The 56709-nt window shown below is 68.3% G+C and carries 51 protein-coding genes (1 of these 51 only partly in view); 28 read left to right on the forward strand and 23 right to left on the reverse strand.

From position 1 onward, the window contains the following. On the reverse strand, positions 1-1128 hold a 1128-nt coding region (locus tag E3O39_RS19780), incomplete at its 3' end, for a histidine kinase dimerization/phospho-acceptor domain-containing protein (RefSeq protein ID WP_198413461.1). A gap of 321 nt (positions 1129-1449) precedes the next feature. Between E3O39_RS19780 and E3O39_RS16400 the strand changes: the two genes are divergently transcribed. The 13 genes from E3O39_RS16400 to E3O39_RS16460 all read left to right on the forward strand — a co-directional run bounded on the left by E3O39_RS16400 (position 1450) and on the right by E3O39_RS16460 (position 16236). Continuing rightward, the gene (locus E3O39_RS16400; protein WP_134449088.1) at positions 1450-2637 is read left to right on the forward strand and encodes a glycosyltransferase; all 1188 of its coding nucleotides are present in this window, start codon (positions 1450-1452) and stop codon (positions 2635-2637) included. Beyond that, complete coding sequence (locus E3O39_RS16405; RefSeq protein WP_134449089.1) at positions 2634-3911, forward strand: oligosaccharide flippase family protein; 1278 nt, start codon at positions 2634-2636, stop codon at positions 3909-3911. Before E3O39_RS16400 ends, E3O39_RS16405 begins: the two co-directional genes overlap by 4 nt. Further along, the gene (locus E3O39_RS16410; RefSeq protein ID WP_134449090.1) at positions 3908-4744 is read left to right on the forward strand and encodes a dolichyl-phosphate beta-glucosyltransferase; all 837 of its coding nucleotides are present in this window, start codon (positions 3908-3910) and stop codon (positions 4742-4744) included. The genes E3O39_RS16405 and E3O39_RS16410 overlap by 4 nt, the downstream gene beginning before the upstream one ends. Positions 4745-4753: 9 nt before the next feature. Further along, positions 4754-5086 (forward strand): STAS domain-containing protein, encoded by a 333-nt coding sequence (locus tag E3O39_RS16415; protein WP_134449091.1) that lies wholly within the window; start codon positions 4754-4756, stop codon positions 5084-5086. Beyond that, positions 5083-6495, forward strand: coding sequence for a PP2C family protein-serine/threonine phosphatase (locus E3O39_RS16420; RefSeq protein WP_134449092.1), 1413 nt, complete (start codon positions 5083-5085; stop codon positions 6493-6495). Before E3O39_RS16415 ends, E3O39_RS16420 begins: the two co-directional genes overlap by 4 nt. Continuing rightward, entirely contained in the window at positions 6479-6937 is a 459-nt protein-coding gene (locus E3O39_RS16425; RefSeq protein WP_166787369.1) for an ATP-binding protein, read from the forward strand. The genes E3O39_RS16420 and E3O39_RS16425 overlap by 17 nt, the downstream gene beginning before the upstream one ends. After that, entirely contained in the window at positions 6934-7302 is a 369-nt protein-coding gene (locus E3O39_RS16430; protein WP_134449094.1) for an STAS domain-containing protein, read from the forward strand. Before E3O39_RS16425 ends, E3O39_RS16430 begins: the two co-directional genes overlap by 4 nt. A gap of 9 nt (positions 7303-7311) precedes the next feature. After that, on the forward strand, positions 7312-7701 hold the full coding sequence (locus tag E3O39_RS16435) for a response regulator (protein WP_134449095.1): 390 nt from the start codon (positions 7312-7314) through the stop codon (positions 7699-7701). Next, positions 7698-8828 carry an endonuclease/exonuclease/phosphatase family protein gene (locus E3O39_RS16440; protein ID WP_134449096.1) on the forward strand — a complete coding sequence of 377 codons (1131 nt, stop codon included), beginning with the start codon at positions 7698-7700 and terminating at the stop codon, positions 8826-8828. Before E3O39_RS16435 ends, E3O39_RS16440 begins: the two co-directional genes overlap by 4 nt. Continuing rightward, positions 8825-12346, forward strand: coding sequence for a hypothetical protein (locus tag E3O39_RS16445; protein ID WP_134449097.1), 3522 nt, complete (start codon positions 8825-8827; stop codon positions 12344-12346). Before E3O39_RS16440 ends, E3O39_RS16445 begins: the two co-directional genes overlap by 4 nt. After that, entirely contained in the window at positions 12343-13611 is a 1269-nt protein-coding gene (locus E3O39_RS16450) for a hypothetical protein (protein WP_134449098.1), read from the forward strand. The genes E3O39_RS16445 and E3O39_RS16450 overlap by 4 nt, the downstream gene beginning before the upstream one ends. Then, the gene (locus E3O39_RS16455) at positions 13608-15437 is read left to right on the forward strand and encodes a hypothetical protein (RefSeq protein WP_134449099.1); all 1830 of its coding nucleotides are present in this window, start codon (positions 13608-13610) and stop codon (positions 15435-15437) included. The genes E3O39_RS16450 and E3O39_RS16455 overlap by 4 nt, the downstream gene beginning before the upstream one ends. A 136-nt stretch (positions 15438-15573) precedes the next feature. Then, positions 15574-16236, forward strand: coding sequence for a TetR/AcrR family transcriptional regulator (locus E3O39_RS16460; protein WP_134449100.1), 663 nt, complete (start codon positions 15574-15576; stop codon positions 16234-16236). 76 nt (positions 16237-16312) lie between these two features. Here the strand turns inward: E3O39_RS16460 and E3O39_RS16465 are convergent, their stop codons facing one another. After that, positions 16313-19378: a cell wall-binding repeat-containing protein gene (locus E3O39_RS16465; protein WP_134449101.1), complete on the reverse strand. Its 3066-nt coding sequence runs from the start codon at positions 19376-19378 to the stop codon at positions 16313-16315. Positions 19379-19689: 311 nt separating this feature from the next. Between E3O39_RS16465 and E3O39_RS16470 the strand changes: the two genes are divergently transcribed. The 3 genes from E3O39_RS16470 to E3O39_RS16480 are packed head-to-tail and all read left to right on the forward strand — an operon-like array spanning position 19690 to position 23338. After that, positions 19690-21294, forward strand: coding sequence for an APC family permease (locus tag E3O39_RS16470; protein WP_134449102.1), 1605 nt, complete (start codon positions 19690-19692; stop codon positions 21292-21294). Between the two features lie 25 nt (positions 21295-21319). Beyond that, positions 21320-21805, forward strand: coding sequence for a DUF1003 domain-containing protein (locus E3O39_RS16475; RefSeq protein WP_134449103.1), 486 nt, complete (start codon positions 21320-21322; stop codon positions 21803-21805). Between the two features lie 42 nt (positions 21806-21847). Beyond that, positions 21848-23338 carry an alpha-amylase family glycosyl hydrolase gene (locus E3O39_RS16480; protein WP_134449104.1) on the forward strand — a complete coding sequence of 497 codons (1491 nt, stop codon included), beginning with the start codon at positions 21848-21850 and terminating at the stop codon, positions 23336-23338. Here the strand turns inward: E3O39_RS16480 and ald are convergent. Then, positions 23335-24450, reverse strand: a complete 1116-nt coding sequence (gene ald / locus E3O39_RS16485) for an alanine dehydrogenase (protein WP_134449105.1) — start codon at positions 24448-24450, stop codon at positions 23335-23337. The two genes, E3O39_RS16480 and ald, sit on opposite strands and share 4 nt — an antisense overlap. A gap of 145 nt (positions 24451-24595) precedes the next feature. On the opposite strand from ald, the gene E3O39_RS16490 reads away from it, so the two are divergent. After that, positions 24596-25084: an Lrp/AsnC family transcriptional regulator gene (locus tag E3O39_RS16490; protein ID WP_134449106.1), complete on the forward strand. Its 489-nt coding sequence runs from the start codon at positions 24596-24598 to the stop codon at positions 25082-25084. 37 nt (positions 25085-25121) lie between these two features. Here the strand turns inward: E3O39_RS16490 and E3O39_RS16495 are convergent, their stop codons facing one another. Then, positions 25122-25718, reverse strand: a complete 597-nt coding sequence (locus E3O39_RS16495; protein ID WP_134449107.1) for a hypothetical protein — start codon at positions 25716-25718, stop codon at positions 25122-25124. 103 nt (positions 25719-25821) lie between these two features. Between E3O39_RS16495 and E3O39_RS16500 the strand changes: the two genes are divergently transcribed. Further along, positions 25822-26511: a DUF2461 domain-containing protein gene (locus E3O39_RS16500; protein ID WP_134449108.1), complete on the forward strand. Its 690-nt coding sequence runs from the start codon at positions 25822-25824 to the stop codon at positions 26509-26511. A 138-nt stretch (positions 26512-26649) separates the two neighbouring features. On the opposite strand, the gene E3O39_RS16505 is transcribed toward E3O39_RS16500, so the two are convergent. Continuing rightward, a complete protein-coding gene (locus tag E3O39_RS16505) occupies positions 26650-28038 on the reverse strand; it encodes an alpha-amylase family glycosyl hydrolase (protein ID WP_241985114.1) in 1389 nt (462 codons plus the stop codon). 59 nt (positions 28039-28097) lie between these two features. On the opposite strand from E3O39_RS16505, the gene E3O39_RS16510 reads away from it, so the two are divergent. Both E3O39_RS16510 and E3O39_RS16515 read left to right on the forward strand, forming a co-directional pair. Further along, positions 28098-28955 (forward strand): PhzF family phenazine biosynthesis protein, encoded by an 858-nt coding sequence (locus E3O39_RS16510; RefSeq protein ID WP_134449109.1) that lies wholly within the window; start codon positions 28098-28100, stop codon positions 28953-28955. Between the two features lie 88 nt (positions 28956-29043). After that, positions 29044-29862, forward strand: a complete 819-nt coding sequence (locus tag E3O39_RS16515) for a shikimate 5-dehydrogenase (protein WP_134449110.1) — start codon at positions 29044-29046, stop codon at positions 29860-29862. A 25-nt stretch (positions 29863-29887) separates the two neighbouring features. Here the strand turns inward: E3O39_RS16515 and E3O39_RS16520 are convergent, their stop codons facing one another. Further along, a complete protein-coding gene (locus E3O39_RS16520) occupies positions 29888-30685 on the reverse strand; it encodes a hypothetical protein (protein ID WP_134449111.1) in 798 nt (265 codons plus the stop codon). Positions 30686-30830: 145 nt separating this feature from the next. Beyond that, positions 30831-31394 (reverse strand): isochorismatase family protein, encoded by a 564-nt coding sequence (locus E3O39_RS16525; RefSeq protein WP_134449112.1) that lies wholly within the window; start codon positions 31392-31394, stop codon positions 30831-30833. A 99-nt stretch (positions 31395-31493) separates the two neighbouring features. Between E3O39_RS16525 and E3O39_RS16530 the strand changes: the two genes are divergently transcribed. Continuing rightward, a complete protein-coding gene (locus tag E3O39_RS16530; RefSeq protein WP_134449113.1) occupies positions 31494-31877 on the forward strand; it encodes a VOC family protein in 384 nt (127 codons plus the stop codon). A gap of 78 nt (positions 31878-31955) precedes the next feature. Then, positions 31956-32972 carry a zinc-binding dehydrogenase gene (locus E3O39_RS16535; protein WP_134449114.1) on the forward strand — a complete coding sequence of 339 codons (1017 nt, stop codon included), beginning with the start codon at positions 31956-31958 and terminating at the stop codon, positions 32970-32972. Positions 32973-33190: 218 nt separating this feature from the next. Here the strand turns inward: E3O39_RS16535 and E3O39_RS16540 are convergent, their stop codons facing one another. Then, positions 33191-33688 (reverse strand): GNAT family N-acetyltransferase, encoded by a 498-nt coding sequence (locus tag E3O39_RS16540; protein WP_134449115.1) that lies wholly within the window; start codon positions 33686-33688, stop codon positions 33191-33193. A 168-nt stretch (positions 33689-33856) separates the two neighbouring features. Further along, positions 33857-34711 (reverse strand): NAD(P)H-binding protein, encoded by an 855-nt coding sequence (locus E3O39_RS16545; protein ID WP_134449116.1) that lies wholly within the window; start codon positions 34709-34711, stop codon positions 33857-33859. A 92-nt stretch (positions 34712-34803) separates the two neighbouring features. On the opposite strand from E3O39_RS16545, the gene E3O39_RS16550 reads away from it, so the two are divergent. Next, positions 34804-35214 (forward strand): helix-turn-helix domain-containing protein, encoded by a 411-nt coding sequence (locus E3O39_RS16550; RefSeq protein ID WP_134449117.1) that lies wholly within the window; start codon positions 34804-34806, stop codon positions 35212-35214. Between the two features lie 18 nt (positions 35215-35232). Here E3O39_RS16550 and E3O39_RS16555 read toward each other — a convergent pair whose 3' ends face one another. Genes E3O39_RS16555 through E3O39_RS16565 form a run of 3 tightly spaced genes read right to left on the reverse strand, consistent with a single transcriptional unit; the run spans position 35233 to position 39074 of the window. Continuing rightward, entirely contained in the window at positions 35233-35508 is a 276-nt protein-coding gene (locus tag E3O39_RS16555; protein WP_134449118.1) for a hypothetical protein, read from the reverse strand. Between the two features lie 51 nt (positions 35509-35559). Further along, positions 35560-36888 carry a 2-oxo acid dehydrogenase subunit E2 gene (locus E3O39_RS16560; protein ID WP_134449119.1) on the reverse strand — a complete coding sequence of 443 codons (1329 nt, stop codon included), beginning with the start codon at positions 36886-36888 and terminating at the stop codon, positions 35560-35562. After that, the gene (locus tag E3O39_RS16565; RefSeq protein WP_134449120.1) at positions 36888-39074 is read right to left on the reverse strand and encodes a thiamine pyrophosphate-dependent enzyme; all 2187 of its coding nucleotides are present in this window, start codon (positions 39072-39074) and stop codon (positions 36888-36890) included. The genes E3O39_RS16560 and E3O39_RS16565 overlap by 1 nt, the downstream gene beginning before the upstream one ends. A gap of 173 nt (positions 39075-39247) precedes the next feature. Between E3O39_RS16565 and E3O39_RS16570 the strand changes: the two genes are divergently transcribed. Beyond that, positions 39248-39781 (forward strand): VOC family protein, encoded by a 534-nt coding sequence (locus tag E3O39_RS16570; RefSeq protein ID WP_134449121.1) that lies wholly within the window; start codon positions 39248-39250, stop codon positions 39779-39781. Continuing rightward, positions 39778-40470: a GntR family transcriptional regulator gene (locus tag E3O39_RS16575; protein WP_241975242.1), complete on the forward strand. Its 693-nt coding sequence runs from the start codon at positions 39778-39780 to the stop codon at positions 40468-40470. The genes E3O39_RS16570 and E3O39_RS16575 overlap by 4 nt, the downstream gene beginning before the upstream one ends. A 21-nt stretch (positions 40471-40491) precedes the next feature. On the opposite strand, the gene E3O39_RS16580 is transcribed toward E3O39_RS16575, so the two are convergent. The 3 genes from E3O39_RS16580 to E3O39_RS16590 form a co-directional block, all read right to left on the reverse strand. Further along, positions 40492-41553 carry a 2,3-butanediol dehydrogenase gene (locus E3O39_RS16580; protein WP_134449122.1) on the reverse strand — a complete coding sequence of 354 codons (1062 nt, stop codon included), beginning with the start codon at positions 41551-41553 and terminating at the stop codon, positions 40492-40494. After that, a complete protein-coding gene (gene eboE, locus E3O39_RS16585) occupies positions 41550-42758 on the reverse strand; it encodes a metabolite traffic protein EboE (protein ID WP_134449123.1) in 1209 nt (402 codons plus the stop codon). The genes E3O39_RS16580 and eboE overlap by 4 nt, the downstream gene beginning before the upstream one ends. A gap of 177 nt (positions 42759-42935) precedes the next feature. Further along, the gene (locus tag E3O39_RS16590) at positions 42936-43583 is read right to left on the reverse strand and encodes a helix-turn-helix domain-containing protein (RefSeq protein WP_134449124.1); all 648 of its coding nucleotides are present in this window, start codon (positions 43581-43583) and stop codon (positions 42936-42938) included. 262 nt (positions 43584-43845) lie between these two features. Between E3O39_RS16590 and E3O39_RS16595 the strand changes: the two genes are divergently transcribed. Beyond that, positions 43846-44931, forward strand: coding sequence for an SDR family oxidoreductase (locus tag E3O39_RS16595; protein WP_241975243.1), 1086 nt, complete (start codon positions 43846-43848; stop codon positions 44929-44931). Between the two features lie 78 nt (positions 44932-45009). Here the strand turns inward: E3O39_RS16595 and E3O39_RS16600 are convergent, their stop codons facing one another. The 5 genes from E3O39_RS16600 to E3O39_RS16620 form a co-directional block, all read right to left on the reverse strand. Beyond that, entirely contained in the window at positions 45010-45990 is a 981-nt protein-coding gene (locus tag E3O39_RS16600; RefSeq protein WP_134449126.1) for a zinc-binding dehydrogenase, read from the reverse strand. Positions 45991-46074: 84 nt separating this feature from the next. After that, positions 46075-47133, reverse strand: a complete 1059-nt coding sequence (locus tag E3O39_RS16605) for a 2,3-butanediol dehydrogenase (RefSeq protein WP_134449127.1) — start codon at positions 47131-47133, stop codon at positions 46075-46077. Next, positions 47130-48188, reverse strand: coding sequence for a zinc-binding dehydrogenase (locus tag E3O39_RS16610; protein ID WP_134449128.1), 1059 nt, complete (start codon positions 48186-48188; stop codon positions 47130-47132). Before E3O39_RS16610 ends, E3O39_RS16605 begins: the two co-directional genes overlap by 4 nt. A gap of 7 nt (positions 48189-48195) precedes the next feature. Continuing rightward, positions 48196-49578, reverse strand: a complete 1383-nt coding sequence (locus tag E3O39_RS16615) for a Xaa-Pro peptidase family protein (RefSeq protein WP_134449129.1) — start codon at positions 49576-49578, stop codon at positions 48196-48198. A 69-nt stretch (positions 49579-49647) separates the two neighbouring features. Beyond that, positions 49648-49878, reverse strand: coding sequence for an SDR family oxidoreductase (locus E3O39_RS16620; RefSeq protein ID WP_134449130.1), 231 nt, complete (start codon positions 49876-49878; stop codon positions 49648-49650). Between the two features lie 295 nt (positions 49879-50173). Here E3O39_RS16620 and E3O39_RS16625 point away from each other — a divergent pair, with 295 nt between their 5' ends. Continuing rightward, positions 50174-51052: an NAD(P)-dependent oxidoreductase gene (locus E3O39_RS16625; protein ID WP_134449131.1), complete on the forward strand. Its 879-nt coding sequence runs from the start codon at positions 50174-50176 to the stop codon at positions 51050-51052. 78 nt (positions 51053-51130) lie between these two features. Here E3O39_RS16625 and E3O39_RS16630 read toward each other — a convergent pair whose 3' ends face one another. The 3 genes from E3O39_RS16630 to E3O39_RS16640 all read right to left on the reverse strand — a co-directional run bounded on the left by E3O39_RS16630 (position 51131) and on the right by E3O39_RS16640 (position 55994). After that, entirely contained in the window at positions 51131-53677 is a 2547-nt protein-coding gene (locus E3O39_RS16630) for an ATP-binding cassette domain-containing protein (protein WP_241985115.1), read from the reverse strand. Positions 53678-53775: 98 nt separating this feature from the next. After that, positions 53776-54888 (reverse strand): substrate-binding domain-containing protein, encoded by a 1113-nt coding sequence (locus E3O39_RS16635; RefSeq protein WP_134449132.1) that lies wholly within the window; start codon positions 54886-54888, stop codon positions 53776-53778. Positions 54889-54974: 86 nt separating this feature from the next. Continuing rightward, the gene (locus E3O39_RS16640; protein WP_134449133.1) at positions 54975-55994 is read right to left on the reverse strand and encodes an ABC transporter permease; all 1020 of its coding nucleotides are present in this window, start codon (positions 55992-55994) and stop codon (positions 54975-54977) included. A 313-nt stretch (positions 55995-56307) separates the two neighbouring features. Between E3O39_RS16640 and E3O39_RS16645 the strand changes: the two genes are divergently transcribed. Further along, positions 56308-56709, forward strand: the 5' portion of a protein-coding gene (locus E3O39_RS16645; protein WP_134449134.1) for a VOC family protein. It continues 45 nt past the right edge of the window; the window shows 402 of its 447 coding nt (coding positions 1-402); its start codon is at positions 56308-56310; the stop codon falls past the right edge of the window.

The following is a 56709-nucleotide window of genomic DNA, read 5'->3' on the forward strand; positions in this document are numbered from 1 at the left end:
CAACAACCCCGTCATCCCGATCACCGCATTCATCGGCGTCCGAATCTCATGACTCATCGTCGCCAGAAACGCCGACTTCGCCGTCGTCGCCGCCAACGCAGCATCCCGCGCCAACCCCAGACTCACATTCAACTCCACCTGCCGCACCCGCAACCGATCAGCATCCCGCACCGCGAGCACCAGGCGCACCGCACCGACCAACAGGGTGCAGAACGAGACGAAGACGGCAAGCGAGGCGAGCGGCACGAACTCGTTCACGACGATCACGCAGAGTGCGCCGATGCTGAAAATCGCGGGTGCGGCGAGAGCGAGCGTGGCACTCGCGCGGTCGGGCAGGGCCGAAACGCCAGGACTCCATGCGGCGAGACCGAGCAGGACGCCGACAACGGGCCACGCGACATCGACGATTCCGCCCCGGACATAGGTGCCGTCGGCGACGCCGGCCACCAGGAAGGTGTTGGCCAGTGCGAAGCCCAGGAAGGCGATGACCAGCAGGAACCACGCCCGGCTCGGGCGTCGGCCGTATACGGTGAGGGCGCACACGAGCAGGGCTACGAGGATCAGGGGCGAGACCGGGTATGCGAGTCCCAGGATGTCGTCCAGGACGATGTCCGACACCGGTCGGAACAGCAACGCCGCCGCAACCGCCACGAGGCCGAGTCCGGCGATGACACCATCCAGCCACACGGTCGCCGACGTCGGGTTCAGCCGTCGCCGCATCAGAACGAGAAGGAACGACACCGAGAACACCAGGAAGAGGGCGAAGAAAATGATGGCTGCCAGGGAAGCCGTATGGGGAGCCCGCGGCGGGAAGAGAATCGACTCGGCAGTGTCTGCCGCGGCGATGCACAGCATCGCCGCGCCGAGCAAGGCCCAGGCGAGTCGTTCGGACTTCACGAGAATGACGCGCGCCAGGACGAGGCCCGCCACCGCGAATTCGAGTCCGAGGTAGTACGTGTAGTCGACCCAGACCGGACGTTCCGCCACGTCGGTGGCCACGGTGGCCCAGGCATAGGCGGCGATCCCCAGGCCCACCACGACGAAGGCAACAAGCATCAGCCGAGGCATCACGAACGCGTCGCGCGGCGACGAGTGCGACGGGTCGGAGCCGGTGCGGTCAGGTCCCATGTCTGGGGCCTCTCTTCTTGGTCGAACGAGGAAACGGGTAGGTATGTGCACATTCCGGATCGACCAGATTTGCATACAATTCCCCCTGAGGATACGTCATACTGTGTCTGCACGGTACCCCCGAAGACACCGCGCGAACACAGGAGTAAGTCAGGTGGTGCACTGCCCGGTTTCACCACGAGATGTGCTCGGTTCCGAGCTCGTTGGGCAGGCCATTGAGTGCAACACAACCGTCGGCGAGCGCCGTTACGGTTTTCACGATCCACAGGGGGTACGCATGAGCCCACACGCTCTGACGCCGTCGGACCTGGTCCCGGCCCGATGAGCGGGAAACTGCGGGTCGGTGTCGTCACGGCCTTTCCCCCGGGCCGCAACAGCCTGAACGAGTTCGGCTTCCACCTCGTCAAACACCTCGCCCGGCAGGCCGAGGTCGGCGAGGTGCTGCTGTACGCCGACGTGACGGATGCCGGCAGTCCTGCCCCCCTCGACGGCGTGACGGCTTATCCGAGCTGGACCTTCAACAGCGTCACGAATATCGTGCGACTCACCCGGGCGATCCGGCGCACACGCCCGGACGCCGTGCTCTTCAACCTCCAGTTCGCCACCTTCGGGGACAAGCGCATCCCCGGGGCACTCGGGCTGCTGATCCCGGCCGTGCTGCGGTTGTTCCGGGTACCGACCGTCGTCGTGCTGCACAACCTCGCGGACAACGTCGACATGCAGGATGCCGGCTTCGCCGGCTCCGCGACGACGGCGCGCCTGATGAAGTTCGCCGGACGCATCCTCACCCGCGCCCTGCTCCGCGCCGACCTCGTGGCGCTGACCATCCCGCGCTATGTGGAATACCTGCAGGAGAGCTACGGCGCGACGAACGCGCTCCTCGCACCGCACGGAAGCTTCGAGGAGGTCGCATTCCCGTCTTTCGGCATACCGGACGGACGCCGGCGCATCCTCGCGTTCGGCAAATGGGGCACGTACAAGACCGTCGACGTGCTCGTCGAGGCATACCAGGAGCTCCTCGACCGCGGGTACGACGACCTCGAGTTGGTGCTCGCGGGTACGGACAGCCCGAATTCCGCCGGCTACATGCAGTCGGTCGCCGAACGGTTCTCCGATCTGCCTGACCTCGTCTTCACTGGCTATGTCGCCGAGGAGGAGGTGGCGCCGCTCTTCTCCGCCGCGACCGTCGTCGCTTTCCCGTACACGTCGACGACCGGGAGTTCGGGTGTGCTGCACCAGGCCGGGGAGTATGGTCGTGCCGCCGTGCTGCCCCGCATCGGCGACCTGATCGACATCATCGAAGAAGAGGGCTTCCTCGGCGTCTACTTCGAACCGGGTGACGCGACCAGCCTCGCCGACGCCCTGGCCGAGGTGCTCGACCACCCCGAACAGCGGGTGTCCCTCGGCCGCCGCAACTTCGCGGCCGCCTCGGGCATCCCGATGTCCGAGGTCGTGCACTGGCACCTGATCCACATCCAGCGGCTGCTCGACAGGCGGGCCATGCGATGACGGCGGAACCTTCCTCACGGACTCCCTCCCTGGTGGGCGGCGGTACCGCTCTTGCCGTGGCCATGATCGTGGCCAATGCCGGGAACTACGTGCTCAACCTGTTCCTCGGCCGGGTACTGACCCCCGCCGAGTTCTCGGATGCCAACCTGATGGTGACGCTCATGCTCACGATCACCTCGATCGCGCTCTGCCTGCAGCTCGTGGCGGCCCGCTTCGTCGGAATCTATGACGAGTCCGGCGATCCGGCCCGCTCCGACCTGCTCGCCCGCACCCTGCGCGGTTATGCGCTCGGTGCCGGCATCCTGACCGGGGCGATCCTCGCCGGAGGCAGCACCCTCTGGTCGCAGGTCTTCCACACCGCGTCGTTCTGGCCATTCGTCATCCTCGGCGCCGGAATGCCGTTCTACCTCGTGCAGTCCGTCGGTCGTGGTGTCATGCAGGGCCGGCTGCGCTTCCCCGGTCTCGCCACGTCCTTCGTGGTGGAGATGGTTGTGCGTCTCGGCTGCGGTGTGGCCCTCGTCGCACTCGGCTTCGGTGTCAACGGCGCGACCATCGGTCTCACGGCGTCGTTCGTCGCCACGTGGCTCGCCGTGAAGCTGCTCGCCAGGACCGGACCAGGGCTCACGGGTACCGCCCCCGACCTGGTCACGGTGCGCAGCTACGCCGCCCTGGTGTCGGTACTCCTGATCGGCCAGATCATCGCCAACAACAGCGACGTGCTCGTCGCAAAGGCATTCTTCTCCCCGGATGCCGCGGGGATCTACGCCGCGATCGCTCTCGTCGGGCGGGCGGTGTTCTTCCTGGCGTGGTCGGTCGCGACCGTCGTGTTCCCTGTCGTGGCTCGACGGCACGCGAGCGGCGGTGACACCGGCTCCCTGCTGACCGGCGGCATAGCGGCCGTCGCCGGGATCGGTGCCGCGTGCACACTGGGCGCGCTGGTCCTGGGCGGTCCCGTGCTGGGCTTCATCCTCGGCCCGGCCTACGGCGACCTCTCGGCGCCCCTCGCCGCATACGCGGGGATGACGACCCTCTTCGCCGTTGCAAACCTCGTAGCCAGCCACGAGTTGTCGCAGGGACGCAACACCCAGTCCTGGCTGCTGTTCGGAGCATCCGTCGTGCAGCTCGTGCTGCTGCTTGTCTGGCACGAGTCGACCGCGCAACTGATCATCGTGCAATTCGTGGCGATGGTGCTCCTGCTCGGCGTGATGGCCGCCCGGCACCTCCTCACCAGATCTTCCCCCCACATTCCCACCGAAGAAGGGTTGCCCCGATGACCGCGGAAACCGGCACCTACCAGGCCTATCGCAAGTGGGTCACCGAGAAGTCGACTGTGCCGCCGCGCGTCTCGGTCGTCATTCCGGCATACAACGAGGAGTGGCGAATCCTGCCGACTGTCGGTGCAATCGCCACCCACATGTGTTCGAGGGGCGAACCCTGGGAGTTGATCATCGCCGACGACGGCTCCACGGACACGACAGTCTCCCTCCTGCAGGACCTGCGCTTTCCGAACATGACCGTGCTCGTCGCCGCCAAGAACACCGGAAAGGGCGACGCCGTCCGCAGGGGAATGCTCGCGGCCCGCGGTGAATTCATCCTGTTCGCGGACGCGGACCAGTCAACGCCGATCGAGCAATTCGACCACCTCATGGCGAAGATCGATGCCGGCTACGACGTCGTCGTCGGCTCGCGAGCAGCCGCCGGCGCGGCGGTGAGCGGAAAGAGCGCCCTGCGGAAGGTCCTGAGCCGGGGCCTGCACGTGATGGTGTCCGTCGGGTTCGGCATCGAGATCGCGGACACGCAGTGCGGCTTCAAGCTCTTCACCGCCCCGGCGGCCCGGTCGCTGTTCACCCTCCAGGTCGTCGATGGGTTCTCCTTCGATCTCGAGGTGATCTACCTCGCCGGCCGTCTTGGGCTGACCACGGCCGAAGTCCCCGTCGAATGGATCGACGCGCCCGGTTCCACGGTCGACGCCGCCAAGGTGAGCCTGCAGTTCGTCGCCGACCTCGTCAAGATCAAGGTCCACGACCTGCGCGGCGGGTACACCGTCACCGGCCATTCACCGGTTTCGCGAGCCTCGTCCCCCGCATCCGTCGCATCGATCAAATAGGAAATCACGATGAGAATACGCACCGAATCCGGAATCGGCCACACGACAGTCAGCCTTGCCGGCCGTTTCGACGCCCACGAGACCGCGGACTTCCGCAACGTCGTCGACCTCCTGATCCGACCGGAGAACGCGACCCTGCGACTCGACCTCTCGAACGTCGTGTTCGTCGACTCGAGCGCCCTCGCCGAACTGTTGCGCTCGCAGAAGGCTGCCAAGGCAATCGGCGGCGAAGTCATCCTCGTGAACGTCTCCGACCCGGTCCGGATCATCCTCGAACTGACCGAACTCCAGCAGGTCTTCACCCTGGAGTCCCGGACGGACCCGACCACGACCGCATCATGACCCCCGCTTCCCCCGAAACCCACCTGATCGAGAGCGACCTCGCCGACGCCGCTCTCGAACGCTTACTGGTGGCGGCCGGGGCCGGCGAGATCCACCGACCGCCCGGTTCCGACTGGACCGTCTCCGGGGACGCGGCCCCCGACGCCATCGACGCAGCCAACGCCATCCGCCGTGCGATCCACGGGATCTACTCCGCCCAGGACGACGTCACGGAAGCCCTGATCACAAGCCAGGACCACCTGATTGCCCTTCGGGCGCTCACCCAGGTGAACCTGAGCACCCTCGGCAGGTCCGAGGCGCTTCGCGACCTGCTCGACCAAGCCAGGGTACTGACCGCGTCGGACCTCGTCGCGATGGTCGACGATCGCCTGGTGCACACCACGGGAGGGCCGTCCGCGGACTCGCCCGAGCTCACGGAGGTCATCCGCGAGGCGACGAAGAGTACTGACGACCCGGAGCCGAGACTCGTCGGCCAGGGGAACGCTGTGATCGCACCCCTCAACGACCAGAGCGGGGGCATCCGCGCGCTCGCATTCCTCAGGACGAACGGACCGGTCTACACCACGGGCGACCTGCGCCTCGTCAGGGCGGCGGTTGCGGCCGCCGACATGCAGTTCGCGCTCACCCGGCTGCATCTCCTCGAGATCAAGCGCGCCACTTTCGAGCGCGAGCACCAGGTCGCATCAAGCCTTGCCCAGGCAGTCTTCTCCCAGCCTGCGCCGACCCTCTCCGGGGTCGAGGTGTTCTCCGACACCATTCCGGCGAGCCTTGCCGGCGGGGACTTCTTCGCCTTCGCCGTGGTGGGTGATGTGCTGTGGTTCACCGTGGGCGACGTCGCCGGAAAGGGTCTTCCCGCGGCGATGGTGATGACGCGTGCCGTCAGCGCCGCCCGGGTGGCCTTCCTCACCCACGACGCAGACGATCCTGCGGGGGCGATGTGCGCGATGGGCATCGAACTCTACGACTATCTCGACGATGTCGGACTGTTCATCACCGTCGCCCTCGGCGCATACCGGCCCAGTACGGGCGCCCTGCACGTGTGCAACGCCGGCCATTCCCCGGTGATGCTCGTCCTGGACGGGACCATCACGCTCATTCCGGCGTCAATGCCACCGCTCGGCGTGTTACCCGAGCCACGAGGTCGGACAGTGCGCTTCGACCTGCAGCGGAACGACGCACTGGTGCTCGGTTCCGACGGACTCGCCGAACAGGAGAACTCCAGCGGGGTGATGCTCGGCTACGACCGTCTGGCCGAACTCTGTGCCGAGCTCCCGGGAGAGTCCGCCGAGCGGCTCGGACACCATATTCTGGATGCCGTGAAAAGACACGCGGATGGAACCCCGCCCTCCGATGACCGCACCCTCGTCATCCTCCGAGCCGTGGAGGCGATTCATGACCGCGTCAGCTGACCCGACCGAGCTTGTCATCGAGGGCACAACGGCGATGGTCCGCAAGATCGGTCCGTGGCTGCACGGGGTGCTCGGCGAGCTCCCCGACGATGAGGCCGGCGCGATCGCCGCACGCCTGGAACTCGCCGTCCACGAGGTCGCGATGAACATCATCGACCACGCCGGCCTGCCGGTCGCTGCGGAGATCCGGTTCAGCGCCGGAATCACCGATTCCGTCGTCGAGATCTGCGTGACCGATCCCGGCCTGCCCTTCGACCCGGCCGGGGTCAGGATCCCTGTGGCCGGGGTTCCCCAGGAACGCGGATACGGCCTCATGCTGGTCCGCAAACTCGTCAACGATCTCGACTACCGCCGGGTCGACGCCGGGAACCGATGGACCCTCCGCGTCAACCGCACCCCGCCGGCCGACTCCCAGAAGACCGGAAATGAGCACCAGCCATGATCGATCCAGACACCGTCCGCACATCGAGGGACAGCGGCCTCACGGTCGGCGTCGCGACGCCGGCCGCCGGACTCACCGTTGTGACGCTCGGCGGTCGACTCGACGCCGTCGCCGCATCCGACCTGCGCGCCCGGCTCGACGAGTCCGACATAGCCGGATGCCCCCAGATCGTGTTCGACCTCGCTGCCGTCGATTTCGTGGACAGTGCCGGCCTCGCCGTGCTCGTCTGGCAGCGGCGTTCCTGCCGGGCACACGGTGGCGACGTTGTACTCGTGCGTCCGGACTCGGACAATGCGATGCGGGTGTTCCGGCTCACCCAGTTCGACCAGATCTTCCGGATGCTGCCGCAGCAGCAGGACGACTGAGGCCGCGCCATGACCGCCGAATCCCTGTCCAACACGGCCCTGGTCGTCGACGACGAAACCGTGTCCCGCCTCGTCCTCTCCCATATGTTGCGCAGGGCGGGCTGGGACGTCACCGAGGCCGACGATGTCGCCCCGGCGATCGCGCTCGCCCGGTCTGGCACCTTCACGGCGATCTTCTCCGACTTCTCGATGCCGGGCGGCACCGGTGTCGACCTGCTGAACGCGCTGCCACCGGCGCCGGCTCGCCCGCTCTTCGTACTCGTGACCGGCATCGTGGAACATTCCTCTGTCGGACTCGACCTCGCGAGCGTGATCGATGGGCACCTGATCAAGCCGATCAGCTCCCGCGCGCTCTCCGAGTGCCTCGCGACGATCCTGCCGCGCCAAAGGGACCGGTGAGTCGCGGCGTCACGCGTGCCCTGACCAGGACTGCGTGCGGCCTCGGCTGGCTGGCAGCAGGCGGCATGACCGCGAGCGCCCTGATCCGGGCGCTGTCCAGTGAAACCGAACCACTGCTGATCGGGGTGCAGGGCATCACGGTGTGGCTGCTCCTCCCGGCGTATCCTCTGCTCGCGGGCACGGGAATCGTGCTCGTGCGACGGGCCCGGCGGGCCCGCAGACGTTCCGACGGGCCGGCCCGCCTCCGGTGGCCACTCGCCCTCGGCACGGTTGCGCTCGCCCTCGTCGTCGTGCAGGCCACCCTGCTGATTCCGGCCATCGGATGGAACGGCCCGCGCACGGCACCCGTCGGCGCCACTCCGCTCCGGATCGTCAGCGCCAACGTCCTCCTCGACAACACCGAGCTCGCCACCCTCGCGGGCGAGCTCGTCGCGACGGATGCCGACGTGATCGTGCTCGAAGAGGTCACCCCCGAACACCTGGCCACGCTCGCCGCCTCGCCGCTCTGGGCGGCCTACCCGGAACGGATCCTCGACGCGCTCCCCGGATACCATGGCTCGGCGATCTTCTCCCGCCTGCCGATCGAAGACGGCGGCCCGATCGACGTAGCCGGGTCCCCGATGCTCGAGGCGCGCATCCACACGCCCGCAGGACTCGTACGGATCATCGATGTGCACGCGGTAGCACCCGTCACCTCGGAGAACACCGTGCTCTGGCGGGGACAGTACGCCGAGCTGGCCCGGATCGCGGCAAGCGACACCGGCACCCTCATCCTCGCGGGCGATTTCAACGCGACCCTCGACCATGCGCCGCTGCGGCGGCTCGTCGCCACCGGGCTGCGGGACGCCTTCGTGGAGTCCGGCAGCGGTTTCGGGGCGACCTGGCCACGCTGGGACGGCGTCGTTCCTCCGCTGATGCGCCTCGACCATGTGCTCGTCAGCCAACAGGTCACGGTCGTCGCCGTGACCGACCAGACGAGCGCGGGGAGCGACCACCGCCGCCTCGTCGTCGACCTCGCCCTCCCGTCGTCGCAGAGTCCGTCGTCCCAGAGTCCTTCGTCCCGGAGTCCTTCGTCTCAGAGTCCTTCGTCTCAGAGTCCTTCGTCGCCGGAGACTCCGACGCCATGACCCTGGAGACGGAGCCGGCCCCGGTCCCCGTTCCGGCAGCGGAGAAGGCGAGGGTGCACCGGCCGGAAGAAGCGCCGGACGGGCGCTCGCGCAAGGGCTTCGTGCGCCGCCACCGCCTGCTCTTCATCGCGCTCATCCTCGTGCTCGTGTTCCACGGCTCTTTGCTGCTCGCCGGAAGTTACCAGCGCACCTACGACGCCTACGTGCACATCTTCTTTGCCGACCACTACGCCAGAGACTGGTTCTCGAGCTGGGACACCCGCTGGTACACCGGGTTCTCCACCCTGAGCTACCCGCCGGGCGGCCACTTCATGATCGCGGCCCTGAGCAAGATCATCGGGTTGCGCCCCGGCTTCGTCGTCGTGCAGGTCTTCGCCCTCCTCAACCTCACCATCGGGGTCTACCGCTGGAGCGGCATCTGGGTCAACCGCACCTCAGCAGGCTGGGCGGCCATCGCCCTGGTGCTGGCGTCGTCCATCGCTGAAACCGTGCACGTCTTCGGCCAGCTTCCCACCACGCTCTCGCTCGGGTTCCTGCTCAACGGGCTGCCCTTCGCGAATACCTGGGTGCGCACCGGCAACCGGAAGGCCCTGCTCGCCGGGGTCGGCTGCATCATGGCCACCACGGCCTGCCACCATGTCACGACCCTGTTCGGATCGCTCTTCTTCCTCGGGCCCGTCCTGCTCGGGGCACTCGTGTTCGCCGTGCGCACCCCGCTCGCCGGCGAAAAGGACGGACACCCGCCGCGGTTCAGCTTCCGGCTGCTCTGGCCGCTGATCGCCCGCCGGATCCGCCGGGTGATGCCCTCCCTCGTGCGGACCGGGATCCTCGGGGCGCTGGTGGTCACTGCCCTGCTCTGCGTCGTCCTTCCGTACTGGCTGTACTCCAAGAGCGACCCGATCACCCAGGTCTCCATCCCGCACGCCAGCCGCGACAGTTTCCTGGTCAATGTCAGCGCCGGCCTGGTCTTCTGGCTGATCCCCTGGGGCACGACGCTGCTCGTGCTGCCATACGCATTGATTCGCGGCATGGCGGGCAAGGCGTGGCCGCTCACCCTCTCCCTCGGCGTGCTCGCGTTCCTCGGCACCGGCGGCACCACGCCATTTCCCAAGATCCTCCTGGGCGGCGCGTACGACATCCTCACACTCGACCGCTTCACGTTCTGGGCGACCATCTCCATCCTGCCGCTCGTCGGTCAGTTCGTGTCGAGCGTCACGAACGGTTCGATCCGAGCCTGGCTGCTCGCGCATGTCGGGCGCACGCTCTCGGTGGTCCTTCCGGGCCTGCTGCTGGCCGCACACCTCACCACGACCCTCTACGCGGCGAACCTCACGCAGTACCGGGCATTCCAGCCTGCCCCGATCGACGTCACCCCGATCACGACCTTCATGAACAAGGATCAGCACTCCCAGTGGCGGTACCTCACACTGGGATTCGGCGACCAGATGGCCTGGCTCGGTGCCAATATGACCGCCGGAACCGTCGACGGCGACTATCACTCTGCCCGGCAGCTGCCCGAGCTGACGTCCCGGCCGATCGAGCGCCTCGAGGGCGCGAAGTACTCCGGTGTGCCCGGGATCGGGAGCCTGCAACAGTTCCTCGCCGTTCCCGGCCGGTACTCGCTCAAGTACGTCTTCAGCAACGACGCCTTCTACTCCCCGCTGCTCGACGCGAGCGGCTGGACCGACCTCGGTCCGCTCGAGAACGGCATCGAGATCTGGGAACGCTCCGACGTCGCCCCGCTGCCGACGAACGAGGTCTCGCACCAGGCACCGCTCTGGGAGCGCCTGTGGTGGGGACTGATCCCGCCCGCCTCCATCGCCCTGGCGCTCGTGCTCATGGTGTGGTCCCTGATCGGAGCGCCCACGCGGGTGCCCGGCGTCGGCGCCGTCGTGCGCCGTGTCGTGCCGGCCAGGCTGCGACGGATGCTCGCCCGCCCGCCCCGCACGGTCGCCCGCCTCCTGCGCTCCGCACTGAAGAAGCTCACGAGCCCGGTGACCCGCGCCGTCGGCGCCGTCGACGCCGCCCTCGCCGGGGCGAGCGACCGCATCCCGCACACCGAGGAGCCCGCGCCCCCGGCCGGCGGCTGGCTGCCCTGGGGCGCGGCACTGCCGCGCCTCCGCACGCGGGCACGCGCCCGGGTCCGGAAGCGCCGCCGCCGCTGGCAGGCGGCCGTCGTGACCCTGATGCTGGTCATGGTCGCTGCCGGCGGCGCCCTCGCGGTGGCGAAGCCGCGCCAGCCCACGGCTGCCGAAGTCGTCGAGGACTACTACGGACACCTCGATTTCCGCCGCTTCGCCGCCGCATACGCCCTGCTCGATCCCTCGACCCGGCCGGACTACACGGTGTACCAGCAGGAACTCGGCAGGGACGGAGGCCTTGTCGCCTCCTTCGCGAAGCTCGCATCCGTCACCGCAGTGCCGGCCTCGAGCACCCCGGGCAGGCAGGTGATGACCGCAACCCTCGACTATCTCACCTCCCTGCAGTCGTATCGGGTGACCACCCCTGTGACCCTGATCCAGGAACCGACCGGCTGGTTCATCGACCTTCCCGCCGGAGACGCGACGTCTCCGCCGGACCAGTTCACCAGCCGACCCGCCGTCGGCTTCCTCTCCCAGGGTCGTCGCGCACTCAGCTCGGACGGAACCTCCACGATGGACGTGCTCGACCGGCCCGAGCTGACCCTCGGCAACGTCAGCTCCCTGCTCGTGAACGGTCGCTGGGTCGTGATCGGCGAGGTGACGAACACCGACGTCGACCCCGCAGACGTCACCGTCGAAGCGCAGCTGCGCGATCAGGACGGCGCGCTGCTCGCCAGCTGGGATGCCGCCCAGGTACTCGTTCACAAGCTGCTGCCCGGAGCGACGAGCCCCTTCCGGATCGAGTTCCAGAGCATCGCCGGTACCGGCGACTACGGCCTCGAAGCCGACGGCGGCCTCAAGGACACGACGGCGGTGACGCCCCCCTCCGCGACAAGCGTCACCGTCGCAGCACCGGCCACGTCCTCCAATATCCACGGCCCTGTCGAGTTCGACCCGCAGACGATCACCCCCTTCGTGCTCGCCGCCGGCGCGACAGTGTCGTCGGTGGCCGTCTACGCCCGCGCCGTCGTGACCCCGCGGGCGAGCGCGCGCGGCCTGCAAGTGCAGCACCTGCGGCTCACCGGCTCGGCCGTCGACGGCTACGCCGTTCTCGGCGAGCTGCGCAACGACAGCACGGTGGAAGCCTCCGTTCCGCACCTCCTGGTGTCCTATACGGCAGCGGACGGCAGCCTGGCCTGGGTCGATCATGCCTATCTCGAGCACAGCATCGCCCCGCAATCGGTCAGCGATTTCCGCATTCCGCTCGCGTCACGCACCCCGATCGCGGCCTCCGGGGTGCCGACGACCGGCTACGCGGGTCCTGCCCACTCTCCGCCGGCATCCGCGCTCGCCGCCTCGATCGCCCTGCCCGCCGATACGGGCTTTTCCGGGCTGTCTCTCACGGCGACGACCTACGCCAGAGCGAGCCAGCCGTGACGCGGCCGGGCACGCGCCGCGCAGTCGGCCTGATCGTCACGCTCGCCCTCGGCCTGGCGATCGGGCTCCCCACGGATTCCGGAGCCGGCTCCCGCGCGGAAGCGCGGGCAGCACAGAACGCTGCGACCGCCCTCGTGCTGCGAGTCGCGCCGACCGCGCCGGCGGGCGCGGAGATTCCGGCGACCGTCGCGGGGGCCGCCGACGGCGCGACGGTGCAACTCGTCGCGATCGGTTCGCTCGGCCAGCTCGTGCTCACTGCCGTGAGTGTCGACGACACGGCGGAATTCCGGCTTCCGGTCGCCCTGACCCGCAGTGCAGGGTCCGTCACCCTCGTGGCGAGTTCCGGTGGAACGGTCGTGCGGGGTGCCACCGAGCTCACCCCCGGGGCCGCGGTCGGCCCGATACAGGCCGTCGTCGGCGCTCGCTCCATCGTGGCCGACGCCGCAGACCTGTCCATGGTCGTCACGATCCCTGTCGACGCCTGGGGTAATTCCATCGCAGAGGGTTCACCGTTGCTGGTCTCCCGCGAGAACCCCGTCGGAGTGCGGAGTTCGAGCGGAGCGGTCGTGTCGCACCTGCTCGCCTTCCAGGAACTCGTCTCGGGCACCCTGGCCGGTCGTGGCCAGGTCTGGGTCGCTTCCGGTCCCGTGACCGGACCGAGCGTCAGCCTCGACGAAGTCGCCGGGCCACCGCTCCCCTTCTCCCTCGAGCCCGTCGAGCCCGTGTTGGCCGCCAACGCGGGGGCCGACGGCCAGACGCTCGTCCCGATCCGGACTTCCGTGCTGCGGGATCGCTTCGGCAATGTCGAGCCGGACGGCACCCAGGTCACGGTGGAATGGACGGGCCCTGAAGGCGCGGGGCGCACGACCGCGGCCACGATCTCCGGCGTCGCCCAGCTCTCGCTGCAGGCGCCGGGAACGCCGGGCGCGTTCCAGATCACCGGGTTCTGTCGCGGTGTGCACGCGGCGAGCGCCCTCACACTGCCGTTCGCGGCCACCGTCGGTACTGTCGACCTGAGCGCACGCCTGGTCGACGCCGGCGTCTTCTTGAGTATCGGCCCGGTCAACCGCTTCGGCGGCACATTCGTGCCGGATGGAACGACGGCCCGCGTCTCCGTGGTCGACGCCATCGGCGAGGCCGGCTCCGCGAGCGCCGGGCTCGTGAACGGCGTGCTCGACATCCTCGTCGCGACCAGGCCGCTCGTCAGCCCGGTCACGGTCGCCGTCTCGGTGCTCGGCGCAGAAGACGTGGAGACGCTCCGATGACGAGGCCCAGGCTCCCGGTCCGCGTCCCGGGGAACTTCAGGCGCAGCCGCATCAAACGGCTGATCGCCGCGCTGCTCGGCCTCGGCCTCGTCGCCGCGACCGTCGGGCTCCTCGTGCTCAGCGGGCAGATCACGCTGCAGAGTTCGACAGGGGCGAAGGTCTCGTCCGGGCTCCACGAAGTCGCGACGGTTCCGGTCAACGCAAGCCAGCTCGTCAGCTGGCTGCCAGACGCGTGGCAGCGCGAACGAGTGCTCGAGCCCGCGACGCGCATGATGATCGCAGCCAGCTATATCCGGGCCTGGGCCGCGATCGGGCGTTTCCAGTCCACGGGCGAGCGGTCTGCCGTCAACGACACCTTCAGCGGGGCGGCCCGGCGTGCCGTGCTCGATCTGCCCCGCACCGGCCCGAGCGCGACCTGGGACCTGCGCCACTCCCTCGAACTCGAGTTCTACGCCCTCGACGGCGCGACCGTCGCCTTCCACGACGGGGGTGCGAACATCGCACGCACGGTCGGCACCGGGCTGAATGAGACGGTACTGCTCAGCCACGAGAGCTACGACGTCGTGATGGTGCTCGAAGACGGCTTCTGGCGCATCCGCCAGCTCCGGCGCTCCGCAGGGAGCGACACTGCCACACTGACGACGGATGCCGCCGGAGCGACCGCGATCACCGGCGCCCCGACGACGACACCCCTCACCGTGCCGGCGAGCCTGGCCACCGAGTACCGCCCGGCCGGCTGGGCGCCCGTCGTTCCGGTCGCCGTCACGGCGAGCGCCACACCGACACCGACTCCTGGCGCGACCCCGACCCCTGCGCCCTCCGCCACTCCCGTTCCCGCCCCCATCCTGCTCGCCCCGGCCACCCTGGGGGCCGACTTCGCCCGCCTGCGGGCTCTCGGGTTCGACACCATCCGGGTTCCGCTCCCGTACACCGAGCTGGGCGGCGCGAAACCCACCGACGACGCCATCACCGGCCTGATCACGTTGCTCGAGCAGGCCGACCGGCACGGACTGCGGGTCGACCTCGTCCTCTTCGACGGCTTCCCCGACCTCACCCCCGCGAACTGGGTCGCTGCCGATGCCCACCTCACGGCCATCGCGACCGCGGTGCGCGGCCAACCGGCCCTCGCCCTCTGGGACCTCGCCGACCGGCCGGAGCAGCGCACGACCGGGTCTCCGAGCCCCGCCGAGATCCGGGCGTTCCTCCTGCACACCGGCTCCGTCCTGCGGGAGCTCGACCCTGGCACGCCGCAGACCGTCTCCTGGGCGACGAGTGCGGCCGCGGCCGATCCGTCGATGGCGGGGCTGGTCGACGCCGTGTCCCTGCACCTGACCGGAGGCGGTGACCCGACCGCAGCGATCGAGGTTGTGCGCGCCGCGCTCCCCGACCGGGCCGTGCTGTTGACGGTGACCGGGCTCAGCACCGAGGGCGGCTGGGGACCCCTGCCGAAGACCGAGGCACGGCAGGCCTCCGACGTCGCCCGGGTACTCCTGGCCGCGGAGCGCGCCGGACTGTCCCGCGTCAGCGTGGCGACCTTTGCCGACACGAAGACGGATGCCGGCGGGCTGCTCCGCGCAGACGTCTCTGCCAAGCCCGCCGCCGTGCTCTTCGAGGCCGGCGCCCAGCTCACCACGATTCCGGCACCGGGCCTTCTCGACTACGCCACCTCGAAATTCTGGATCCTGGTGTTCGCGGCCCTGCTCGCCGGCGCCGGGGTGCTGCTGTGGGTCCATCGCCGCCGGCGCAAGCGCAGGCAACAGAAGCCGGGTTCCGCGGACTCCCCCACAACAGGTCAGCACGACCGCCCAGGAAGCACACCACAGTGATTGCCACGCGCGCCCTCGTCCAGGTCCTCCTCGACAGTGCGATCTGACCCCGTGTCGTCGCCTGGGTGATGCGTCACCAGGGTGATGTACTGTAACGACGCCATCCACCGAGACTGCCCACCGAGAGAAGAGCCCGATGAGCGACGCAGACGACGCCGGTCACCGCAGGGCCGGAAGGCCGCTTGAGACGGTTCTGACGAAACCGCGCATCACCGCTGCGGCCCTCCGGCTGATCGGGGCGGCCGGCTACGAAAGTTTCACGATGTCCGGCCTGGCCAGGAGTCTGGGAGTGGCTCCCTCCGCGCTGTACAACCACGCGGCATCGAAGCACGTCGTGCTGCAGTGGTTGCAGGACCACGTGATGACGATGGTCGATGTGGCCGGCTTCGGCTCAGAGCCGTGGGACACAGCCCTGCGCCGCTGGGCGTGGTCGTACCGGGACATCTTCGCAACGCACGTTCCGTTGATCTCGATTGTTGCGGTGCTCCCGGTCACGGGCGCACCGCAAACCCTGCGCATGTACGAGACCGTCGCGGCGGGACTGTCCTCCGCCGGGGTGCCTTCTGCACAGATCGTGCCCTCGATCGTCGCACTCGAGTCGTTCATCTTCGGCGCGGCTTTCGATGTGACGGCTCCGGCCGACATCTTCGAGACCGGTGCGCTCGCCGAGTCGAGCCCGATCTTCAGCGCAGCGGTGCGGCACGGGCAGCAGAACGCGGGCAGGGCGCGGGCGGATGTCGCGTTCGAGTTCGGACTCGAGGCCCTCGTCGACCGGATCGGCGGCCTGCGCCAACCCTGAGCATCCGCCCGGCCTGTCGTGCCGTGCGAGCTGCCGCGGGCGCCGCGGGTCGTGCGGCGCCCGGAGCATCACTGGCTCACGGGCACGGCTTGAGCGCCGCGACGTCACCGGTGAGGGCGGTCGCCGTCCCGATCAGGACCACCCGGGTCGCGCCGAGGCGGGTGATCGCGGTGAGCGTCGCCCGGGGCACACACGTCGCGGGCGTGAGATACAGCGGAGCCGACTTCGCCCCGGCGAGCGCCGAGCCGACCAGGGCATCCTGGTAGCTCGTTCCGCTCGCGAGGTACACCGTCGTCGCGGACGTGAAGGCGTTGAGGTTGAGCGCCGCGCTGGTCGCGTAGCGATCTGCGCCGCTGTACCGGGTCACCGAGGCGCCGCCGAGTTGCAGCTTCAGCCAGAACTCGGTGAGGCTCGTCACGTCCGCCGTCCCGCCCGCGATCTTCACGGTCCTGGTGTGCAGGGTGCGCAGCAGGGCGGCCGTCGCGAGGTCGGGCAGGAAGCCGCCGGCCGGCACGAGAACGACCGGTGCGCCCGCGCGGGCGGCGGCGGATGCTGCCGCGAGCGCTCCGGGGAAGTCGGCCCCTGTCGCGACGTAGGCCGTCGCCGCGAGGCTGCCGAAGGCAACCGATGCCACGAGGCGGGAGGTGGCGTACCGGTCGGCGCCGGCCAGCCGTGCGACGGGTGCGATGCCCGCGAGCTCGGCCGCGACCGCCGCGGACACGCTTGCGGTTCCGCCGACGATGACGATCTTGCCCGGGTGCAGCCGGACCAGTTCGGCCCTGACCCCTGCCGGAAGCGCGGTGAGACCGGTCAGGAGCACGGGGCCGCCGAAGTGCGCGGCGGCTGGCCCGGCGCTGAGGGCGTCGGCGAAGCTCGTGCCGCTGACGAGGTAGACGCGGGAGACGCCGGGCGCGAAGCCCTGGGAGACGGCGATCGCCGTCGAGTACGGGTCGGTTCCCGCGACCCGGGTGACGGTCGCAAGGGAGACCGGTGCCGTGGGCGCCGAGACCGCTGACGCGGGCTGGTAGCCGGGCGCCGAGCCGGTGACCCGGACGGTGAGCGCCGCGCCGGCATCCGCGGCGACCGGGGTGTAGCCGGCCGACGTGGCGCCCGAGATGGCCGTGCCGTTTGCGAGCCACTGGTAGGCGAAACCCACCCCGGCAGGCGTCCAGGTGCCCGGAATCGCGGTCAGTACCGCGCCGACCGAAGCGGTCCCGGAGATCACCGGCGTGGCCGTTCCGATCCCGCCGGCCGCGACCGCACCGGTGGGCGCAGAGACCGCTGAAGCGGGCTGGTAGCCGGGCGCCGTGCCGGTGACCCGCACGGTGAGCGTCGTGCCGGCATCCGCGGCGACCGGGGTGTAGCCGGCGGCGGTGGCCCCGGCGATGGGTGTGCCGTTGGCGAGCCACTGGTAGGCGAAGTTCACGCCGGCCGGCGCCCAGGTGCCCGGTATCGCAGTGAGGAGCGCGCCGACGGCGGCCGTCCCGGTGATCGTGGGGGTGCCGACGACGAGAGTACCGGCGACGACGACGGCGGTCGGCACCGAGGTCGCCGCCGCGGAGACCGGCAGGTAACCGGGCGCGGATCCCGTGACCCGCACCGAGAGTGCCGTACCGAGGTCGGCCGCGACCGGCGTATAGGTGGCGGATGTCGCCCCGGGGATGTCCGCGCCGTCACGCAGCCACTGGTGGGCGAAGGCTGCTGTGGCCGGCGACCAGGCGCCGGGGACCGCGGTCAGGGTGCTGCCGACGGAGGCGGAACCGGTCACGGTCGGGGTGGCGGGCACGAGGATTCCCGGGGCGCCGACGCTGTCATAGAGGGCGTAGTCGTCGGTCACGAGGGTTCCGTTGAGGATCAGGTTGAGGCCGAAGCTCAGTCCGGTCGTGCCGGCCGGGATGGCCGCCGTCGTGTAGAGGGCCTGCGCGTATGCGGAGCCTGCCGGGAAGTACGGACTCGACGTCCAGTAGCTCCAGCTGCCGATCGAGTTGCGCAGATAGACGTCGAACTGGGTGGTGACCGTTGAGGTGTACCACGCGCGCAGGGAGTAGGTGTGCCCGGGGGTGACCGTGGGGGCGCAGGCGCCGAGGTCCTGGGTGAGGATGAGTTTCGAGTCGCCGCTGACGAGGTTGCTCACGACCAGCTGCTCGGCCTTGGTGCCGGTGTGCGCGGCGGAGACCGTGCTGAAGGCCGCGGTGTTCGTGCCGAAACCGCCGACGGCCCAGCACTGTGGGAGGCCAGTGGTTCCCGCTGTCTCGAGGCTCGGGTTGACCACCCCGTTCACGCCGGGACCGGGGGCCGCTGTCGAGGTCGTCGTGACGGGAACGACCGGCTTGACGGCGCCGCCGATGACGTCTCCGACGGTCTTGACCGTGGTGTTGTTGGATGCGGCACGCGTGGAGAGCCAGGCAGCGAACTGGGCGAAGACCGCCGGGTCGACGGAGAGCGCGTCGCAGCTTCCGGCGCAGAGGTGGTGGAAGGTGAGCTGCACCCAGCCCCCGCCCGCCGTCTCGGCGTTCGTGACCGTGTTCTCGAGGTCTGCGAGGGTCCAGGTCGTGTCGACCTCGTCGGGGGCGCGGGTGAGGTACGCGTCGGCCGGAGGAATGGTTTCGGCGAATCCGCAGCCCGTGCAGCCGAACCGGGTGTCGATGTCGCCGAGGCCGCGGGCGCTGTTGAACCCGCAGGCCTGGACGATCGCCTCGGTCGCGGCATCCACCGTTGCGAAGGGGTAGGCGAAGCTTCGCGTCGGGAAGCCCCAGTCGGCGAGGGTCGCCCGGCCCTGGCAGACCTGCCGGGTGGCTTCGTCCGCGGGGAGGGTGAGGAGGTCGGGGTGGGTGACCGTGTGGCCGGCGATCTCGTGACCGGCGGCGGCGATGCTCGTGAGGTCTGCCCTGGTCAGCCAGCCGGGGTTGTCGATGAAGCCGGTGGTGATGAAGAAGGTGCCCTTCATCCCGAACTGGTTCAGGGTGGCCACCGCGGCGAGCTGGTCGGCGTTGCCGTCGTCGAAGGTCAGGCTGACGACCGTCTGCGGGTCCGTGACAGCGGCGCGCGCCGGGGTCGCGCCGAGGGTGATGCCCACGGCGACGGCGGCGAGGACCGCGATGAGCCTGAGCGAGCGTGCAGGGGCCAGCGAAAATCCGGTCATGGGAGGTGCTCCTCGTGAATCGTGACTGATCCTGGAATCCCAGCACCTGCGCCCAGTGTGCTGAGCGATTGATCCCCGAACAAGCAGAGCGCCGGAAAAAGGCGGTTTACCTGCGAATTACCACGCAAGTTTGCGGTTAACCACACGCGCCGCTCTGGCGCCCGCCGGTGAATCTGCGGTAAGTGCTTGCAATCCGCCTGACTCACCCCCAGAATAAACGAACTCAATTCATTTAGTCCATCGGATACACCGCAGTACCCGAACGGGCCGTTCGCGCGTCGATGCGCCCGGCCCGAGGAAAGGGACCACACATGACCCAGCAGTCCACCCGAGGGTCGGCGCCGACCTCATCGCAGCCGTTCACCGACGTCCACCTCGTGCACAGCTCAACGCTGCACGACGCGGCGGGGAGCAAGCACGGCATCACGAAGAAGGGCCTCAAAGGCGGGCAGCTCGGCTTGCTCGCCGTCGTCGTGCTCGGCATCTCCTCCGTCGCCCCGGCGTACAGCCTCACAAGCTCGCTCGGCGCGACCGTTGCCGAGGTCGGCAAGCAGCTGCCGGCCGTGTTCATCCTGGCGTTCATCCCGATGATCCTCGTCGCCCTCGCCTACCGGGAGCTCAATGCCGACTCCCCCGACAGCGGAACCTCCTTCACCTGGACCACCAAGGCGTTCGGTCCCTTCGTCGGTTGGATGAGCGGCTGGGGCATGCTCGCGGCCAACATCATCGTGCTCTCGAGCCTCGCCGGCGTGGCCGTCAGCTTCTTCTACGTCTTCCTCGGCGAGGTCTTCGCCAACCCGGATCTCGCCGCGCTCGCCGACAATACCTTCATCAACATCGCAACCTGTCTCGTCTTCGTGGCCCTCGCCGTCTGGGTGAGCTACCGCGGGCTGCACGCCACCAAGCTCGTGCAGTACAGCATGGTCGGCTTCCAGATCGTCGTCCTCCTCATCTTCAGCGTCTCGGCCATCGTCAACGCGACGAACGGTGCATCCACCACCGCGCTCGCCTTCGACTGGACCTGGTTCGACCCCACCCGTGTCGACAGTTTCAGCCAGCTGGCCGCCGGCATCTCCCTGGCGATCTTCGTCTACTGGGGCTGGGACGTCTGCCTCACCGTGAACGAGGAGACCAAGGGAACGAAGGGAACCGCGGGCAAGGCGGGTACCCTGACCGCCCTCGTCGTGCTCGGCCTCTACCTCGTGCTGATCGTGGCCACCATGATGGTGTCCGGCGTCGGCGCCGAGGGAATCGGCCTGAGCAACCCGGACAACCAGGGCAACATCTTCGCCGCGATCGCCGGACCCGTGATGGGGCCGGTCGCGATCCTGATGTCGATGGCCGTGCTGGCCAGTTCCGCCTCCTCGCTGCAGTCGACGATGGCCTCCCCTGCCCGCACCCTGCTGTCGATGGCGCACTACCACGCCCTCCCGCCGCACTTCGCCAGGGTCAGCAAGCGCTTCGGCTCGCCCGGCTTCGCGACGATCGCAGCCGGGGCCATCGCGGCCGGGTTCTACGCCGTCATGACGATCATCAGCGTCAACGTCCTGAACGACACCATCCAGTCGCTCGGGCTGATGATCTGCTTCTACTACGCACTCACCTCCTTCGCCTGCGTCTGGTACTTCCGCCAGAGCCTGTTCTCGAGCGTGCGCAACTTCTTCCTGCGGCTCCTGGTGCCGGCGGCGGGCGGGCTGATCCTCACCGTCGTGTTCGTGCAGACCGCCGTGAGCGCCTGGAGCCCCGACTTCGGCAGCGGTTCGGAACTCTTCGGGATCGGACTGGTCTTCGTGATCGGCGTCGGCCTGCTCGTACTCGGACTCGCCGTCATGGGCCTCACCTTCCTGGCCAGGCCGAGCTTCTTCCGCGGCGAGACGCTGCGCCAGGACACCCCCGCACTGGTCGTGCCCGAATAGCACGCGCGCCGGGTAGCCTCGGGGCATGAGCACCAGCACCGCGGCTACCCCGCACCTGTCGTCCATCCTCCCCAGGCACATCCTGGCGACCGGCGACCACCACCCGATCGTGCTCGCTGAGGCGAAGCGTCGTGCCGCGAGTGTGCAGCTGCGCATCGCGGATGCCGTCACGGCCTTCGCGGGATCGATGCGGTTCGTCTACCTGCATGCCGTCGTGTTCGCCGGCTGGATGCTGTTCTTCGAACCGAGCCCGTGGCCGACCCTGACCCTCGTGGTGTCTCTCGAGGCCATCTTCCTCTCGACGTTCGTGATGATCGGCCAGAACCGGCAGGCCGGATTCCAGCAGGCGAAGGCCGACCATGATTTCAAGATGAGCGACCAGGAACTGCTCACCAACACCGAGCTCACCCGGCGCGTTCATGAGCTCACGAAGGAAATCCACGCCCACATCGTCGGAACCGCTCCCGTCGCCCCGGTCACCGCAGCTCCCCTCGGTTCACCCGCGAGTTGACCGTGCAGCGTAGGGTGGCGGCTCTAGGGAAGGCAGGTACCCATGACCGACGTTGAACTCCTCGTCTACGCCGACCGCATCGGCGGCACGATCCCCGCGCTGGCCGCGCTCCTCGACGGGCCCCTGCGGGACTTCGGCAGTGTGCACGTGCTGCCGTTCTACGTGCCGTTCGACGGGGCGGATGCCGGCTTCGACCCGGTCGACCACACGGCGGTCGATCCGCGCCTCGGCACCTGGCCCGAGGTCCGCGACCTGGCAGGCGACCGCGGGCTGACCGCCGATCTCGTGGTCAACCACGTCTCGGCGTCCTCGGTGGAGTTCACCGACTGGCTGGCCCGCGGCGCGGAGTCGCCCTGGGACGGCATGTTCCTCACCTATGGCACCGTCTTCCCGCACGGCGCAACCGAGGCCGAACTGACGGCGTTCTACCGACCGCGGCCGGGACTGCCCTTCACGGGATACCGCGGGTCAGACGGCTCCCGGCATCTCGTCTGGACGACGTTCCTGCCCAGCCAGGTCGACCTCGACGTCGCCAATCCGGTCGCCATCGCCTACCTGCGCCGGGTGCTCCGCGTGCTCGCCGACGGCGGCGTATCGACGGTGCGGCTCGACGCGGTCGGCTACGCCGTGAAGACCCCGGGCACCGACAGCTTCATGACCCCGGAGACTCTCGCCTTCGTCGAGGTCGTCACGGACCTCGCCCGCGCGGAGAACCTCGCCGTGCTCGTCGAGGTGCACGGGCACTACGCCCAGCAGCTCGCGATCGCGCCCCTCGTCGACTGGGTCTACGACTTCGCGCTCGCGCCGCTCCTGTTGCACTCCCTGGGCACCGGCACGGTCGACCGCCTCGCCCACTGGTTCGAGATCCGTCCGGCCAACGCGGTCACGGTGCTCGACACCCACGACGGCATCGGCGTGATCGACGCCGGTCCGGCCGGCGGACAGCCGGGGCTGCTGAGCGAAGCGGAAATGGCGGAGGTGTTCGCGCGAGCCGCCGAAGCCACGCACGGGCACTCATCCGTCGCCTCGGTCGTGCCGGAATGGTCGACCCTGCCGCACCAGATCAATGCCACGTTCTTCAGCACGCTCGGCGGCGACGTCGTCGCCTATCTGGTCGCGCGTGCCGTGCAGCACTTCCTGCCCGGACGCCCGCAAACCTACTACGTCGGCCTGCTCGGCGGTCTCGACGACCGGGAGCAGTTCGCCGAGACCGGGAGCGGGCGCGACGTGAACCGGCACCGCTACCCGGCCGCCGAGGTCGAGGAGGCGCTCGCGAGCGACGTGACCCGCGCCCAGCTCGGCCTCGTGCGGCTCCGTTCCGCCCATCCCGCGTTCGACGGCCAGTTCACCTGGTCGGCCTATGGCAGGGACGTGCTCGAGCTGCGCTGGGCGAACGCCGCGGACGGTTCCCGTGCGGTCCTGACGGTGTGCACCGCGCGGGCCGCGACGAGTTTCCGCATCCAGCTCGCGGATGCCGACGGCAGCGAGGTCCTCGACACGGTCGAGTCCCTCGCAGCCTGGACCGTCGGCTAGCCGACGATCTCCGCGAGGGTCAGGACCGGGGCGCCGAACGCGGCGGCCACGTGCTCGTTCGTGATGCGGCCCGCGTGCACGTTCAGGCCCTTGGCGAGTGCGGCATCGTCAGAGATGGCCTGCTTCCAACCCTTGTCGGCGAGCGCGATCACGTAAGGCAGGGTCGCGTTGGTGAGCGCACGGGTCGACGTCGCGGGGACTGCTCCCGGCATGTTGGCGACGCAGTAGTAGATGCTGTCGTGCACGGCGAAGGTGGGCTTGTCGTGGGTCGTGGCGTGGGATCCCTCGAAGCAGCCGCCCTGGTCGATCGCGATGTCCACGAGCACGGAACCCGGCTTCATCGTGGCGACCATGGCGTCGGTGACGAGCTTCGGCGCCTGCGCCCCGGGGATGAGCACGGAGCCGATCACGAGGTCGGCGCCACGGACCTGCTCCGCGATCTCGTAGCGGGTGGATGCGCGGGTCTGGATGGCGCCGGTGAACCGGTTCTCCAGCTGCCGCAACCGGGCGATCGAGAGGTCGATGATCGTGACGTCCGCTCCCATGCCGAGGGCGTTCGCCGCGGCGTGCTCACCTGCGACCCCGCCGCCGATGATGACGACCTTCGCCTTGGGGGTGCCCGCGACGCCGCCGAGCAGGATGCCGTTTCCGCCGTTCGCGCTCATCAGGTGGTACGCGCCGACCTGGACGGACAGGCGCCCGGCGACCTCGCTCATCGGGGACAGCAGCGGCAGGCTGCGGTCGGCGAGCTGGACGGTCTCGTAGGCGATCGCCGTCGTGCCGGAGGTGAGGAGGGCATCCGTGGTCGGACGGGACGCGGCGAGGTGCAGGTAGGTGAAGAGCACCTGCCCGGCGCGCATCAGCGGGTATTCGGCTTCGATGGGTTCCTTGACCTTGAGCAGCAGCTCCGCGGCGGCCCAGACCTCGGCGGCAGTGCCGAGGATGGCCGCGCCCGCGACGCGGAAGGCGTCGTCGCTGAACCCGGAGCCGACGCCGGCGCCCGCCTGCACGAGGACCTCGTGGCCGCGGATGGAGAGTTCGTGCACGCCGGCGGGGGTGATGGCCACCCGATTCTCGTTGTTCTTAATCTCGGTGGGGATGCCGACCTTCATGGGGAACTCCGTCTGCGGTTTGGGCCGGACTTACCGGTGGATAGGGAAAATAATGCTCGGTATTCGTTTCGTACACGTGACAAGCGTGGAATCCGCGATACTTGGTCGAAAGACAGCGCGATATTCAGTTGAGAGGGGCCCACGCATGACGGAAACGAAGAGGATTCGGGGCGGCGATGAACTCGATACCGTGGACAGTACGCTCGTGGCCCTCCTCCAGGCCGACTCGCGGATGAGCAACAGCCGGCTCGCGACCGCGGCGGGGATCGCGGAATCGACGTGCATCGCCCGGGTGCGCTCCCTCGTCACGCGCGGCATCATCACCCGGTTCACGACGCTCGTCGACCCGAAGGCGCTCGGGCTCGGCCTTCAGGCGCTGATCAGTGTCAGCATCCGATCGGGGGCGCGCACGCAGATCCCGGCGTTCCGGGACGAGATCCGGGCGATGCCGCGGGTCGTGCAGGTCTTCTTCCTCGGCGGCACAGAGGACTTCATCATCCATCTCGTGGCCCGCGACTCCGACGATGTGCGCGACTTCGTGCTCGAGAACCTGTCGGCGAACCCCGCGGTCGCCTCGACGCGCACGAGCCTGGTCTTCGAGCACCACTACAACGGGCTCTCCTCGGGAAAGTAGCAGCCGGGCGCCGAGGGACCCCGTCGGTTGGCGCCGGTCAGTCCGTGCTGCGGCTGGGCTTCCAGAAGCCGGTCGTGCCGAGCAGCCGGGTCTCCTTGTCGGCGTCGGCGGGAACCTCGACCTCGGGAGGGAAGACTCCATACTGGCGCCAGTCGTCCACCTGGGGCAGGATCTGCTCCCAGAGCAAGTCGACCAGTGGAGCCGGCAGCGCGTACTCCAGGCCGAGGTAGTTCGCGATCGACCACGCCTGGAAGGCCCGGTAGATGCTCGTGTGCTGCAGGTACTCGGCGAGCGGGTAGTCGCCATACTGGAGGTGCACGATCGCTGCGGGATCGAGGTCCTGCCGCACGGCGGCGGTGGCCTCGTCGTTGAGCCGGTCGTAGCTCGCGATCGGGTCCCCGCCGAGCAGGTCGCCGTTGAAGCGGTCACCGACTTCCTCGATGGTGTGGCCCGCGAGCACGTCCCCGACCCAGGCCTCGTCGCGCGCGTGCGCGGCGAGGATGTCCCTGATCGTGGGATTCTCCGTGCTGGTCCACTCCGCGGGAGCCGGCAGGGTCAGCTGCTCCGGCGTGATCCGGTCGATGACGGAGCGCAACGCGGCATCCGACTGAAGAAATAGCTCTCTCTGCTCCATGCCGCAAAAAGTAGCACGGGCCACTGACGCTGACCAGCGTTCGACCGCATTCGGGCGTCGGCCCGACCACCGGTGCTGCCAGACTACGAGAGGAGGCGAGAGTATGACAACGCACTTTTCCGGTGAGGCGCTGCAGTTCCTGCGCGAGTTGGAAGGACACAACGACCGGGGCTGGTTCGAGGAACACAAGCCGGCGTACCTGAGCGAGGTCAGGGAGCCGATGCTCGACCTGGTCGACCGGGTCAACGAGTCCCTCGCGGGATTCGCGCCCGGGCACGTGCGGCCGCCGCAGAAGGCGATCATGCGCATTTACCGCGACGTGCGGTTCTCGAAGGACAAGTCCCCGTACAAGACGAACGTCGCCGCGTCCTGGCCTCTCGGGGGTTCGGAGAAGACCGGTGCCGGTTACTTCCTCAGCGTCTCCGGCCACGAGGTCCTGGTCGCGGGCGGCAGCTATGCGCCCTCCCCCGAGCAGCTCACGGCGATTCGCGACCACATCGTCGCGCACCACGGGGAGCTTCGCGCCCTGCTCGCCGATCCCCGGCTCACGGGCATGTTCGACCACGCCGACGGCAATCCGCTGGTGCGTCCGCCGCGCGGATACCCCGTCGATCACCCCGCGGTCGACCTCTTGCGCCGCCGCCAGTGGGCCGCCTTCGCGACCCTGCCGGCATCGGTGGCCGAAACGGATGCTTTCCTCACGCTCGTGATCGAACGTTTCGAGGCGCTGACACCCCTGATCGACTTCCTGAACGTGCCTCTGGCCACGCTCCGCCTCGAGCAGCGGCGCTGACCGGGGCCGCGCCGCTTCGACCGGGCGCCCGGCGGATGCCGCTACGAACCGTCGTAGGCGGCCTCGAGCACACGGATCTCGATCTTCGTCATCGCCAGCACGGCCTGCAGCACCCGACCGGCCCCGACCGCATCGGGTCTACCGTGCCGAGTCGCTCGCGGCGGGCGCGAGCACCTGCCAGCCGTGCGGCGCGATCGTGACACGCGGCCCCAGCGGCGCCGGCGTGCCCCCCGGCAGGAGCTGGGTCAGCCCCGAGCGGCCCAGGTCGACGCCGCACGGCTGGTCGCCGAGGTTGAGCGCGACGACGAGCGTGTCGTCACCGGCCCGCGCCTCGTAGACGAGGTGGTCGGCCCCGCTGTCCAGGATGCGGGTTCGGGCCTCGTGCAGCCACGGATGCCGCCGGCGCAGCCCGATCAGGTCCTGGTGCAGCCGGTAGACCGTGCGTTCGGTGTCGGTGAGCGCCGGAGGGCCGTCCGCCGGGAACTCCGGCCGGATCGCGTCGTCGCCGCCGTACTCCTCGGTCTTCAGGCCCGCGTAGCCGTATTCGTCCCCCGCGTAGATCGACGGGGTTCCTCCGGTCGTGAAGAGCACGGCGAGCGCGTGGGCGAGGTGCCGCGGATCCTCGAGGCGGGTCGAGATCCGGGTGACGTCGTGGTTGCCGACGAAGGTCGCCGGGGTGAAGCTGTCGAGGAAGCCGTTGTGCCTACCGAGCGACCAGGCCAGCTCGTGCGGGTTGTGATCGTTGAGGCTGCTCCAGATCGCCTTCCAGAGCTCGTACTGCGTGACGGAGTCGAGGGTGGCCGCCGAGACGATCGCCGGGTAGTCGCCGTGGATGACCTCGCCGAGGAACCACGCCTGCGCGTGGCGTTCCCGCACCCGCGGCAGGACCCCGGCCCAGAATTCGGCGGGGACCGCGTATGCGGCGTCGAGCCGCCAGCCGTCCGCGCCGCGGTCGAGCCAGTGCTCGAGGACGCCGGTCACGTAGTCGGCGACCTCCGGGTTGCCGTGGTCGAGACTGATGAGCCCAGGATGCCCCTCGAAGGTTCCGAAACCGGCCTCGCCTCCCGGGAGGCCGGTCCGGGTTCCCGCCTGGAACCAGGCGGCCGCGGCACTTCCGGGGCCCTGCTCGATCGCCTCACGGTAGCGCGGGAAATCCGGGCCGACGTGGTTGAACACCCCGTCGAGGAGCACGCGCAGCCCGCGGGCGTGCGCTTCGGCGACGAGGGTGTCGAAGTCGGCCTCATCGCCGAGGCGCGGGTCGATACGGTAGTAGTCGCTCGTGTCGTAGCCGTGGCTCGTCGAGGCGAAGACCGGGCCGAGGGCAACGCCCGATGCGCCGAGCTCGATCGCATGGTCGAGCCAGGCCACGATCCGCAGCAGGCGGTGCTCGCCGGCACCGGGAACGGGTTCGCCAGGGGCGATCGGGTAGCTACCGACGAAACCGAGCGGGTACAGCTGCCACCAGATCGCGTGGCGCACCCAGTCGGGTTCGACTCGCCCGGCGGCATCCGTGTTGCTGATCATCATGTCTCTCAGCTTTGCACCCCCCCGGGGCGGCGTCGCACCGGTGGCCTAGGGTGTTGAGCATGTCCGACGAGACCGAGATCCTGCGCCTGACCGCCTTCGCCGCCGAGCCCACCGGTGGCAACCCGTCCGGTGTCGTGCTCGACGCGAGCACGCTCCCCGACGCCGAGATGCAGCGGATCGCGGCGGCGCTCGGATACGCGGAAACCGCGTTCCTGACCCGGCCGCCGACCCCGCAGGACCCGGGAAGAGCGGGCATCCGTTACTTCTCCCCCACGGCGGAAGTGCCGTTCTGCGGTCACGCGACGATCGCGACCGCCGTTGCGCTCGCCGGCCGCGGTGACGCAGAATCCTTCGTGTTCGAGACGAAGATCGGGGAGGTGAGGATCGCCACCCGGCGCACCGCTGACGGGATCGTGGCCTCGTTCACGAGTGTCGAGCCGCGGGTGGAGCCGATCGGGGCATCGGTGCTCGAGCACCTGCTGCGGCTGCTCGGCGTCGACACCGCCGACCTGCACCCGGACTACCCGCCCCGGCTCGCCTTCGCGGGCAACGTGCACCCCGTGCTCGTCTTCGCGGAGACGGCGACCTTCGACGGCTTCCGGTTCGACCCTGCCCAGGTGCGTGCCCTGATGGACGCAGAGGGCTGGGCGGGCACCGTGACGACCCTCCGCGTGCTGGGGCCGCTCGAGTTCGAGGCGCGGAACCTCTTCCCGGTCGGGACCATGACCGAGGACCCGGCGACGGGCTCTGCGGCGGCCTCCGTCGGCGGCTACCTCCGGGCGCTGCGCCTCGTCGACGCCCCGGCGCGAGTGTTGATCCACCAGGGCCGTCACGTCGGCCGCCCGAGCCTGCTCACCGTCGATATCCCCGAGACCGGCGGCATCGTGGTGTCCGGGACAGCCTCGGTCATCTCCTGAACCCGATCTCCTCGACCCCGTCTCGGACCTTCGGACGGGGCGTCCGGGTTACCGTGGAAAGACCGCACCTCATCCCGGGAGAAGAACCATGAAACCAGCGCTCAACAAGGACACGCAGCTGTGCATCTCGCTCGCGGCCCGCCCGAGCAACATCGGCACCCGTTTCCACAACTACCTCTACGACGAGCTCGGCCTCGACTTCATCTACAAGGCATTCACGACAACCGACATCACCGCGGCGATCGGCGGCGTGCGGGCGCTCGGCATCCGCGGCTGCTCCGTGTCGATGCCCTTCAAAGAGGACGTCATCGCGCTCGTCGACGAGATGGATGCCTCCGCGACCGCCATCCGCTCGGTGAACACCATCGTCAACGACAACGGGGTCCTGAAGGCGTCGAACACCGACTACCTGGCCATTGCCGAACTCATCGCCGAGCACGGCATCGATCCGGGCACACCGTTCCTGCTCCGAGGGAGCGGTGGAATGGCGAAGGCCGTCGGTGCGGCCTTCCGGGACGCCGGTTTCTCCGACGGAACCATCATCGCCCGCAACGAGACCAGCGGTCGCCTGCTCGCTGACGAGCTCGGCTACCGGTGGCTGCCGGACCCGGGAGCCGAGACCGCACCGCTGATCGTCAACGTGACCCCGATCGGGATGAGCGGTGGCGCAGAGTCCGAGAGCCTCGCATACCCGCTCGGCACCGTCGACGCGGCCACGACCGTCTTCGATGTGGTCGCCCTTCCGGCGGAAACGCCCCTGATCCGCGCGGCGCGTGCGGCCGGGAAGCGGGTCGTGACCGGGGCCGAGGTCATCGCGCTGCAGGCCGCTCACCAGTTCGAGCTGTACACCGGGGTGCGGCCGACCCCGGAGCAGGTGCTCGCGGCATCCGCTTTCTCGCGTCAGTAGAGGGCGGCACCGGTGGGAGGCCGTCTCAATACAGGAATTCGGCGTCGAAGGAATCAAGGTCGACCCTGACGCCGTTCAGGGTGCGCTCGAACTCCTGCTGCACGCCGATCCGCAGGTTGCCCGAGTCATTCCAGCCGCCGTACGGCACCGGTTCGGGTGCGAGGACGTCGGCAGTCCAGCTCGGATAGTCGAGGGGACCGGTTGCGGTGTCCCACAGGGCGACGTCGGAGAATTCGGTCGTTTCTCCCATCAGGAGCGGCCACATCGCCGCTCCGCTATAGACGACCGGGCGCACTCCGAGCTCCTGCACCCCCGTGATCATGTCCCGGGTGAGGGGCGGGCTGCCGGTCTCGATGTCGAGGGCGAAGAACTGGAGCCGGGTGCTGTACGGACCCGTCGCAGCGATGCCGGCCTGCCAGCAGGCGGGATTGCGGGTGTATGCGGCGACCTTCAGCCCGGCGTCGAGGGCCATCTGCAGTTGCGGCTGGGCGTGGGCCGCGGGGGTGCAGGTGCCCCAGTCGGTCGACGCCAGAATGTAGAGCCGGAATCCCTCGGCATAGGCTGCGGTGAACCACGCCGGGTCGGTGACGACCTGGTCGGAGTCGAGGGCCTTCACCGAGGACACTGCCGCGGCAGCGGGGACTGTCTCTGACACGGAGTGCGCGGCAGCGGCAGCGGTTGCTACTGTCCGGACCTCCGCCTCGGCGCGCGGCGCGGCCGCCGTGACACCCGCGACGATGAGCGCCGCCGCCAGGATGCCGACGCCGGCTCGCCTTCCGATCCGACCCGGTCGCACTATCGAGGCCTGCGTAATCCTGCCCATTCGTCACTCCACGTTCGGGTCGCGCGAGGTTTGAGCTTCCACTTTCGGCATCCAGTGTGCTGCGCCCCCGCGGGCCACGGAAGTCCGTCCCGGCGATTTCCCAGCCTCGAGCGAAGCGCTGTTTCCGTCCGACGGCCCGGTCGCCTCAGGAGGACGGCGCCGTGAAGTCAAGGTCGGCAGTGGTCACCGTGCCCGCTGTCCGCCCGGGGGCCGTGTGGTATTCCCAGTACAGGTTGGTGTGGGCGATCACCAGGTCCGGCGGCGGCGCACCAAAGCCGCTCAGGTCCTCGGTGGTGTGGGCATCACTGACGAGGATGGCGTCGTAGCCGCGGACGATCGCGCCGTGGAGCGTCGACCGGATGCACTCATCCGTTTGCGCACCGGCGATCACAAGACCGCCGATGCCGCGTTCGGCGAGCACGGACTCGAGGTCGGTGTCCTCGAAGGCGTCGGCGTACGCCTTGTGCACGAGCGGTTCCGCCTCGAGGCGCACGAGTTCGGGTACGAGCTGCCAGGAAGCACTCCCCTGCGGCTGGTCGTCGTTGTGGTGCTGCACCCAGATGAGGTCGACGCCGGCGGCTCGCGCCTTGTCGACGACGGTGCTGACGTTCCCGACGATCGCGTCCCGATCGTAGGCGTCTTTCACGAAACCGGTCTGGACGTCGATGACGAGCAGAGCGGTGTTCGGCCGGTTGTCGAGGGTGGTCACGATTCCTCCTCAGAAGCTGTCGGACGGTGTCACGAGGCCACGCTACGCCGCGGCGCCGTTCGCCGCGAGTGGCTGTCGCTCCTTGATACAGTGACGACCATGGACATGCGACTGGAGCTTGTGCCGTTGCCCGTTGCGGACGTCGAACGGAGCAAGGCCTTCTACGTGGATGTTGTCGGCTTCCACCTGGATCACGATGTGCAGCCAGGCAACGGAATGCGGATCGTGCAGCTGACCCCTCCGGGCTCGGCGTGCTCCGTGGTCATCGGGACCGGCATGGGGAATGGACCTGAGCACGGCACGGTCAAGAACCTGCACCTGGTCGTCTCCGACATCGGCGCAGCACGGGACGAACTCGTGAACCGTGGCCTGCAGATCACCGAGATCCACGACATGGGTGGCGTCAAGTACGCGTACTTCAGCGATCCTGACGGCAACTCCTGGGCGCTTCAGGAAATCGGCCGGTACGCGAAGCCTGCCTGACGCGCACCCGAACCCGCTTCGTACCAGCTCGTGGAGCTTCCCAGGCTGATCTCGTGATCCACGCCGAAAGGAAGCACCATGAAGGCCTTTGTCATCACCGCGCCCGGGGAAGCATCCGTGCAGGATGTCGCCCCGCCGGTTGCGGGGCCCGGCCAGGTCGTCGTCGATGTCGCGAGAGTCGGCGTCTGCGGAACCGACGTCGAGTTCTTCACCGGCGAGATGCAGTACCTGCACGACGGCAAGGCCCGGTACCCGATGCGGATCGGCCATGAGTGGACAGGGACCGTGACCGCGCTCGGCGCAGGCGTCGACCGGCGGTGGCTCGGTCGCCGGGTCACCGGTGACACCATGCTCGGCTGCGGGGTGTGCCGTCGGTGTCTCCGCGGCCTGCAGCATGTCTGCGAGTTCCGCTTCGAGGTCGGCATCCTCGGCGGCTTCCCCGGTGCCCTCGCCGAACAGCTCGCGGTGCCCGCCACCTCGCTGTTCGAGCTGCCCGACACCGCCGACGACGTGCTCGGCGCGCTCGTCGAACCGGGCGGTAACGCGCTGCGTTCCGTTCGGGGTGCAGCACTGGAACCCGGCGACCGGGCGCTCGTCCTCGGAGCGGGCACGATCGGTCTGCTCATCGCCTTGTTCGCCCGGCAGCAGGGTGCAGAGGTGCACGTGATGGGACGGTCCGCGCGCTCACTGGACTACGCCAGGAGCCTCGGCTTCGACGGAGTCTGGACCGACGCCGACCTGCCGGAGTCGCCCTTCGACGCCGTCATCGACGCCTCCAACGCGGCCGCCCTGCCCGCCCGCGCCCTCGACCTGGTCGAGCCGGGGAAGCGCGTGGTCTACGTCGGTCTCGCCGGCAGCCCGAGCCTGATCGACACCCGAACCCTCGCTCTCAAGGACGTGACGGCGGTCGGCATCCTGAGCGCCTCCCCGGGGCTCAGGGGCACGATCGACCTCTACGCGAGCGGTGCCGTCGACCCGCGCCCGCTCGTCGCCGCGACGGTCGGGCTCAGCGGTGTGCGAGAGATCCTGGCCGGGCATCGCCCCGCCGGCGCCGGCCTCGGTCCCAAACTGCACGTCGACCCCCGGCTCGCCTGACGTCGTTCCCGACAACGCCGCCAAAAACGACACCGCCCCGCACTGCACCGATTCGATTCGATTCGACGGAGCGTCTCCCGCGCCGGCGTTCGCGAGAGTGCGCTTTCGGCCGTTGAATCGCAGGCAAAGTCAAGCGGCCTTCAGGGCCACACGTGCACTCTCGCGGCACGGCGGGGCGAGCGGATGCGGGGCGACGCGGGAATGTGGAGCGGTGCAGGTCAGGCGAGCAGCTTCTCGAAGCAGAACGAGTGCGGGATCGCCTCGATGTACGGTTCGTAGATCGGGATCGGCGTGTAGCCGATCTTCTCGTAGAGGGCGACCGCATCCGGTTGCTTGCTGCCGGTCTGCAGGATGAGCCGCGGCACGCCGGCGGCACGGGCGATGCGCTCGAGCTCGTTCATCAGGGCACGGCCGACCCCGCGCCCGCGCTGGTCGTCGGAGACGATCACGCGCTTGACCTCCCAGTCGCCATCATGGGTGCGCAGGGCCGCGTGGGCGATGGGGGTGCCGTCGCCGTCGACCACGAGCACGGTCGCGAGAATGTCGGCGGGGTCGATCCTGAGCGCCGCGGTCACGGCGTCATCGAGTTCGGGGCTGCCAGGGCCGGCGTAGCGCGCGGTCATCTCCACGTCCATCCGCGCGCGCAGCACGGCGGCGCGCGGGTCGTCCCACTCGACCCGCTCGAAACGGAACAGGCGTTCGGTACTGCCACTCATCGTCGGGTCCTTCGTCTGCGTGTGCTCGGGTGTGTGCAGTGCGATCTCTGCAATCGCACAGCCTACCGACCCGGGGGCGGATGCCGCCGCGTCCACCCCCCGGGGCATGGCCGGGGCGGATGCCGTCAGGTCCACCTCCGGGGCATGGCCGGGCCGGGACAGGCGAGGTTAGACGCTCGCGGCGAGGCCCTCCGCGAGCGGCGTCGTCGGCCGTCCGATCAGGCGGGCCAGGTCGCCGCTCGTCTCGCCGAGCAGCCCGTCGCGGATGTTGGCGTCGAGACCGACGACGAAGCCCACCGTGCCCTCGTCGAGGCCGAAGGACGCGAGCAGCTCCGCGTGTGCTGCGGGTGTCAGGTTCCGGAAGGCCACCGATGAGTCGATGAGGGTTCCGATCGTGGCTGCGAGTTCGGCGAAGTCCCAGGCGTGGTCGCCCGAGAGCTCGAGGGTCTTGCCCGCGAGCGAGTCGTCGAGGATGGCCGCGGCCGCGGCATCCGCATAGTCGGCCCGGCTCGCGCTCGCGACCCGGCCGTCGCCGACGCTCGCGACGATCTCGCCGGCCTGGCGTGCCTTCTCGATTTCACCGGTGTAGTTCTCGGTGTACCAACCGTTGCGCAGGATGGTGAAGGGGACCCCCGAGGCGATCAGGAACTCCTCGGTCGCCTTGTGCTCCGGGGCCAGCAGGAGCGCGGAGGTCGTGGCCTTCGGGGCGCTCGTGTAGACGATGCGCCCGACGCCGGCGGCCTGGGCGGCCGCGATCACGGCGGTGTGCTGCGGCACGCGCTGGCCGACCTCGCTGCCGGAGACGAGCATCAGCACGTCGCCCGGTTCGACGACGGCGGTCACGGTCTCGGGGTTGCCGTAGTCGAGGACTGCGGTGCGCACGCCGAGTGCGGCGAGAGCGGACAGCTTGTCGACCTTGCGGGCTGTCGCGACGATGCTCTCCGGGGCCGCGCCGCGGGCGAGGAGGGATTCGACGATGAGGTGGCCGAGGTGACCAGAGGTGGCGGTGACGATGTATGACATGTGTTGTCCTTTCGGTGGCGTGTCAGAGTCAACCACGGGACGGTCGAGTACCTTCCCGCGCACAGGTACCCACCTTTAGGTAAGCTACCTGCATGAAGGTTAGTTTCGACGTCTCGCGGGCGCGTCCCGGCGCCGTCGCCGGCGTCTACCCGGCCAAATGCGCCACGCGCACCGTGCTCGACCACGTCACGAGCAAGTGGGGCGTGCTCATCCTGCTCGCCCTGCAGCAGGACTCGCTCCGCTGGGGCGAGCTCCGGCGGTCCATCGAGGGCATCAGCGAGAAGATGCTCGCATCGACCCTGCGCACCCTCGAGTCAGACGGCTTCGTGAACCGGGAGGCGCAGGCGACGATCCCGCCGCGCGTCGACTATGAACTGACGGCCAGGGGCCACGAGCTCGCCGACCGCCTCGTCCCCCTGATGGACTGGATCGCGGACAACGCCGACGAGATCACCGGCACGCCCGCTTTCCCTGGCGCGAAAGCGGGTGAATCGTCGTTCTGAGCGCGACAGAACGACGATTCACCCGCTTTCGCGGGCGGCGCGGGCGCTTGTGGTCAGATGGTGGTACTGACGATCGAGGGCGCGAGTGAGGGAACGCACCTGCTTCATCTGCTCTTCATCCGCGCGGCATTGGCGCTCCCGCTCGAAGTCATCCTTGCAGCCCGTACCGTAGGCGAGGGAGATCGCTCGCAGCGCCCTGCCGCTCCGTTCTGCAGCGAGGAGCGCGGCCAGCCGTTCCGATTCCGCGGCAAGGGATGCCCGCTCTGCTACGAGACGTTCGAGTCGGGGATCCATATGCGCGCCTTTGCTCACGGGGAAGTCAACGGTCATCAGAGCCCGCCGACTTCAAATGATTATAGAGAGTGGATTCTCGATACAGGCCACGAACTGCGCCATCCATTCGGCGGCCACCGCACCGTCGACCACACGGTGATCGGCCGAGAGGGTGACGGTCATCACGCTGCCGACCGAGAGCTGTCCCGCGTCGACGACCGGCCGTTGTTTCGCGGCGCCGACGGCGAGAATGCCGGACTGGGGCGGGTTCAGGATGGCCGAGAACTGGTCGACCGCGAACATGCCGAGATTCGAGACGGCAAAGCTGCCGCCCTCGAGTTCCTCTTGCCTCAGCTTCCCCTTCCGCGCCCGTCCGGCGAGGTCGGCGACCCTCTCGCTGATGCTCGTCAGCGTGAGGCCTTCGACGCCACGCAGGACCGGAGTGAGCAGTCCTGTTTCGGTGGACACCGCCACCGAGAGATCGACGTGCTCGAATCGTCTCGTAGCGGTCTCGGTCCAGATCACGTTCGCCGCGGGCACCCGGACGAGCGCTACCGCGACGGCCTTGACCACAAAGTCGTTGACCGAGATCTTCCGCGGCGACGTCGCGTTGATCTCGCCGCGGAGGGTGAGGAGGCGCTCGACGCGGCAGTCCGCCGTGATGTAGAAGTGTGGAACCGTCGACTTGCTCTCGGTCAGGCGGCGCGCGATCGCCCGTCGCATCCCCGTGTGGGGAACATCGGTGAACCCGGAGGCGTCGACCACGGATGTGCCGGTGGTGCGGGCCGAGGGTGCCGCTGGAACGGACACCGCAGGAGACGCCACAGGCATGACGGGCTCGGGCCGGGACTCGGCTGCAGTCACGGGCGCGGGCTTGAGGGTGTCGAGGTCTCGGCGCACGATCCGCCCGTTCGGGCCACTGCCGACGACGCGGGATAGGTCGAGCGCGCGTTCCCTGGCGATGCGGCGCACGAGCGGACTGGCGAATTGACGCTGGCCGCTGGCTGCGGCGAGCGGTACCTGCGCCCCGTCCGGGGCCGATTCGACCGGGACCACTCCGACCGGCGTCGCCGCCTCCGCGGCCGCCGTCACCGGGGTCGCAGGCCCTGCCTGCTCCGGGACGTCCCCGGCGAGGAAGGCATCGATGTCCGACTCCGCCTCACCGACGGCGGCGATCACGCCGATCGGCACGCCCACTTCGACGGGCACGCCCTCGGGGACGATGACGCGCGCGAGCACACCTTCCGTCTCGGCGCGGTACTCGACGACCGCCTTCTCCGTTTCGATCTCGGCGAGCGGCTGGCCGATCGCCACAGTGTCGCCCACCTTCACCAGCCAGGTCTGGATGGCGGCTTCTGCGGCATTGGCGAGCACCTCCGGCATGCGCACGAGCGTTGCCATCAGCGGGTTCCCAGACCGAGCTTGATGATCTCGAGGCCGGCGACGACGTCCTCGGTGCGCGCAATGGCCGCCCGCTCGAGCACGCGTGAGATGCTCGGGCTTGCCTCGCCGCCGGTCACGCGTTCGACCGGCTGGTCGAGGTAGTCGAAGAACCGGCGTTGGATCTCATCGGACAGCCAGGCACCATACGACGTGCCGCGGGCCCCCTGTTCGACGATGAGCACGCTGTTGGTCTTGCGGATGCTCGTGCCGATGGTCTCCCAGTCGATCGAGGCCCGGTCGAGCCAGCGCAAGTCGACGACGTCGGCGCTCATGCCGGTCAGTTCGACGGCCTCGAGGGAGTGCTTGACCATGGACAGGTAGCTGATCACGGTGACGTCGGTGCCTTCACGGCGCAGGGCCGCCTTCCCCAGCGGGATGAAGTAGTCGAGGTCGCCGGCGGGCACGTCACCGCTGTCGGCATAGAGGTCGACATGCTCGATGACGAGCACCGGGTCCTGCAGGGCCAAAGCGGTGTTCATCAGGCCGATGTAGTCAGCCGCCGATGACGGTGCGACGATCCGCCAGCCGGGGCTCGTCGCGAAGATGCCCGCGGGGTCCATCAGGTGCTGCGAGCCGTAGCCGCTTCCCATCGCGACCTTCGTGCGCAGCACGAGGGGCACCGGATTCTCGCCGCCGAACATGTGCCGCGCCTTGCCGATCTGGTTGAAGACCTGGTCGGCGGCCACCCACATGAAGTCCGGATACATGAATTCAACGACCGGGCGGTAGCGCCCGTCGAGCGCCATCCCGCCGCCGAGGCCGGCGAACGCGTTCTCGCTGATCGGCGTGCCGAGCACACGGCCCTCGAACTTCTTCGCAAGCCCCTTGGTGGCGCCGTTCGTGCCGCCGTTGAGGCGGTGCACGTCTTCGCCGAGCACGACGATCCGTGCGTCCTCTGCCATGCGGCGGTCCATCACGCCGGCGACGGCGTCGACGAACTTCTTTGTTTCGAGCTCGCCCCGGTATTCGGTCGGCTCGAGCGTGCGCAGTCCGGTCAGTTCGCTCGCGTCGCCCCGCACCCCGACATTGACGAAGTCGACGTCGGGCCAGAGCTCCGGCCGGATCCGGCGCTTCCCCGCCGACTCCGGGTCGGCCTCGAGCAGCTGGGCCACTGCATCCCGCATCGCGGACAGGGCCTGCTCGCGCACCGCGGCGATGCCGGCCGTGTCGATCTGGCCGAGCGCGATCATTTCGCGGGCGACCCGGTCCAGCGGGTCACGGGCCCGCCAGGCCGCCTCTTCCTCCTTGGTCCGGTAGCCGAAGGCGCTGCCCGGGTACGGTCCGTTCTGGTGGAAGAAGCGGTAGACCTCGACCTCGACGACAGCGGGTCCCTGGCCGGACCGCATCACCTGCTCGGCCTCCTTCGTCGCCAGGTGCACGGCGAGCGGGTCCATACCGTCGACGCGCCAGCTGGGAATGCCGAACCCGAGCGCGCGGGCAGAGAGCCGAGGCTCACCGGTCGACTCGGCCACCGTGGTCGACACAGCGTAGAGGTTGTTCTCGATGAAGAAGGCAAGCGGCAGCTTCCACGCCGAAGCGAGGTTCATCGTTTCAAGGACCGAGCCGATGTTGGTCGCGCCGTCCCCGAAGTAGCTCACCGTGACATCCGTCGTTCCCGCGTGCTTCTGGGCCCAGGCGTTGCCGGCCGCGAGCGGAACCCCGCCGCCGACGATCGCGTTGGTGCCGAGCGCGCCGGCCTCGAACCACTGCAGGTGCATCGAGCCGCCGCGGCCCCGGCAGTAGCCCTGGGCGAGCCCGAGAATCTCGGCGAGGGTGCGCTGCAGCACGGTCTGAATGTCCGCGGTCACGAGCGCCGCGGGGTCGAGGGCGCCGCCGGAGACATGGTTGATCGCCTTGGCGAGGAACTGGTGGTGCCCTCGGTGCGAGCCGTTGATCGCATCCGTCGACCCGAGGCCGACGATCGAGCCGACCGCCCCGCCCTCCTGGCCGATGCTGGAGTGCGCTGGCCCGTGCACGAGGCCCTCGCCGGCGAGTTCGAGCACGGTTTCTTCGAAGGCACGGATGAGATGCAGCTGGCCGAGCATGGTGGCCAGGAGTGCCGGGTCCGCACTCGCCCAGTCCTGCGCCGTGGTGCTGAGTTCGATCCACGGGGCCAGGGGATCCAAACGTCGTCGTTCAGGCATGTGCCGGTCTCCATTGGTCGTGTCGATCGCGGGGATCGACTACATGTGACCAACACTGTATCGTTGATTGAATCCAATGCCAAGGATTGTCCGCAATATCTCCGATCTGGATGCACGGATTTCGGGTCTTTGGATACAATGAGAGAAATCAACGACGAACGAAGGAGTTCTCGATGGTCCACGGCATCCCGGGTCTGCGCGGCACGGAACACATCGGTTTCACGGTTCCCGACCTCGACGAGGCCGAGCGGTTCCTGGTCGACGTGATCGGCTGCGAGCTCGTCTACGCGCTCGGGCCGTTCGCCCACCCCGACGACGAGTGGATGCTCGAGCACCTCGGCGTGCACCCGCGCACGGTGATGCGCGAACTCCGATTCTTCCGATGCGGTCACGGGCCGAACTTCGAGGTCTTCCAGTACGAGCCGGCGGATGGCGCTGCTCCCGAACCGAGGAACAGCGACATCGGCGGGCATCACCTGGCGTTCTACGTGGACGACTTCGATGCCGCCCTCGAGCACCTGCAGGAGCACGGTGTGGAGATCATGGGCGCACCGACGTCGAGCTCCAGCTGGAGCACCGGCCAGCGCTGGGTCTACTTCCGCAGCCCCTGGGGCATGCAGTTCGAGCTCGTGAGCTACCCGGACGGCAAGGCCTACGAAAAGGATGCTGCCACTAAACTGTGGCATCCGGCCCACCCCGCCGAATGACCGACACCACCGACCGGACGGACCCCATGGCCAGCGCCCCCAGCCGCGACGGCAGCGCCGGCAGCCGTATCGCCACGCGATTGCGGGACGAGATCCTGTCCGGCGCATACGCCCCCGGCACCCGGATCCGCCAGGAGGACGTCGCCGAACAGTTCGGCGCGAGCCGGCTCCCCGTTCGCGAGGCGCTGCGCATCCTGGAATCCGATGGCCTCGTCACCCTCGTCGCGAACACCGGCGCCTGGGTCTCCCACCTGAGCCTCGCGGAGTGCGAGGAGATGTACCAGATCCGCGAGCGCATCGAACCCCTGCTGCTGCGCTACAGCCTGCCCAATCTGTCGCCGGAGACCCTCGGCCGCCTGCAGGAACTCGCCGATGAAATGCAGGCCGGCACGGACGTCGAAACGTTCCTGCGCCTCGACCGCGAGTTCCACCTGCTCTCCTACTCCGGCGCCGTGACGTCCATCCTGGGCGAGACCATCCACCGGTTATGGAACTCGACCCAGCACTATCGACGCGCTTTCACGACCCTGATCGGGCCCGATGTCAACCGCGCCGTCCACTACGAACACCAGTTGCTCGTCGGGGCGCTGAGGCGCGGCGACGGCGACGAGGCCGAGCGGATGCTGGCCGGCCACATCCGCCGCACCAGGCTCGAGCTGTCCACGCATCCGGCGCTCTTCGCCCAGTAGGCGGCCACTCGGGGCGCGGCATCACGAGCCGGCGCGCACGAGCACCTTGACCTGGTCGCCGGTCGGTGACAGCAGCGTGTCGAAGCCCTGGGCCACGACATCCTTCATCGCGATCTGGGCTGTCACGACCTTCTCCACCGGGTACCGACCCCTGTCGATCAGGTCGATGATGCGCGGCCAGTCGGTGACCGGGAAGCACCAGGTGCCCGAGATCGTGATGTCGTGCTCGGAGATGACCATCGGGTCGATGGCCGCAGCCTTCGTGTGCAGCCCGGTCTGGGAGATCCTCCCGGCAGAACGCACCGAGGCGATCGCCGCCTGCAGCGCCCGCTCGTTCCCCGAGCATTCGATCACCGCGTCGACACCGATACCGTCTGTCCGGTCGCGAAGCCAGCCCGGCACGTCGACGGCGGTCGGGTCGAGCACCACTCCGACGTCGAAGCTGCGCACGAGCGCCGCGCGCACCGGATTGACCTCCGAGACGAAGACGTTCGCCCCGAGCGAGGCTGCGTAGAGCGACGCGAGGGCGCCGATCGGACCGGCCCCGGTGATGAGCACGTTGTCGCCGGGGCGCACACGGGCGGTGTCCACCCCGTACGCCGCGACAGCGCCCGGTTCGACGACGGCGCCCTGCAGGTCGGACACGCCGTCGGGGAGCACTGTGACGTTCGCGGCGGGCACGATGGCGAGGTCGGCGATGCCGCCCCACTGGTAGCTGAGCCCGACGGCGGCCATGGTGCGGCAGAGGTGGTTCAGTCCCCTGCGGCAGAAGTAGCAGTGCCCGCAGGACAGCAGCGGCATCACCGACACCCGCTCGCCCGGCCGCACCGCGGTCACCCCGTCGCCGACCTCGACCACTTCGGCCGAGAATTCGTGGCCCAGAATCTGCGAGCCGCACGCCCGGGTGAGCGGATGCGGCTCCCGCGGAATCACGATCGGGCCCTGGGCGTATTCGTGCAGGTCGGTGCCGCAGATGCCGCACCACAACGGCCTGACCAGGATTTCGCCTGCGCGGGGCGACTCGGGAGCCGTGACCTCCTCGACGCGGATGTCGCCGGCTCCGTGGAAGACGGCAGCCCTCATGGACGGGGGTCCAGCAGCTCGGCGCGGACGAACTCGAGTTCGCGGGTCACGTAGTCGGTGATGTCGCCGGTCTTGAGGTGCGCCGGGAGCACGTCCCAGGTATACGTCTCGATTTCCAGGTGGTCGGAGAGCGGTGTCTCACGGTGCATCTGCAGCGCCTGCTGCACGGCGAACCGCGTCGTGACGAACGGGCCGAGTTCCTCGAGGAAGACCGGAACGTGGAAGTGGGTGCGGATCTCGGTGGGCACCGGGTTCGCCTCGAACGCGTCGAGCGCGTCGCCGAGGGTGAGGTACTTCGTGACCGCACCGTCCTGGCGCATCGTCGTCTGGCTCAGGTAGATCGTGTCGGTGAAGACGCGCAGCTGGGGGACGAGTGCAGGGGTGAGGTCCCTGACCCAGAGCGCCGCCGCCTCCTGGAGCTTGAAGATCGGGATCCCGGCGTCGACGAGGCTGCGGAGCGATGCCGGAATATCCTCGAATCCGACGGACTGGTGGCCGATGTCGAAGACGATGCCGAGGTATCGGCGCATCGCACCTTCGGCCTCCGACAGGGGCAGCCCGGCGAGCCGGGCGAGCTCGGCGATGCCCTGCGGCGAGTAGACCCGCTCGGTGAAGAACGCGACGGTCTCCGCCGTGGTCTCCAGGAAGCACGCGGGCTCCGGCTCGAGGGCGAGCTTGACCCGCCGACCCGTGCGCGCCTCGAGCTCGACGAGGTGGGCGACGACCAGGAACAGGTTGGTGGTGAACCGGGCGACGTAGTCGTCGTCCGTGACATTCGGAGCGAACGCGAGCGGGGCCGTCTGGATGCTGGGGCTCACGTCCGCCGGAGCGATCTCCGCGAGGATGTCCGCGACCGAGTTCGTATACGCGACCCTGTCGTCGGTCGACCAGTCCGGTTCATAGACCCGTTCCATCACCAGATCGCCCTTGAACGGCCCATACGGGAACGCGTTCACCGTGTAGACGTACAGGTCGTTGTCGTCGAGGAACGTCCGGAGCTCTGCCCGTTCTCCGGGGCTTGCTGCGAGGGTCTTCGCCGAGTCGGCCGAGATGCGCAGTGAGACGCCGAAGCGCTGATCGGGCGAGACCCGGGCTTTGACGTCGGGGACGAAGGTGTGCAGGCTCTCCTTCATCTCCGCCCACGTGTCGCCCGCGTGCACGAGGGTGGAATATGACAGGTGGCCGAGGCCGCGTCCGAGATCCATGGAGGTCTGGTCCTTTTCCGCCGGTCATCCGGCTCACATCGTCGTGATATCAAGGAAGGGTGTCGTCGTCTAAGACGAGAGTGAACACCCGTTAAGTATTCCTTAACACACAGGCTACGACGTCTCCAGCATCGCTGTCAACCGAACGCCCGACGCGTGCCTTACGGAATTGAGCGGCTAAGCGTGCGCGCCGTGCACGAACCAGATTCCCTGGACGTCGATGCTTCCGGTGTTCTTCAGGCTGTGCGGGATCGAGGAATCGAAGCCGAGCGACTCGCCCGCATGCAGCGTGAATGCCTCGTCGCCGATCGTCACCTGCAACTCACCCGCGATGACATAGCCGTACTCGTAGCCGGCGTGGGAGACGGTGTCGCCCTCGTCCGTCGACGTGGCTCCCGGCGCGTAGACGATCTTCATGAAGTTGACGTCGCGCTCCGGCGTGGCGGCAAGACGTTCCCAGTTGACCCCTGCGGCCATGTTGAGCCGCGACCGATGAGAGGGATGCACCACGGAGACCCGGTTCGCATACTCGGACGGATGCCACGCCTCCGAGGGATTCGTCACGTCGCCCCGATTCAGGACTTCTTCGGGGTGGACTGCCGGAACTCCAGGGTCGAGGGCCGGCTTACTCTCGAAGAGGTCGTCGACGGACACGTTCAGCAACTGGGCGAAGGCATACAGGGTCGCGACGGACGGCTGTGACTTGCCGTTCTCGATCTGGGAGACGAAGGAGGGCGAAACGTCGACCTGTCTGGCCAGCTCGCGCAACGTCAGGCCGGCCTTGAGCCTGATGTCTTTCAGCCGAGACCCTAAATTGTCCATCATGTTCCTCTGTCACACATCAGCATGACGACGACGAGGACCTGCCTCGCATCATCATTGAAGCCCGGCTACACACCCCACGCTCCGAAAAAAAGGTGAGTACGGACAAATATACACAGGAAGAGCCCCGAATACCCCGCCACTAGGGCCAAATCGGCGGTTCTGGCGGTTCCGGCGCGGCTTGCCGGGAATTCCAATGTTAAGTATCATTGAACACCTCAGGACGGCGACAAGGAAGTCCCGTCCATCAGGAAAGGATCGACTTGTGACATCCCCCTCAACAGTTCCCCGGCGGCGCGCGCTCATCGTCGGAGCGACGGGCATCACGGGCCAGACGGTCGTGAAGCAGTTGGTCGACGCGGGCTGGGACGTGACCGGCCTCTCGAGGCGAGGCCACTCCGAGACGCCCGGCATCACCGCCGTGACGGCAGACCTCCTGGACCCCGAGTCCCTCGCCGCCGCGCTCACGGGCACCCGCCCGGAACTCGTCGTGATCACGGCGTGGGTGAAGCGGGATACCGAGACCGAGAACATCGAGGTCAACAGCGCCCTCGTGCGCAACGTGCTCGCGGCGCTCGAAGGCGAGAAGTCGGTCAGGCACGTGGCCCTGATGACCGGGCTCAAGCACTACCTCGGCCCGTTCGACAACTATGCGACCGGCGTCACCGCGGAGACCCCGTTCCACGAGGACGAGCCACGGCTGCCGCAGCCGAACTTCTACTACGCGCAGGAGGACGAGCTGTTCGGGTCCGCCGCCCGGAACGGCTTCACCTGGAGCGTGCACCGCGCACACACCGTCTTCGGGTTCGCAACGGACAACGCGATGAACATGGTGCTCACCCTCTCCGTCTACGCCGCGATCTGCAAGGAACTCGGGCTGACGTTCACCTTTCCCGGCTCAGCCACCCAGTGGAACGGCGTCACAGACGTCACCGACGTCGACCTGCTCGCCGAGCAGATCATCTGGGCGGGCACGCACCCGGAGGGTGCCAACGAAGCGTTCAACATCGCCAACGGCGACGTCTTCCGCTGGCGCTGGCTCTGGCCGCGGGTCGCCGCGATCTTCGATGTTCCCTGGGCCGGTTTCGAGGGCGAACCCCGCCCGTTGACCGCGCAGATGGCCGGCAAGGACGAGGTCTGGAGCGCCATCGCCGAACGGGAAGGACTCGTTGAAACGGACGTCACCCGCCTCGCTTCCTGGTGGCACACCGACAGCGACCTCGGCCGCAACATCGAGTGCTTCACCGACATGAACAAGAGCCGCCAAGCCGGGTTCCTGGGCTTCCGGTCCACGCCGGACAGCTTCCTCGACAAGGTGGAGCGGTACCGCGCGGCGAAGATCATCCCCTAGGCCGTTTCCCCCACCCCAACGACGGATGTCCCGGACAAGCAGCGCTCGTCCGGGACATCCGTCGTTCAGATCTGTTCGCTATGCGGGCAGCACGGCGTCGAATTCGATGTGCGCCTTGATCGTGGTCGCCGGGTGGTGCGCGGCCTCCAGGGCGCCCAGTGCGTCGGCGGCCCCGAACCTCTGGGTGACGAGCGGGCTCAGGTCGATTCCGGTGTGAGCGAGGAAGCGCAGGGTTTCCGGCCACACTCCGGGCGAGCCGACCGAACCGGTGATCTTGAGCTCCTTGGACTGGATGAGCCCGAGCTTCGCCGGCGCCTCGCGCCCGACGTCGATGCCGATGTAGGCGACCCGGCCCCGGAAGGCGGCGAGTTCGAGCGCCTGGGCCATGACGGCCGGCCGGCCGCTCGCCTCGACGACGACATCCGCTCCGCGCCCGTCCGTCTGCTCGTTCAGGAACTCGACGATATCGTCGGGGTGCACGGCGTGGCTGGCGCCGAGTCGCAGCGCGGCATCCCGGCGTTCTGGCGAAGGCTCTACGACGATCGTCACGGCGCCGAGGGCCGAGGCGGCCGCGGTGACGGCGAGTCCGATCGGTCCGGCACCGAGCACGACGAGGGTGTCGCTCGCGTTGACGTTCCCGACCCGCATCAGCGCGTAGTACGCGACGCTGAACGGCTCGACAAGAGCGCCGTTCGTGTACGACACGCTCGCGGGAAGCTTGTGCAGCCATTCGGGCCTGGCCACGAAGAACTCCGCGGCCGCACCGCTGATCGAGAACCCGAAGTGGTCCTCCCCGATGACACACTCGCCGACGACCCGATCGCCGGCCGCGAAGTCCTGCACCCGGTTTCCCACCGCGACCACCTCACCGGACCATTCGTGTCCGGGAATGATCGGGTACTCGAACGGGATGATGTACCGACCCTCGAGCAGGTCGATGTCGGAGTGGCAGACCCCGACGGATCGCGCGGCGACGAGCACTTCGTCGGCTCCGATCGCGGGGATGGGCAGCTCGTCAATCCGGGGAACATTCTGTTCCGCGAAGCGCAGCGCTTTCATATCGGGATTCCAATCGTGGGGACGGGAGAGGGTGCGCGAGGGGTGCGCGTCAGTGTGGATCGAGGTCAGCCGTGTGAATCGACGTCAGCGTGCGTTGACGAGGACCTTGACCTGGTCGCCGGTCGGCGAGAGCAGGGTTTCGAAGCCCTTCTCGACGACATCCGCCATGCTGATCTGGGCGCTCACGACCTTCTCGACCGGGTACCGGCCGCGGGCGATCAGGTCGATGATGCGCGGCCAGTCCGTGACGGGATAGCACCAGGTGCCTGCGAGGGTGATGTCGTGTTCGGAGAGGACCATGGGGTCGATGGCCGCCTGCCTGGTGTGCAGGCCGGTCTGCGAGATGCGCCCGGCCGAGCGCACCGAGGCGATGGCCGTCTGGAGGGCCCGTTCGTTGCCCGAGCACTCGATCACCGCGTCGACGCCGATTCCCTCGGTCTGGTCCTTGACCCAGGCGGCGACGTCGATCTTGGACGGATCGATCACCTCGCCCACGTCCAGGCTCCTCGCGAGCGCGACGCGGGTCGGATTGACCTCGGAGATGAACACGCGGGCACCGAGAGCCGAGGCGTAGAGCGAGGCGAGTGCGCCGATCGGACCGGCGCCGGTGATGAGCACGGTGTCCCCCGGCCGGACCTGCGCCGTGTCGACTCCGTAGGCGGCCACCGCTCCCGGCTCGACGAGGGCGCCCTGGAGGTCGGAGACGGAATCGGGCAGCACGCTCACGTGACTGGCCGGCACGACCGCGAGTTCCGAGATTCCTCCGGAGGCGAAGCTCAGGCCGACGCAGGCCATCGACTGGCACAGGTGGTTCAGGCCGCGGCGGCAGTAGTAGCAGCTGCCGCAGTACAGCAACGGCATCACGGACACCCGCTGGCCGACGCGCACCGACCGCACGCCGGAACCCACCTCGAGCACTTCCGCCGAGAACTCGTGCCCGAGAATCTGCGGGGCGGTGGCCCCGGTGAGCGGATGCGGGTGCGAGGGAATGACGATCGGCCCCATGGCGTACTCGTGGAGGTCTGTGCCGCAGATGCCGCACCAGTACGGCCGCAGCAGCACGTCGAGGCTGCCGAGGGGTGGCGGTCCGTCCACGTCTTCGATGCGGATGTCGTGCGCGCCGTGGAAAACTGCTGCCTTCATGCTGCCCCTTGTCGTGGATCGAAGAGTACCTTGCCCTCGAGCCGGCCCGTCGCGAGTCGCTCGAGCTGTTCGGCGAGGTCGTCAAGAGGTCGGACGGAGTCGAGAAGTTCGGTGCCCAGATTGGTCGTCGCCAGAATACCCAGAGCGGGGGCGAGGTCGGTGCCGCACACGTGCGCAAGCGTCGTCCGCACGGTGATCTCGCGCATGACGAGCGAATGGATGTCCACAGACTGCTCTGTCGACGGCAGCCCGACCTGGAGGATGGTTCCGCCCTTGCGCACCATCGCGAGGGCATTGTTCAGTTGTCCGGGCGCCCCGCTGGCCTCGATCACGACGTCGGCGCCGAACGGCCCGATGGCCTCGGCGACGCGGGCGGCGGCATCCGCACCTGCCTCGACGACCCGTGTCGCGCCGAGGCGACGGGCTCGCTCGAGCCGCGCCCCCGGGAAGTCGATCACGGTCACGTCGGCGGACACGAGCGATTTCAGCCCGGCGAGCACGAAGGAGCCGATCGCCCCCGCCCCGATCAGGACCACGCGGTCACCGTCACGCACCCCGGACCGACGGGCGGCGTGCAGGCCGACGGCGAGCGGCTGGGCGAGGCCAGCGAGGTCGATCGGGAGTCCCTCGGGAACGAGGACGAGGGTGCTCTCCGGGCAGGAGACGAACTCGGCCATACCGCCGTCGGTGTTGAGCCCCAGTGTGTAGTACCGGTCGCAGAGATTCGTGCGACCTTCCGCACACCGGTCGCAGACGCCGCAGGACACACCCGCACCGCTCGCGACGATGTCGCCGACGGAAAAGTGGCTCGACTCGTCGACCTCGAGGACCTTCCCGACGAATTCGTGGCCGGGAATCATCGGGCCGGTCTGGCCGGTGACGGGGTGGCGGTGCTGCACCGGGAAGGTGAGCGGGCCGGCCTTCCACTCGGTGGCGTCCGTTCCGCACATGCCGCTGCGCAGCACCTCGAGCAGCGCTTCGCCCGGAGCCCGGACGGGCGGGGGCACCTCCTCGAGGCGGACATCGTGATCAGCGTGGTAGACCGCGGCGCGCATCGGCGCCCTACTCGGCTTCGCCGCGACCGGCGGCGGTGTTGAGGTGCGACTGGGAGTCGCGCACCAGGGACAACGGCCCCCCGACGCTGTAGTAGCGCTGGCCGGCAACGAGCAGGTCCTCTGCCGGGAACTTGGTGATCACCTGGCACCCCGTGGCGGTGACGACGACTTCTTCTTCGATGCGGGCCGCCCCGATGCCGTCGGCGGACGGCCAGTAGGTCTCGAGGGCGAAGACCATGCCCTCCACGAGCACCTCCGGGTGGTCGAGGGACACGAGCCGGGAGAAGATCGGCTTCTCCCAGATGGACAGGCCGACGCCGTGGCCGTACTGCAGGGCGAAGGCGGCTTCCTCGTCGGGGAAGCCGAATTCCTGGGCCGTCGGCCAGACCTTGACGATGTCGGCGGTGGTGGCCCCCGGGCGCACGAGCGCGATCGCCCTGTCCATGTACTGGCGGGCGATCTTGTAGGCGTCGTGCTGCGCCCGGCTCGCCGACCCGACCGCGAAGGTGCGGTAGTAGCAGGTGCGGTAGCCCTGGTAGCTGTGCAGGATGTCGAAGAAGGCGGGGTCGCCCGGCCGGATCAACCGGTCGGAGAAGACGTGCGGGTGCGGTGAGCAACGCTCCCCCGAGATGGCGTTCACGCCCTCGACGTACTCAGACCCCAGGTCGTAGAGCACCTTGGAAACCAGCCCGACGGCCTCGTTCTCACGCACGCCCGGCCTAAGGAATTCATACAGGGATTCGTACGCGGCATCCACCATCGACGCGGCCTGCGTGAGCAGCGCGATCTCGTCACCGGTCTTGACCGCCCGGGCGTTGAGGAACACCTGCTGGCCGTCGACGACGCGGATCCCCTCCTTCTGCAGGGCCATCAGGATGGGCAGCTCGATCACGTCGACGCCGAGCGGCTCGTTCTGCAGGCCGAACTTCTCCAGTTCGCGCTTGATCTTCTTGGCGACGCCCTCGGCGATCCCCGCGTCGGGGTGGAAGGCTCCGCGGAGGGTCGAGATTCCGGCGCGGGCACCGTTCTCGGCCCGCGGCCGGACCGCGCCGTGGTGCGGAGCGTGCGGGTCGGCATCCGCTTCGGCCGTCGTGGTCTGCAGCCAGGGGTTGTAGAGCTGGTGGTGCTTGGCCGCGGACCCGAAGTCCCAGACGATCGGGTCGCTGTGCCGGGTGAGCAGCGAGAAGCGGATGAGCTTGTCCATGGCCCAGGTGCCGATGTGGGTCGACGACATGTAGCGGATGTTGGAGAAGTCGAAGGCGAGCACGGCCCCGAGGTCCGAGCCGGACAACTCGCGCCGGAGCTTGGCGAGCCTGTCCGTGCGCAGGCGATCGAACTGGATGCGCTCCTCCCAGTCGACGGCGTTGGTTCCGAAAGTGGCTGTGGTCACGGTCGTGTCATTCCTTTGCTGAGTGTCGTGCAGAGTGTCGTGCAGAGTGCCGGAGGGCGGGCTGCCGGATCAGACGAGGTTCATGCCGCCCTCGACGGGGATGACCTGACCGGTGATGCAGTCGGAATCGCTCGCGGCGAGGAACACCGCTGTGGGCACGATGTCTTCGGGCGCGGCAGGCCGGCCCATCAGGATGTCGCCGGCCATCGAGTCGAAGCGGGAGTCGCCGGCCCCCATTTCGGCGAGCTCGGATGCGCTGCCTGTGACGACGACGGTCTTTTCGGCGAGTCGAATGCCCACGTGTTCTGCTCCTTTGCAGTACGAAGTCTGGTGTCCGGTCGGGGCCGGGGTATCGCAGCAATACTATTTTGTACAGTCTCACTGCACAAGGTGTTGGTTGACATTCAACTCAGCGGCGTCGGGCTTGTCAAGCGAACACTGCCATCGCGGGGGAATCACGTTGAGCAGACCGGGCACTCACGGTAGTGTTCACTGGAACTGCACAAAGGGCGGTTGCGCCCCAATCCGGCGCGACGGAGCGCCCGGCCGCTGGCCGGGATCCGGAAACCTCAGGACAATCTGGAAGGCGTGAACTATGTCGGACATCAGCTTCATCGGACTCGGCGAAATGGGCTCTGCCATGGCAGGCCGGCTCATCGAGTCCGGCCATTCGGTGCACGTCTGGAACCGATCGACCGGTGCGGCGGACGCCCTCGTCGCGGCCGGCGCCACCCGGGCGGTCTCCATCGCCGACGCCCTCAGCGTCGGTACCGTGATCTCGATGCTCGCCAATGACGCTGCCGCCGAGGCCGTCTTCAGTGCGGAGGCCCTCGCGGATGCGCCGGCCGGCACCCTGCACATCAACTGCGCCACGCTCAGCGTCGAGGCGACGGATCGGCTGACCGACCTGCACTCCCTCGCCGGGATCGACTACGTGGCGGCTCCCGTGCTCGGCCGGTCCAATATCGCGGCGGCCGGGAAGCTCAATGTGGTCGCGGCAGGCACGAAGAGCGCCATAGCCAGGGCGCAGCCGTACCTCGACGCGATCGGCAAGCGCACCTGGGCCGTCGGCGAGCGGCCGAGCACGGCAAGCCTGGTCAAGATCGGCGTGAACTACAACCTCATCCACGCGCTCCAGGCCCTCGCCGAGTCGGTGACCCTGGTCGAACACGGTGGAGTCGATGGCATGACGTTCGTCGAGATCCTGACGGATGCCGCGTTCACGGGCAGCGTCTACACGGGCTACGGAAACCTGATCGCCCGCAAGGCATACAGCCCGCCCGGTTTCAGCGTCGGGCTCGGCCTCAAGGACCTGTCCCTCGCGGAGCGGGCTGCTGCTGCGAGCGGCGTCGTGCTCCCGACGGCGCCCGTGTTGCGCGACATGTTCGAGCGGGCTCTCGCCGATCCCGAACTCGCGCCCCTTGACTGGTCGGCCATCGCCGAGATCACCCGCGGGCTCAGCACCGCAGAGTGAAGCGCAAGACAGATGGCAGAGCGCCGGGACCGGATCGGGCTCGGCGCTCTGTCGTCTCGGAACCGGTGACCGGGCGGCCTACCTGAGCGCGAAGGACGTCTTCCTGCGCTTGTTGTTGCGTCGTGCGACCGAGTAGACGATCGCCGCCACCAGGATGAGGAGCCCCTGGAACAGGTACTGCCACATCTGGGACAAGCCGAGGAAAGACGTCGCATTGAGTACCTGCACGAGCAGGATGGAACCGAGGAGTGTGCCGATGAAGGTGCCCCGCCCGCCGAGCAGGCTCGTTCCACCGAGCACGACCGCGGTGATGCTCGTGAGCGTGTAGCCGACGCCCTGGGCGGGGTCGCCGACCCCGATCTGCGCCATCAGCATCACGGCACCCACGAACGCGAACAGTGAAGTGGCCACATACGCGAGGATGACGGTCCGGTTGATATTGATGCCGTTCCTGCGCGCCGATTCCTCGTTGGACCCGGTCGCGCGCAGCTTCCAGCCCCAGCGTCGCTTCTTCAGGAAGAACTCGGTCACGAGCGTGGCCGCGACGAGCACGATGAATGCGACAGGCACCGGCCCGAGCTGCCACCCGATGATTCCGGTGACCGTCGAGTTGATGTACCCGTCCGGGGAGCTCCTGAGCAGGAAGCTGAATCCCTGCAACGCGATGTACACGGTCAGCGTCGCGGCGATGGGAGTGAACCGGGCGAACCTGATCAGCGAGCCGTTGACCACCCCGATGACGGCCGCCACGACGATCATGAGCACGAATCCGAGGACGATCATCACCACGGACTTGTCGTCGTTGATGAAGAACGACCCGATCACCACCAGGAACCCGGCGAGGGGCCCGACGGACAGATCGATACCTCCGATCAGCAGCGAGATGGTCTGCCCCAGAGCGATGAAACCGAGCGCCGTGACGAGGGTGAGCACGGAGTAGATGTTGAAGTCGGAGAGGTAGCGGGCGTTCTGGCTGAACAGGAACGACCCGAGCAGTGCAATGACACCGACCAGGAGCACCGCGGGGGCATAGTCGCCCTGCAGGAAACGACGGAGTCCGGAGTGCTTCGAGACCGATTCATCCGCGACGACGGACACCGATCGGGTCGTCGAGCGGACGGCGGCGTGGATCATGCGTTCTTCGCTGATCGCAGCGCCCTGGAGCACTTCGAGCGCGTGCCCCCGCGACATCACGATGACCTGGTCGCACAGCCCCTCGAGCTCCTTCGCGTCGGATGAGGCGACGACGACGGGGATGCCGGAGGCCGAGACCTCACGCAGGATCCGGTAGATCTCGGCCCGGGCACCCACGTCGACGCCCTGCGTCGGCTCATCGGCCACGACCAGCAGCGGCTCGGAGAGCAGCGCCCGCGCCAGGACGACCTTCTGCTGGTTGCCGCCGGACAGGGAGGAGACGACGGAATCCATCGACGCGGCCTTGACCGCGAGCGAACCCAGCGTCTCGGCCACCGTGCCCAACTCACGCTTGCGGCTGAGCAGCGGTCCCCGCTTGAACTTCGCCAGTGCCGAGACGGCGGCGTTCTCGCGCACCGAGAGGGACATCAGGAGGCCCTCGCGGTGCCGATCGGCGGGCATGTATGCCGCCTCCTGCAGGAGTTGCCGGGAGTTCAAGGTCTTGCCGGCGATGGCGACCGTTCCCGTGAAGTAGTCGAGACCGGCGAGCGCGCGCATCAGTTCGCTCTGGCCGTTTCCGACGACCCCGGCGATGCCGATGATCTCGCCCGGGCGGGCGCTGATCGAGATGTTCGCGAATCCCGAGCCGCTCAACCCGTTGATCGAGAAGTTCGTCTCGTCGTCCGGCGAGCCGATGTGCTTGGGCGGGAAGGTCGATTCGAGCTTGCGTCCCACGATCATCGCGAGCAGTTCGTCGTCGGTGATGTCGGCGACGCGGGCGCTGCCGCGGACGCGGCCGTCCCGAAGCACGGTCACCTTGTCGGCGAGCTCACGGACTTCGGCCAGGCGGTGGGTGATGTAGACGACGGCCGTTCCGTTCGACACGGACCTCCGCACACGTTCGAACAGCAGGTCGACGGATCCCTGGCCGAGGGGCGCTGTCGGTTCGTCGAGGATGAGGAGTTTCGGCTTGAGGGCAAGAGCCTTGGCGATCTCGAGCAAGTGCTTCTGGGCAACGGACAGGAGTTCCACGCGATCCTGAAGGTGCACGCTCAGGCCGGCGTCGGCGAGCAGCGCCTGAGCAGTGGCTTCCAGCGACGTACCGGACGCGAGGACCGCGGCGGGCAGGGCGACCTGCAGATTCTCCAGGACGGTCATGTCCGGGAGCACGGCGGGATGCTGGTGGACGATCGCGATTCCGAGCTGCACGGCGATGGCCGGTGTCAGCACGCCGATCGGGGTGCCCTCGAAGGTGATGCTGCCCCCGTCGGGTTGCGCCGTACCCGATGCCACGTTCATCAGCGTCGACTTGCCCGCGCCGTTCTCGCCGAGGATGGCGTGGACTTCGCCGGGCAGGATCTCGACGGAAACGTCCGAGAGGGCCGCGACGCCGGAGTAGAGCTTCGAGATGTTGGACATCACGAGGGTTGCGGGGGCGGCGGGCTCGACCTTGTCCGGCGTCGTCACGTCGACGGTGTCGTGGTTGTTCACAGTTGTGACCTTTTCCTGTCTGTGCAATGTGGGGAAACGAACCAGCCGTCGGGTCGGTCGCGACAGTCGCGACCGACCCGACGGCGGCACCGGTTGGCCTACTTCTTCAGCAGGGCCGCCTGGTCCTCAGGCGACATCTTCGCCGAGAGGTAGATGTCGCCGGGCAGGTCCTTCTTGCACTGCACGGTGCTCGGCTTTCCGCTCACGGAGTCTTCGAAGGCCGGGGCCTTGAAGACCGTGTCGGTCGGGAGCACGCCACCGGTCGCCTTCGCGACCGCGTAGTCGACGGCGAGTCGCACGTTGTCGTTTCCGGTGGCGACCGTCATCAGCTTGAAGTCCGGGTTGGCCGCGCTGTTGTCCGTGTAGAAGCAACCGAGGGAGTTTCCGTCAGAGGTGACGATGGCCGGCACGGAACGCCCGCTCTTCGCGAAGGCCGGAAGGGCGCCCACGAGCGACGGGCCGAAGTCCGAGACGATGGCGTCGATCTTCGGGTACTTCGCGATGTCCGCGGTGAGCACCTGCTGGGTGAGTGCCGGGTCCCAGTTGGTGACCTCGGGCGTCTCGCCGATGAAGACGTACTTCGGGTCGGTGATGACCGACTTCATGCCCGTCAGCTCGTCGACGGCCTGGCTGTTGCCCTTCGGTCCGCTGATGAAGAGGATGTTGCCGCCGTCGGGGAGGTTGGTCTTGAGCCAGTTACCCCAGTTCTTGCCATCGGTCACGAAGTCCGCGCCGATCCAGGCGTCGTAGTCCACGCCGTCCTTGCCGCCCGGGTCGACCCGGTAGGGAACGGTCACGACGCCGGCCTTGTATGCGCTGCGCAGGGCGGGCAGCATGGCCTGGCCGGCGTCCGGGAACACGACGAGGGCGTTGACACCCTTGGCGACCATGCCCTGGATGTCCGAGATGGCCTTCTGGGTGTCACCCTGGCCGTCCGCGTATTCGTAGCTTGTGACGCTCGGGCACAGCTTGGCCTCATCGGCACCGGCCGCCGTCGTCACCAGGCGCCAGCTGTTTCCGCCGAAGCCGTCGAGCAGACCGAGGGAGATCTTTTTCGGACCACACCACGACGGTGCTCCTGCCACAGAAGTTCCGGCATCCGCCGTCGAGCCGGAGCCCGAGCCCGATGACGTTCCGCTGCAGCCCGCGAGCGCCAGCGAAGCTGCGGCGAGGGACATGACGAGCATTGCGAGACTCTTGGGACGTTTCATGTTTGATTTCCTCCATTGTGAGAGCGACGCCTCTGTCGCACTATTTCGACCGCTCCGTCGAAAACCTTGTCCCCGGTGTGCAGCAGTCATGCCGGGGTGCCGATCCGGGGGGACCTGCGGATGAACCTCTGGCGGAATGCCGCCCAGTCCACCGTGTACAGTGCCACGCCGACGGCGAGCGCCGCCGCCTGCACGAGGGTGCGCACCGCATAGGGCACGCCGAGTGACAGCACGAACTGGTCGAGCTGGCTCAGAAACAACGCCGCGATGACCGTGGCGACGGGATACCCGCGGCCACCCAGCAACGATGTGCCGCCAAGCACGACGACCGCGACCGCCGGGAGCAGGTATGCGTCGCCCTGGAAGGCAGTGGGCTGGTTGGTGATGCCGGCGAGCAGAATGCCGGCCAGGCAGTACAGCAGCTGGGCCCACACGAAAGCCAGCGACTGATGGATCGTCACGCGCAGGCCCGTCGCACGGGCAGTCAGCGGGTTCGCCCCGACGGCTTCGAAACGCCGCCCGGCTACCGTGCGCTTGACCATGACGGTCACGAGCGCCAGCGCGGCGAGAGCGAAGAATGCTGAGTTCGGGATGCCCCAGGTCAGGCCGCCGGCGATTCCGGCCAGCAGGCTGGTCGTGCTGCGCGGCGTGCCGCCGGAAATGCCCAGGACGGCCCCGAAGAGCAGTGCGTTCGTTCCCAGGGTGGCGATGATCGAGTTGAGTCCGAGACGGCCGACCATGAAGCCATTGAGCAGGCCGGCCCCGATCGCGTAGGCCAGCGCCAGAACGACCGCGGGCAACAGCCTGCTGTTGTCACCGTCCGGCTCGTGGCTGACGATCACGATGGCGAGCGACACGGCGCCGGGGATGGAAAGGTCGATTCCGCCCTGCTGCACGACCAGCATCTGGCCGAGGCCGACGATTGCAAGCACGGCGGCGAAGGGGATCATCCCGAGCACAGCCCCGCCGGAGACGCTCGTCGGCGCGACAAGGGCGCAGACCACGAAGAGCAGCACCGTGGATACGCCGACGGTGACGAATCCCTTGGAGACGACAGGTCGCGAACTGAGTAGCTTCGCCGGTTCACGCACCGTTGCGTCGATCATGCTTTCTCCCAACAATTCTCACCGGGCAACGTCGATGTCACGCGCTGTGTGTTGAGCGTCACTTTACAAAAGTCCTGAGCTGTTCACAAGTAGTTGCCGGTAACGATTCGAGAATCGGCAACGCCGAGGTTTGGGGAAGGTGGATCGTCCTCGACCACCGCGAAGGACCATCCCCCGCGATCCGGCGTGCGCGATCGGTGCACACTTGTGTAGTGACACTGTACAAAGCGATCCCGACGCAGCAGAATGTGAGTCGAGTGACAACACGACGACAGCGACCCGCAGCGCGGCGGGACGCAGAGGAGAGAGTCAGATGGCCTTCCAGGTTCTCGGAGTGCACCACGTCGGAGTGACGGTGCGCGACATGAAGCGTTCCTTCGAGTGGTACTCGCGAATGTTCGGGCTCACTCCTGGTCCCGTCAGCGAGGGTTCGGGAGAGGCACTCTCCCGCAGCGTCCAGGTGAACGATGCCGCGCTGGCATTCTCGATGATCATGATCGGGAACACCCGCCTGGAATTCCTGGAATACCACAACCCGGAGGGGCGCGACTTCGATCGAAGCAATGGTGATGTCGGCAGCGCGCATGTGTGCCTCGAAGTGTCGGACCTCGACGCGGCATACCGGGACCTGGTCGAGAAGGGCGCGGTATTCAACGCACCGCCCGTCACTCTCGATTCCGGCGCCCTGATCGGTTCCAAGTGGGCCTACCTGCGC

This window comes from Cryobacterium sp. MDB2-A-1, from assembly GCF_004402675.1.
GTDB classification, from domain to species: Bacteria; Actinomycetota; Actinomycetes; order Actinomycetales; family Microbacteriaceae; genus Cryobacterium; species Cryobacterium glucosi.

Coding starts and splice junctions, on each gene's coding strand:
- E3O39_RS16605 (WP_134449127.1), bottom strand. CDS start 47,133: ATGAAGGCAGCAGTTTTCCACGGCGCGCACGACATCCGCATCGAAGAC.
- E3O39_RS16490 (WP_134449106.1), top strand. CDS start 24,596: ATGACGGAAACGAAGAGGATTCGGGGCGGCGATGAACTCGATACCGTG.
- E3O39_RS16555 (WP_134449118.1), bottom strand. CDS start 35,508: ATGGATCCCCGACTCGAACGTCTCGTAGCAGAGCGGGCATCCCTTGCC.
- E3O39_RS16475 (WP_134449103.1), top strand. CDS start 21,320: ATGAGCACCAGCACCGCGGCTACCCCGCACCTGTCGTCCATCCTCCCC.
- E3O39_RS16455 (WP_134449099.1), top strand. CDS start 13,608: ATGACGAGGCCCAGGCTCCCGGTCCGCGTCCCGGGGAACTTCAGGCGC.
- E3O39_RS16590 (WP_134449124.1), bottom strand. CDS start 43,583: ATGATGGACAATTTAGGGTCTCGGCTGAAAGACATCAGGCTCAAGGCC.
- E3O39_RS16550 (WP_134449117.1), top strand. CDS start 34,804: ATGAAGGTTAGTTTCGACGTCTCGCGGGCGCGTCCCGGCGCCGTCGCC.
- E3O39_RS16420 (WP_134449092.1), top strand. CDS start 5,083: ATGACCCCCGCTTCCCCCGAAACCCACCTGATCGAGAGCGACCTCGCC.
- E3O39_RS16575 (WP_241975242.1), top strand. CDS start 39,778: ATGACCGACACCACCGACCGGACGGACCCCATGGCCAGCGCCCCCAGC.
- E3O39_RS16560 (WP_134449119.1), bottom strand. CDS start 36,888: ATGGCAACGCTCGTGCGCATGCCGGAGGTGCTCGCCAATGCCGCAGAA.
- E3O39_RS16625 (WP_134449131.1), top strand. CDS start 50,174: ATGTCGGACATCAGCTTCATCGGACTCGGCGAAATGGGCTCTGCCATG.
- E3O39_RS16500 (WP_134449108.1), top strand. CDS start 25,822: ATGACAACGCACTTTTCCGGTGAGGCGCTGCAGTTCCTGCGCGAGTTG.
- E3O39_RS16430 (WP_134449094.1), top strand. CDS start 6,934: ATGATCGATCCAGACACCGTCCGCACATCGAGGGACAGCGGCCTCACG.
- E3O39_RS16405 (WP_134449089.1), top strand. CDS start 2,634: ATGACGGCGGAACCTTCCTCACGGACTCCCTCCCTGGTGGGCGGCGGT.
- E3O39_RS16535 (WP_134449114.1), top strand. CDS start 31,956: ATGAAGGCCTTTGTCATCACCGCGCCCGGGGAAGCATCCGTGCAGGAT.
- E3O39_RS16570 (WP_134449121.1), top strand. CDS start 39,248: ATGGTCCACGGCATCCCGGGTCTGCGCGGCACGGAACACATCGGTTTC.
- E3O39_RS16425 (WP_166787369.1), top strand. CDS start 6,479: ATGACCGCGTCAGCTGACCCGACCGAGCTTGTCATCGAGGGCACAACG.
- E3O39_RS16445 (WP_134449097.1), top strand. CDS start 8,825: ATGACCCTGGAGACGGAGCCGGCCCCGGTCCCCGTTCCGGCAGCGGAG.
- E3O39_RS16545 (WP_134449116.1), bottom strand. CDS start 34,711: ATGTCATACATCGTCACCGCCACCTCTGGTCACCTCGGCCACCTCATC.
- ald (WP_134449105.1), bottom strand. CDS start 24,450: ATGAAGGTCGGCATCCCCACCGAGATTAAGAACAACGAGAATCGGGTG.
- E3O39_RS16465 (WP_134449101.1), bottom strand. CDS start 19,378: ATGACCGGATTTTCGCTGGCCCCTGCACGCTCGCTCAGGCTCATCGCG.
- E3O39_RS16495 (WP_134449107.1), bottom strand. CDS start 25,718: ATGGAGCAGAGAGAGCTATTTCTTCAGTCGGATGCCGCGTTGCGCTCC.
- E3O39_RS16565 (WP_134449120.1), bottom strand. CDS start 39,074: ATGCCTGAACGACGACGTTTGGATCCCCTGGCCCCGTGGATCGAACTC.
- E3O39_RS16580 (WP_134449122.1), bottom strand. CDS start 41,553: ATGAGGGCTGCCGTCTTCCACGGAGCCGGCGACATCCGCGTCGAGGAG.
- eboE (WP_134449123.1), bottom strand. CDS start 42,758: ATGGATCTCGGACGCGGCCTCGGCCACCTGTCATATTCCACCCTCGTG.
- E3O39_RS16635 (WP_134449132.1), bottom strand. CDS start 54,888: ATGAAACGTCCCAAGAGTCTCGCAATGCTCGTCATGTCCCTCGCCGCA.
- E3O39_RS16640 (WP_134449133.1), bottom strand. CDS start 55,994: ATGATCGACGCAACGGTGCGTGAACCGGCGAAGCTACTCAGTTCGCGA.
- E3O39_RS16415 (WP_134449091.1), top strand. CDS start 4,754: ATGAGAATACGCACCGAATCCGGAATCGGCCACACGACAGTCAGCCTT.
- E3O39_RS16510 (WP_134449109.1), top strand. CDS start 28,098: ATGTCCGACGAGACCGAGATCCTGCGCCTGACCGCCTTCGCCGCCGAG.
- E3O39_RS16530 (WP_134449113.1), top strand. CDS start 31,494: ATGGACATGCGACTGGAGCTTGTGCCGTTGCCCGTTGCGGACGTCGAA.
- E3O39_RS16400 (WP_134449088.1), top strand. CDS start 1,450: ATGAGCGGGAAACTGCGGGTCGGTGTCGTCACGGCCTTTCCCCCGGGC.
- E3O39_RS16520 (WP_134449111.1), bottom strand. CDS start 30,685: ATGGGCAGGATTACGCAGGCCTCGATAGTGCGACCGGGTCGGATCGGA.
- E3O39_RS16460 (WP_134449100.1), top strand. CDS start 15,574: ATGAGCGACGCAGACGACGCCGGTCACCGCAGGGCCGGAAGGCCGCTT.
- E3O39_RS16600 (WP_134449126.1), bottom strand. CDS start 45,990: ATGAAAGCGCTGCGCTTCGCGGAACAGAATGTTCCCCGGATTGACGAG.
- E3O39_RS16480 (WP_134449104.1), top strand. CDS start 21,848: ATGACCGACGTTGAACTCCTCGTCTACGCCGACCGCATCGGCGGCACG.
- E3O39_RS16410 (WP_134449090.1), top strand. CDS start 3,908: ATGACCGCGGAAACCGGCACCTACCAGGCCTATCGCAAGTGGGTCACC.
- E3O39_RS16505 (WP_241985114.1), bottom strand. CDS start 28,038: ATGATGATCAGCAACACGGATGCCGCCGGGCGAGTCGAACCCGACTGG.
- E3O39_RS16515 (WP_134449110.1), top strand. CDS start 29,044: ATGAAACCAGCGCTCAACAAGGACACGCAGCTGTGCATCTCGCTCGCG.
- E3O39_RS16470 (WP_134449102.1), top strand. CDS start 19,690: ATGACCCAGCAGTCCACCCGAGGGTCGGCGCCGACCTCATCGCAGCCG.
- E3O39_RS16435 (WP_134449095.1), top strand. CDS start 7,312: ATGACCGCCGAATCCCTGTCCAACACGGCCCTGGTCGTCGACGACGAA.
- E3O39_RS16610 (WP_134449128.1), bottom strand. CDS start 48,188: ATGCGCGCCGCGGTCTACCACGCTGATCACGATGTCCGCCTCGAGGAG.
- E3O39_RS16540 (WP_134449115.1), bottom strand. CDS start 33,688: ATGAGTGGCAGTACCGAACGCCTGTTCCGTTTCGAGCGGGTCGAGTGG.